A 54,880-nucleotide genomic window follows, 5' to 3' on the forward strand; every position below is an offset into this window, starting at 1 on the left:
GCGCGCCTTGCGGATGATCGATCACCGCCTCGGTGCTCCCTTCGGCCAGCAGCAGGCTGACGCGTTCGTGGTTGCGCAGCTCTTCCGGAGATTTGACCGCGGTGCCGTCCTGTTTTTGCACGATGGCGTAGCCGCGGGCCAGCACCGCTTCAGGGTTGAGCGCCAACAGAGTGGCGGCCAGGGTGTCCAGCTTCTGGGTTTGCCGGTTGAGCAGATCCCGGCGCGCGCGTTGCAGGCGGGTTTGCAGCCGGTCCAGCGTTTGCGCTGTTTGGGCCAAGTCCGGCCGACGGCGCTGCAGCTTGCTGTCCGCCAGTTGCAGCGCCCAACGCCGTTGTTCGAACAGGCTGCCCAGCCGGCGTTGCAGCCGCTCTTGCTGGCGCTGCAGCGCTTCGCGCTGGCGTTGCAGCTTTTCGCCGGGGTGGGCCAGCCTGCGCGCCAGATAGTCCAGCTGCTGGGATTTGTCGGTCAGCAGGCGGCCGAGCGCGCGCTCCAGGCCGCGCTTGGCGGTTTCGAGCTGAGCGTTCAGGTGCTCGCGGCTGGGGGACACCAATTCCGCGGCGGCGGTGGGCGTGGGCGCGCGTTTGTCGGCGACGAAGTCGCAGATGGTGAAGTCGGTTTCGTGGCCGACGCCGCTGACGGTGGGAATGGGGCTGGCGGCCACCGCGCGGGCGACGATTTCCTCGTTGAACGACCATAAGTCCTCGATGCTGCCGCCGCCGCGGCAGACGATGAGCACGTCCACCTCGCGGCGTTCGCCGGCGCGTCGGATGGCGTCGGCCACTTGTTGGGCCGAGCCTTCGCCCTGCACCTGAGCCGGGTAGAGAATGACTGGGATGGAGGGCATGCGGCGGCGCAGGGTGCTGACCACGTCGCGCAAGGCGGCGGCGGCGGGCGAGGTGACGATGCCGACGGCGGAGGGGTGCGGCGGCAGCGGGCGCTTGCTCGCGGGGTTGAACAAGCCCTCCGCCTGCAGCTTGGCTTTGAGCTTTTCAAAGGCTTCGTACAAACGGCCCAGGCCGGCGGAGCGCATCTGGTCGACGTTGATCTGGAAATCGCCGCGGGCCTCGTACAGGGTGACGGTGCCCTTGAGCTCCACCTGCATGCCTTCCGCAGGGCGGAAGGGCAGTTGCGACACTTTGCCGCGGAACATCACGCAGCGCACTTGGGCGCCGCCGTCTTTCAAGGAAAAATAAGCGTGTCCGGACGCGGCCAGGGTGAGGTTGGAAATCTCGCCGCCTATCCACATCGGCGGCAGTCCGCTTTCCAGCAGATCGCGCGCCATGCGGTTGAGGGAGGAGACGCTGATGACGTCGTTCTGGGGTGCGGTAAAAAACATGATTGTCAAGTGATCCACAGCGGTGGGTGGAAAATATTTTCAGCTAAAGCGAGTTGCAACTTGGCTTGCGTAGCGTTTGATATCTCTAAAAAAATCAATAAAATCAACAACTTGATTGTTTTCTTATCCAGGGTGGCCTTAGGCTCAAAACGGCTTGGCGCTTGGCTTGAGGGCATATTTGCACAGTTTTATCAACAAAGTTATCCACAGGGGTTTCGGTTTCAATCCTGTGACATTAATTTTTCCTGTAAAAACAAGGGGCAAGGCTTTTTGCCTCAGAGTCGCTGTCCTTGTTTGTCTTGATGTTGCTCAAGTAAGCGCTTTCTTCTTTCGTCCGCAGGCCATGCCGAAGGCTTGGCATTGTCGCTTCATTATGCCTTTGGATTGGCTGGCCGGCCGCCTGGCCGAGCCCGGCGTTTTCCATCCCAAGGCAGGTTTACGATCTTGCGAGCCTGAGCGATAAAAGCGCCGAGGCCGGGAAAGCGGCACGCGGTTTCCGGCCCTAGCCGCTGTGCGCGGCTGCGCCATCCGGGATAGACTCCGAACCGCTGTTTAGGAACTCAACTCCTTCAACAGTTCCTTGACCCTGACCACGCGCAGCGCCACGTCCTGAATGTCGGCCTCCACGCGCAGCTTGTCCTGCCCCGCCAGCCGGTAATTGCGCTTGGTTTGCAGCAGCTGGATGATTTTCATCGGGTCTATCGGCGGGTTCTTGGCGAAGTGGACCTGAATGGCCACCTCGCTGGCGTCCAGCTTTTGCACGCCCAAGGGCTTGGCCAGCAGGCGCAGGCGGTGGCTGTCTATCAGAGTCTTCACGGTTTGCGGCGGCAAGCCGAAGCGGTCGATCAGTTCTTCGTGGATGTCGTCGATTTCCTGCTCGCTTTCGCAGGTGGCCAGCCGCTTGTACAGCACCAGCCGCTCGTGCACGTCGGGGCAATAGCCGTCAGGCAGCAGCGCCGGGCTGTGCATATTGATTTCGGTGGTGACGCCCAGAGGCGCGTCCAGGTCGGGGGTGCGGCCTTTCTTGAGATCGCGCACCGCCTGCTTGAGCATTTCGGTGAACAGGGAGAAGCCCACTTCCTGCATCTCGCCGGACTGGCCTTCGCCCAGCACTTCGCCGGCGCCGCGGATTTCCAGATCGTGCATCGCCAAGTAGAAGCCTGCGCCCAGTTCCTCGGACATCTGGATGGCTTCCAACCGTTTCATCGCATCCTTGGTGATGCCCTCCGGGGTCAGCAGATAGGCGTAGGCCTGGTGGTGGCTGCGGCCGACGCGGCCGCGCAGCTGGTGCAACTGGGCCAGGCCGAACTTGTCGGAGCGGTTGATCAGAATGGTGTTGGCGTTGGGGATGTCGATGCCGGTTTCAATGATGGTGGAGCACAGCAGCACATTGAAGCGCTGTTGCAGGAAGTCGCGCATCACTTGTTCCAGCTCGCGTTCGCGCAATTGGCCGTGGGCCACGCCAATGCGGGCCTCCGGCACCAGTTCCGCCAGCTTTTCCCGCATGTTTTCTATGGTGTCCACCTCATTGTGCAGGAAGAACACCTGGCCGCCGCGCTTGAGTTCGCGCAGCACCGCTTCGCGTATCACGCCGTTGGCCATCGGGCTGACGAAGGTTTTCACCGCCAGCCGGCGGCTGGGAGCGGTGGCGATGACGGAGAAGTCGCGCAGCCCTTCCAGCGCCATCGACAGGGTGCGCGGAATCGGCGTCGCGGTCAGCGTCAGCACGTCGACGTTGGCGCGCAGCCGCTTGAGCTGTTCTTTCTGGCGCACGCCGAAACGGTGCTCCTCGTCGATGATGACCAGGCCCAGATTCTTGAACTGGATATCCGGCTGCACCAGCTTGTGGGTGCCGATGACGATGTCGACGCCGCCGTCGGCCAGGCCGGCCAGCGAGGCCTTGCTTTCCTTGGCGCTGCGGAAGCGGGATAGTTCGGCGATTTTCACCGGCCAGTCGGCAAAGCGGTCGGAGAAGTTCTGGAAATGCTGTTCCGCCAGCAGGGTGGTGGGCACCAGCACCGCCACCTGTTTGCCGCCGAGGACAGCGACGAAGGCGGCGCGCAGCGCGACTTCGGTCTTGCCGAAGCCGACGTCGCCGCAGACCAGCCGATCCATCGGCTTGCCGGAGCACATGTCTTGCACCACGGCTTCGATGGCGCTGGCCTGGTCCGGGGTTTCTTCGAAGCCGAAACCGGCGGAGAAGGCGTCGTAGTCTTGATGGGACAGGCTGAAGCTGTGCCCTTCCCGCGCGGCGCGTTGCGCGTAGAGGTTGAGTAGTTCGGCGGCGGTGTCGCGGGCTTTTTCCGCGGCGCGCTTCTTGGCTTTTTCCCAGGCCGGGTTGCCCAGCTTGTGCAGGTGGATCTGGTCCGCCGCGCCGCCGGCGTAGCGGGAGATCAGGTGCAGTTGGCTGACGGGCACATAGAGGGTGGCGCTGTCCGCGTACTCCAGTTGCATGAGTTCGGTTTCACCCTCGCCCAGGTCCATGGACACCAGGCCGACGTAGCGGCCGATGCCGTGCTGCTCATGCACCACCGGGTCGCCGGCCTTGACTTCGGCCAGGTCGCGCAGCATGGAGTCGGAGCCGACGCGCGTGCTTTTGCGGCGGGTGTGGCTGCGCGCCACATGCTGGTACAGCTCTGATTCGGTGACTACGGCGATGCCGGCGCCGGGCAGGGCGAAACCGGTGTAGAGCGGGGCCACGCTGAGCGCCAGCGGTATATCGCCGGCGATGAATTCGGCCCAGCCGTCCACCGGGCGCGGCTTGATGCCGTGCTCTTGCAAGAACTGGTGGACGGTTTCGCGGCGGCCCAGGCTTTCCACGGTGATCAGGGTGCGCTGACGGTCGCTGCGGATGAAGGCGTCCAACTTGTGCAGCGGCTGCTCGGCGCGGCGCTCCACCGCCAGCTCCGGCAGCGGGGCGCAGCCTTCCGCGAGTTCGCCGTCGCCGGCCAGTTCGATGCGGGCGTAGGGTTTGAGCCGCGCCATCAGTTCGTCCGGGCGAAGGAAGATGTCGGCCGGCGGCAGCACCGGGCGTTCCAGATCGCCGCGCGCCATGTCGTAGCGGCTTTCCACGTCTTGCCAGAAGACGTTGGCGGCGTGTTGTACATCGTGGTGCAACACAATCAGCGCGTCGTCGCCCAAGTAGTCGAACAGGGTGGCGGTGTCGTCGAAGAACAGCGGCAGGAAGTATTCGATGCCGGCCGGCCACAGGCCTTGGGAGACGTCTTTGTAGATGCGGCTCTTGCTGGGGTCGCCTTCGATGCGTTCGCGGTAGCGCTGGCGGAAGGCGGTGACGCCGCTTTCATCCGCCGGGTACTCCCGCGCCGGCAGCATGCGGATTTCAGGCACCGGGTACAGGGTGCGCTGGTTGTCCGGATCGAAGGTGCGCAGGCTGTCGATTTCGTCGTCGAACAGATCAATGCGGTAAGGCAGCGCCGAGCCCATTGGGAACAGATCGATCAGGCCGCCGCGGATGGAGAATTCTCCCGGGGCCATCACCTGAGTGACGTGGTGGTAGCCGGCGGTAACCATATTGGCGCGCAGCTGTTCCACGTCCAGCCGCTGCTTGGCCTGCAGGAAAAAGGTGCGTCCCAGCAAATAGCTTATCGGCGCCAGCCGCGTCATCGCGGTGCCGACCGGGGCGATGATCACATCGCATTCGCGCTGATGGATTTGCCACAAGGTGGCCAGCCGTTCGCTGACCAGTTCGCCGTGGGGGGAGAAGTGGTCGTAGGGCAGGGTTTCCCAGTCGGGCAGCAGCGCCACGCGCAGAGAGGGCGCGAAGAACGGGGCTTCGGCTTGCAGGCGCTGGGCGGATTGCGCGTCGGCGGCGAGGATGAGCAGCGGACGCCGCTGGGCTGCGAGGCGGGCGACGATGTTGGCGTCCAGCCCGGCGGGCAGGCGTCCGTGACGAGTTTTCTGACTGGCGGGAGGTATCCGCGGGAGATTATCCAACATGCAGCTTCACTAGTTTTGGCGGTTTCGGGCTTGGCGGTTTCGGGATTATAGCAGCCGTCCGGCACGCGCCGTTTGCTCTGCTTGCGCGGGGCGGGCGCGGCTTGTGTTCGACGGAGTGAATATTTTCATTGCCATTGTCTGGCTGCATTCGGCAATTGCATATATTGTATGTCAGCCGGGTGGTTTTGTTTTTCATTTGGCATGTATGCGCTTGATAAGTTAATGCAAAATTAATTGCGGCGCGCGGCAGGGCGCCGGCGCGAATGGGGGCGGGGTGGCGTGACAGTCGGATCGGCTTGCCGGGACGCGGCGGTGTTTCTGGGGTTTTTGGCGTGCACGGCATTCTGGCCGCGCGAGCCGGTATTGGGATTTTCGCTGGCGGCCTTTTTGGCTCACGGCGTATGGAGTTATCGTTTTTTGCGTCGCGGCTGGCGGCAGTCCTGGTGGTGGCCGCTGGCCGCCGCCGCGCTGGCCGCGCAATGGTCGTCGCCGCAATGGGCCGCGCTGCTGCTGATCAGTCTGTACGCGTTGGGGCCCGGCTTGTACGCGGCTGGTTTGCGCGGGGGGCTGGCGGTGCGCCAGCCGGCGGACTTGTTGCGGCTGCTGTTGCGTTTGGCCTGCTATCCCTCGGTGCTGCTGGCCGGCTTGGCCGCCGGCGCCGGATGGCGCTGGTTCGGCATGGAGGGCTTGTGGTCGTGGGCGGCGCAGGCTTGGGGCGTGTCCGGCCTGGCCCTGTCCTTGTGCGTGCCGCCGGCCTTGTATGCGTCCGGCGCGCCGCCGACGCGGCGTCAGGTGTTGGAAACCGGCCTGATCCTGGCTTTGGCCAGCGTGGTGTGGCTCAGCCTGCTGGGCAGTAGCCTCGCCTATTCGCTGCCCTGCCAACTGTTGTTCTTTCCTCTGATGTTGTGGGCGGCCTTCCGCGTGGGTTTCCGCGGCGCGGCGCTGGTCGGGGCCTGGGTGCTCGGCCTGTTGTCGCTGTACGTGCTGGCGCCGGAGTTGACCATGCACGCCAGCGTGCTCAACGGCGCCAGCGAGGTGGCGCTGACCTTGGCCTTGAGCTGCGCGACTTTGCTGGTATCGGTGTTGGCCGATGGCCATCGTCAGAACGAGAGCGCGCTGCGTGAGTTTCGCGCCAGGGTGGAATCCCTGGTCAACAACAGTCCCAATATGATGTCGCTGAAGGGCCTAGACGGCAGCTTTCTGCTGGCCAACGCCGCCTATGCGCGCCGGGTGGGCCGCTCGCCGCAGGGCATGCAGGGCTTGACGGTGGAAGAGCTGTTCGACGTGGTGGACGCCGCGCAGATCCGAGAGCAGGACGCCGTGGTGCTGTCCTGTCTGGAGCCGCGCCAGTTTGAAGAGAGCTTCCTGTTCAACGGCGTGCTCAGCCATTTGCTGGTTACCAAGTTTCCCCTGTTCGACGCTCATGGCCGCCCGGCCGGGGTGGGTAGCGTGGATACCGACATCACGCAGACCCGCCAGGAACAAAAAGCCAAGCGCGAGGCGGAGGAGCGTTACCGCGCGCTGGTGGAGCAATCGCTGGTGGGCATTTACATTCTGCAGGACGAGAAGCTGATCTACGCCAATCCCAAGCTGGCCGCCATCGTCGGCTATCAGCCCAAGGAGCTGGAAGGCATGGCGATGGACCTGTTGCTGGTGCCGGGCGAGGCGGTGCGCATCCGTCAGCAGATCGTCAAGCGCTACCGCGAGAACATCGCGGTGCTGCAGTACGGCACCCGCGCGGTGCGCAAGGACGGCGTGGTGGTGGACGTGGAGATCCACAGCCGCTTGTTCGACTACGAGGGCAAGAAGGCCATCATCGGCGTGGTGATGGATATTTCCGAACGATTGGCGGCGGACGCCAATCTGCGGCTGGCGGCCAAGGTGTTCGAAAACTCGGCGGAAGGCATTCTGTTGATGGACGCCGAGGCGCGCATCATCGCGGTCAACCACGCTTTCAGCCGGATCACCGGTTACGCAGAGGCCGAGGCGCTGGGGAAGATATCGCGCATCTTTGGAGATCAGAAGCAGCTGGGCCGGCAGGCGATGCTGGAAGCGCTGGCGGGCGGCGGCCATTGGCAGGGCGAGATGCAGGACCGCCGCAAGAGCGGCGAGTGGTATCCGGCCGAACTGGCGATTTCGGCGGTGCGCGACGCCGGCGGCGCGCTCAGCAATTACGTGGCGGTGTTTTCCGACATCACCTTGAGGAAGCAATCCGAGGAACGCTTGCAGTTCCTGGCCAATCACGATCCGCTGACGCAACTGCCCAACCGCAGCAGCCTGACCGCGCGGCTGGACGAAGCCATCATCAGCCTGGATTGCGTCAGCGGCTCGCTGGCGGTGATGTTCATCGATCTGGACCGCTTCAAGTTGATCAACGACTCCTTCGGTCATCAGGCCGGCGACGAATTGTTGCGCGAGACGGCGTTGCGTTTGCAGCGGGCGGTGGGCGCGCGCGGCCTGCTGGCGCGGCTGGGCGGCGACGAGTTTACTCTGGTGATGACAGGGTTCAAGGACGCCGCCGCCCTGGTGGCCGCCGCAGAGGACACGCTGGCGGCGCTGGGCCAGCCGCTGCGGCTGGAAAATCACGAAGTCTACGTTACCGGCAGCATAGGCATCAGCGTCTACCCCAACGACGGCACCGACGCCCAAACCCTGCTCAAGAACGCGGACGTGGCGATGTACCGCGCCAAGGAGGCGGGCAAGAACACCTATCAGTTCTTCGCCGCGGAAATGAACACCCAAACCTTCGAACGCCTGCTGTTGGAGAACGGCTTGCGCCTGGCTCTGGAGCGGGGCGAACTGGAGCTGCACTACCAGCCGCAGGTGGATGCTGTCAGCCGCCAGGTGCTGGGCGCGGAGGCGCTGATCCGCTGGCGCCATCCGCAACTGGGTTTGGTGTCGCCGTGCCGCTTCATTCCGTTGGCCGAGGAAACCGGCCTGATCAAGCCCATAGGCGACTGGGTGCTGCAAGAGGCCTGCCGCCAATTGGCGGCTTGGGACCGTCAGGGCTTGTCGGTGCCGCGGCTGGCGGTGAATCTGTCCGCGCGCCAGTTCGAACAGCAGATGCTGCCGTTCAAGGTGGCGGACGCGCTGAGGGCCGCGGGCCTGTCCGCCGCACGGCTGGAACTGGAAATCACCGAAAGCATGATCATGCTCAATCCGGTGGAGGCGGTGCGCCAACTAGGCGAATTGAAGGCCTTGGGCGTGGGCCTGTCCATTGACGATTTCGGCACCGGTTATTCCTCGTTGTCCAATCTGAAGCGTTTCCCGCTGGACACCTTGAAGATCGACCAATCCTTCGTCGAAGGCTTGCCGGACGACGACGACAACGCCGCCATCGCCGAGGCGATTCTGGCGATGGCGCGCAAGTTGCAATTCCAGGTGGTGGCGGAGGGCGTGGAGAGCGAGCGCCAGGCGCAATTCCTCACCAGCAAGGGTTGCGCCTTGCTGCAGGGCTATCACTTCGGCCGCCCGGTGCCGGCCGCGGAATTGCCGGCCTTGCTGGCCGGCATCGTCGCCGTGGGCGAGCAGCGGCAACTGGAACTGATGTCCGGGGTGGAGGTGTTGGGCAGCTGAAAGCAAGCCGGTTTTGCCCTGAACCGCCGCGCGCTCTAAAATGGCGGGATTGTCATTAGAGAATCGCCATGAGCAACAAACGCCTGATCCACGGCTTTCACGCCATCAATGCCCGTTTGTGGCAGAACCCCAAGAGCCTGCTGGAAATCTGGCTGGCCGGAGGCCGCCACGACGCCCGCGCCAAGGCGGTGCTGGACAAGGCCGCCGAGGAAGGCATCAAGCTGCACATCGTCGATAAGGAACGTTTGGACAGCATGACCGGCAACGCCCGCCACCAGGGCGTGGCGGCGATGATAGACGCCAGCCGCAACTTCGTGCACCTGGACGATGTGCTGGACAATCTGAGCGAACCGCCCTTGTTGCTGATCCTGGACGGCGTGACCGATCCGCACAATCTGGGCGCTTGCCTGCGGGTGGCGGATGCGATGGGCGCGCACGCGGTGATCGCGCCCAAGGACCGTTCCGCCGGCCTCAACGCCACCGTGTCCAAAGTAGCGTGCGGCGCGGCGGAGGTGATTCCCTATCTCACGGTCACCAATCTGGCGCGCACTTTGCGAGACCTGAAAGACGCCGGCATCTGGATCGCCGGCACCACCATGGAGGCGGATACCGACCTCTACCACTGCGACGCCGCCGGCCCGCTGGCCTGGGTGATGGGTTCGGAAGGCGAGGGCATGCGCCGGTTGACCCGCGAGCACTGCGACGTGCTGGTGTCCATTCCGATGTTCGGCACCGTGGAAAGCCTGAACGTGTCTGTATCCGCCGGCATGGTGCTGTCGGAAAGCCGCCGCCAGCGCACTCTGGCGCGGGTCAAGGCCGATTGAGCCCTGGCCGCCCGCACCGCCAAGCCCCCGTCCTCGGGGGCTTTTTCTTGGGCGCTCGGTTTGACTGTGATCAGATGCGAGCCTAAAAAAGTAGACAGAATACGGAACCGATCTGGCGCCGCCGCAGTCTTGTTGATACCTTACCTGGGTATCCTATTTGCGAGAGGGGAGTGCAGTGATGGATAGACGTGGATTCATCGGCGCCGGCGCGGCGTTGGCTCTGGTTCCGTTGTTGCGGCAGGCCTGGGCGGCGCAGCCGTCCGCCGTCGATCATGCGGCGATGGGGCATGGCGGCATGGGCGCGGCGGCGGAGACGATGCCGGCTGCGGCCGCTTTGGGCCTGCCGGCGGGCCTGGCTTTGCCGGCCCTGCCGCTGCTGCGCAATCAGAGCGCCTTGCCCGGCGTGTTTCAAGCTGGTTTGAGCGCCGGCGCGCAAGCGTTGCCGCTGCTGCCGGGCAAGCCCGCCACCGTGTTCTGGAGCTATAACGGTCAGGTGCCGGGGCCGACGATAGAAGTGTTTGAAGGCGACGAGGTGAGGCTGCATTTCGAAAACCGCCTTTCCCAGCCCACCACCATTCATTGGCACGGCCTGCCGATTCCGGCGGATCAGGATGGCAATCCGCAAGACCCGGTGCCGGCCGGGCAAAGCCGCGAATACCGTTTCACCTTGCCGCAAGGCTGCGCCGGCAGCTATTGGTATCACCCGCACCCGCACGGCCATACCGCCGAGCAGGTGTATATGGGGCTGGCCGGCGTGTTCGTGGTCAAGAGCCGCAGCGATCCGCTGGCGCATCTGCCGGAGCAAAGGCTGGTGTTGTCGGACTTGAAGCTGGACGCCGACGGCAAGATCGCGGCCAGCAGCGAAGCCGATCGCATGGACGGCCGCGAAGGCCAGTTCCTGCTGGTCAACGGCGCTTGGAGGCCGCATTTGACGCTGGGCGCGGGCGAGCGCCAACGTTGGCGGATTTGGAACGCCACCAGCGCGCGCGTGCTCAAGCTGGCCCTGCCCGGTCACGAACTGGAACTGGTCGGCAGCGACGGCGGTCTGCTGCAGCGGCCGCGCCGCATCGACAGCCTCTCGCTGCCGCCTGGCGCCCGCGCCGAATTGGTGGTGACCGGACGCTTCGCGCCGGGCCATGGCGCCGGCTTGTTGGCTCTGCCGTACCGGCGCGGCAAGATGATGTCGGCCGAGCAGGAAGACACCCTGACGCTGCTGGAGCTGCGTCGCGGGGCCGCGGCCAAAACCACTGCGCCGCTGCCGGCGAGGCTGCGCGAGATCGAGCTCTTGGGCGAGCCCGCGGTGCGGCGCAAAGTGGTGCTATCCGAGGACATGGCTAATCCCGCCGCGATGTTCCTAATCAACGGCAAGACCTTCGACATGGAACGAGCTGACTTCCTGGGCAAGGTGGGCACGGTGGAGGAGTGGGAGATCGTGAACGAAGCGGATATGGACCACCCCTTCCATATTCACGGCACCCAGTTCCAGGCGCTGGCGCGCCGCAAGGACGGCGTCTGGCGCGATGAGCCGTTCCTGGCTTGGCGCGACGTGGCCAATGTCTCCGCCGGCGAGACGCTGCGACTGCGTTTTCGTCAGGACATGCCGGGCCTGCGCATGTTCCACTGCCACATCCTCGAACACGAGGACGCCGGGATGATGGGCATGCTGAAAGTAGAGGCCTAGGCGACCGTGCGCAACTGCGTCACAATGACAGTTGCCCGGCCTGTCTTAAGCATGGCCGGGCTTGCTTTGAACTCGCTTGAATTGGGATGGACATGACGCAAGAAAAACCGCAGGACGGCTGTTGCGACGCAGCGGCCCCGCTTTCCGATAAAACCGTGGTGCAGCCGGGGAAGAGCGCGCTGATCAAGAGGCTGGCGCGCATTGAGGGCCAGGTGCGCGGCATCAGCGGCATGGTAGAGGCGGATCGCTACTGCGTGGATATCCTGACCCAAGTGGCGGCGGTGAAGTCGGCGTTGGACGCGGTGTCCATGCAACTGCTGGAAAATCACATGAAAGGCTGCGTGGCGCGCGCGCTGCATCAGGGCGACGCCACCGGCATGGTGACCGAACTGATAGACGTGGTCAAAAAAGTGCGCTGAACCGCGCCGTCGCAAAGGAGTGCGTATGAAAACCCCGCTCGTCGTTTTGCTGTCCCTCGTTTCCGCGCTGGCCGCGGCGGGGCCTATCCCGTTCGAGGTCTACATCAAGTTGCACAAGGGCATGTCCGAGGCCGAATTGATGTCTCAGGCCGGCGCGCCCGATTACAGCAGCAACGGCCCGACGGTCAAAACCAAGGACGCCAACGTGGTGGTGGAAACCAGCGCCCGCACGCTGTCCTGGCTGGCCAACGACGAGGTTCCCTACACCACCACCGTGACCTTGAGCAATGGGGTGGTGATGGACATCTCGCGTGACAAAAAGCTCTGATAAGCTGTTTACGATCTGCTGCGCGTCGTGGAGCGTTACACGGTGAGTACCCCTTCGAAATGCTCATGTACCACTTGACCATTCTGCTTTCTCAGCCGTTTTCGCCTTGTCTCGCCTCGTCTTGCGAGATCGTAAACACGTTCTGAGAACCTGTTTGCCCGCGTCCGCGAGACAGTTGCAGACCCCAGGCCGCCATCTTTGCCACAAGCGCATCCTCCCGCGGCGCGGAAGGCACTGATTTTATTTGCTTGTCACCGTCTAAGCGCGTAGAATGCTGCGGTTTCAACCCCTTGCCTTTTGCAACTGCATGGCAAAAGGCTTCAATAGCCACAAGGAGTTAACATGCGTCATTACGAAATCGTGTTCATCGTCCACCCGGACCAGAGCGAACAGGTTCCGGCCATGATCGAGCGCTACAAGGGCATGGTTCTGGCCGCTGAGGGCAAGATCCATCGTCTGGAAGACTGGGGCCGCCGTCAACTGGCTTACCCGATCCAGAAGCTGCACAAAGCTCACTACGTTCTGATGAACGTAGAGTGCCAGTCCGAAACCCTGGCCGAGATCGAACACGCCTTCAAGTTCAACGACGCTGTTCTGCGTCACCTGACCATCAAGCTGGATCGCGCGGTTACCGAAGCGTCCCCGATGATGAAGGACGAAAAGGCCAAGAACCTGCTGGACGCCCAGCAGCCGGCAGCCGAGGCTGAAGCTTCCGCCTAATCGGCGAGGAGCGAGGTCTTGCAGAACCGTCTGGCGCTGACCGCCACGGTCGACCGCGAGGATGCGCTGAGATACACCCCCGCCGGCTTGCCGGTGTTGGAAATGTGGCTCAAGCATCAGTCTAGACAGACAGCTTACGGTTTTGATCGGGATGTGGCCTGCGAAATACAGGCCGTGCTGATAGGCGAAGAAGCTCGGAAATTTTCCGGGAAACTGGCGGGAAACACGGTGAACCTCACCGGCTTTCTGTCCCAGCGCAGCCTCAGGAATCCGCGGTTAGTGCTCAATATCGAATATGTTGAATTTGTAAAAGGTTAGTCAAAATGGCTCGTCAACTCTTCAAGCGCAAGAAGTTCTGCCGCTTCACGGCAGAAGGCATCAAGGAAATCGACTACAAATCCGTTGATCTTCTGAAAGACTTCATCGCCGAAAACGGCAAAATCATCCCGGCTCGCATCACCGGCACCAAGGCCCGCTACCAGCGTCAGCTGACCACTGCTATCAAGCGTGCTCGCCTCCTGGCCTTCCTGCCGTACACCGACCAGCACTAAGCCGGGAAAGGAACTTAAAAGATGCAAATCATTCTGCTCGAAAAAGTTGCCAACCTGGGTCAACTGGGTGATGTGGTTAAAGTCAAGGATGGTTACGGTCGTAACTTCCTGATCCCGCAAGGCAAAGCCAAGCGCGCTACCGAAGCCAACCTGAAAGAGTTCGACGCTCGCCGCGCCGAACTGGAAGCTAAGCAAGCCGAGATCCTGGCCGATGCCAAGGTTCGCGCCGAGAAGCTGAACGAAGCGGTTGTCACCATCGCTCAGAAAGCCGGCGTTGACGGTCGTCTGTTCGGTTCCGTGACCAACGCCGACGTTGCTGAAGCCGTGACCGCCTTTGGCGTGCCGGTTAAGCGTTTCGAAGTTCGCCTGCCGAACGGCCCGTTCAAGGCCATCGGCGAGTACGACATCGAGATCGCTCTGCATCACGACGTTGTTACCCCGATCAAGATCGTGGTTGTCGCCGAAGCTTAATTTCCGTTTTCGGGAATCGCTTTACGAAAAAGCCCGCTCATTCGAGCGGGCTTTTTGTTTGGGCGCGCGCGGCGTTTCAGTCGTCCTGATTCAGCACCAGGCGCGCGCGCAGGCCGGGGGCATCGGCCTCGGCGATGGACAGCAGGCGGTCGATATTAGGATGCTTGCCCGGATTGGCGCGGGCGTCTGGCGTGTGTTCGGCGTAAAGCGCCAGCCCTTCGCGCGCGGCCTTGCGGTCAATGTGGCCGTGATTCTTGATCAGGGCGTGGTAAACGCGCACCGAACCGGCGGTGCCGGGCTGATTGTCCAGCCGGCCGACCGGCTCGCCGCTGGCGTCCAGCAGGACGATGGCGCGGATGTCGTCGACAGCGGGCAGGGTGTTGAGAATGTCCTTGAAAACGCTTGCTTGCATGATGTGGTTTCCTATTGTCGTTATCGTGGCGGGCTGCCGCGGCTGCCCGTTGAGTGGCGGGGTGTTGCGTATGGACCGTGGAGCAGATCAGAGCCGGATGCAAAACCGCTGAGTGTAGCCGGATGTTAGGCGTCGGGGAGACTGAGAAAGTTCAGGCGGTCGCCGTGCGCCGCACATTTTTGGTGCATCCTATTGGGCTGTCTGCCTTGATTTGGTGCAATTTATGCCGCCAGCTCTTCATTACACCATGCTTTGGATGATTTTGTGTTGCAAATTTGTTAATGAATCAAAGGCTTGGCCTATGATTGTTAACTTGGCACGGCAATTGCTAAATATAAAGCGATCTGGTGACGCCAGGGCATGGCCCGGCGTCTCGCGCCAGTCTCCAAAGGGGATAAGAGAGCGGCACAGCCGCCTTGGATCGGGGTCGATCGGCGAAGCCGACGGCCCCGTTTCATTTTTAGCGCGTCACGGCTGCTCGCCCACCAGGTAACGCTGGCTCATCCGCTTGAAGTGCTCTCCGCCGGCCTGGCGCAGGCATTCGAACAACACCATTTCCTTGCTGACGATAACGGCGCCGGCGTCGCGCATCCGCTGCAAACCCAACTCGATGTCGGACACCTTGCGGCTGGATACCGCGTCCGCCACCACGAAGACCTGTTTATCCCGTTCCAGCAGCTCCAACACGGTTTGCAGCACGCAAACATGAGCCTCCATGCCGCAGACGATGATTTGCGGCCGGGTCAGAACCGTCTCCGGCAGACAGCTCGCCGCAACGCAGGAGAAGTGGGTTTTCTCTACCACATGCGGGTCCGGCGCTTGGGCGAGCAGTTCCGGCAGAGTGTGCCCCAGGCCGCGGGGGTATTGCTCGGAAAACACTACCGGCAGGCCGTGATCGGCGGCCACGCCGATCAGCCAGCGACAGCGCGCCGCCATGCCGGCCGCGTCCACTACCGCCGGTGCCAGCTTTTCCTGGATGTCCACCACCAGCAGGCTGGCCTGTTCCTTGTGCATCAGCATCCTATGCTCCTTTTGTTTATTGGGCTTGGTCGCGGTGTTCAGGATACCGCTTTTGGCCCGGCCATGCGCCATCACGGAATCTGATTGTCATTGTTCTTGCTGTTGCGAGCTTCTCCCGGTCATGATGGTGATTTTTGAATTGCAATCTTCGGGGGAATGTTATGCACGATTTGCTGATCAGGAAGGTTGAGCCGGAGGATGCGCCGGCCTTGGCGGCGATGATGGTGTTGGAGGAGGTGGTGGCCAATACTTTGCAACTGCCTTACCAATCGGTTGACGACTGGCGACGGAAGCTGGCGCAAGCGCCAGCATACGTGCATTCCCTGGTGGCCTGTAACGCCGAAGGCCGGGTCGTCGGCAATGCAGGCCTGATCTGCGATGAGCGCCCGCGCATTCGGCACGCGGCCAGCCTGTTCATCGTGGTGCACCCGGAATGGCACGGTCGCGGCGTGGGATCGGCCTTGCTGCGGGCGGTGCTGGAGCTGGCCGACAACTGGCTGGGGCTGCTGCGGGTGGAACTGGCGGTAGTGCACGACAATGAGCCGGCTATCGCGCTGTACCGCAAGTTCGGCTTCGAGCTGGAGGGGCGCAGACGCAAGGAGCAACTGCGCGCAGGACGCTATGAGGACACGCTGATCATGGCGCGGCTGCGTCGGCTGGAATGACAAAGCGCCTGCGTAAGCAGGCGCTGGCCTAGTATTGCGAGGTCTACTTGCCGGAGGCGTCTTGCGCCTGCGGCGCTTGCTGCTGTTGTCCTTGCAATTGCGCGTCCATGCGCGCGCGCATTTCCCACATATTGGATAATCCTTCGCCCGCCATGGCGGCGCTGGACAGCAGGATCAGGGACAGGGTGGTCAGTACGGTTTTCTTCAGCATGATGTTTCCTTTCATGGCAAATCGACCGGTCGACCGGCTCGGCGCAGGGCGTCGACGGAGGTCGGCTGCGGGCCCGGCGAAGCCTGTCGCTGTTTTGGCGGCCTGCATCGCCATTGAATTCTAGTGAATGCCGGGACTTTGTTCGGCTATGGCGGCGATCAATTTGCAAACGAGTGTGAATCGTATTTCGCGGGTGTTTGGCCTCCCGCCGCGGAGCGCGGACGGGAGGGAGCGGCTTGCCATCTTAGCTGGCGGATTGCTTGGCTTGGGCGCCGGCCGTTGCGGTTTGTTGCGAGGCGGCTTGCTTGGCTGCGATCTGGGCATCCATGCGCTCGCGCATTTCGCGGGCGTTGTTGGCGCCTTCGCCGCCGGCCATGGCGGCGCCGGACAAGATGATCAGGGACAGCGCGGTGAGGATGGTCTTCTTCATGGTGGTTTCCTTTCATTGCGATCTTGCCGCGGCCGGGCGGTTTGCGTCCGGCGTACAGGGCTTGAGTCGACATTCTATGGCGGACTTTGCCGCAGTGCGGTAAACGATTGTTAGCGTGTGCTAATGAACTTTGATCGCGTTTACAAAGCCGGATTAGCGGCCTGCCTGGCTGGTTTGGGACGGCGCCGGCGCTTGCTTGGCGGCGATCTGGGCTTGCATGCGTTCGCGCATTTCGCGGGCGTTGCTGGCGCCTTCGCCGCCGGCCATGGCGGCGCCGGATAGAACGATCAGAGACAGGGCGGCGATAAGGCTGTGTTTCAACATGGGGAATTCCTTGTAAAGTGTGGGATGCGCGCTTATTTGGCTTGCTGAGCCTGGGCCGGGGTTTGCGCCTGCTTGGCGGCGATCTGGGTTTGCATGCGCTCGCGCATCTCACGGGCGTTGCTGGCGCCTTCGCCGCCGGCTGTGGCAGCGCCGGACAGAACGATCAGAGACAGGGCGGCGATAACGGTTTGCTTCAACATGGTCAAAATCCTTGTGCGATTAAGTGGCTTGGCGGTGGCCGGGATGTTCAAAATGCTAGAATCGATTCGGCGCTCCGCTAAGGAGTCGCTTAGCCTGCTCTGGCGGGCTGCGCGACTTAGTGACTGAATATTAAGGATGTTTTTTGGCCGCAGATAGCGGAATGATTTGCACTGAACCATCAGTAAATTTGAATATGAAACTATCACTCGACGCTTTGCTGGTGCTGGACGCCATCGACAACCACGGCAGTTTCGCCGCCGCCGCGGACGCTTTGTTCCGGGTGCCGTCCGCGGTGACTTACACCGTGCAGAAGCTGGAACAGAGCTTGGGCGTGCAGATATACGATCGCAGCGGCCACCGCGCCCGCTTGACGCCAGCCGGCGAGCGTCTGCTCAAGGACGGCAGGCATCTACTGGACGCGGCGCGTCAGCTGGAGCTGAGGGTCAGCAAGCAAGCCCAGGGCTGGGAGCATCAGTTGCGCATCGTAATCGGGGATTTGGTGGACTTTGGCCAGGTGATCCCTTTGATCGCGGAATTCGATCAACTGGCCTCGGCCACGCGACTGATTTTCCGCAGCGAGATTTTCGGCGGCACTTGGGACGCCTTGTACGACGACCGCGCCGATCTAGTGATAGGCGCGCCTAATATGCCGCCGCCCGGCGACTATTTCACCCGCACCATAGGCAGTTACGATTTTGTGCTGGTGGTGGCCGCGGGTCATCCGCTGGCGGCGGAAGACAAGCCGCTGCCGCCGCATGTGCTGCGCCAGCACCGCGCGGTGGCGATAGGCGACACTTCACGGCGTTTGCAGCCGCGCACCGGAGGTTTGCTGGACGGTCAGGACGTGTTGACCGTACACAGCAGCCTTGCCAAGCTGGACGTGATCCTGGCTGGCCTGGGCAGCGGCTATCTGCCGCGTTCCATGGTGGGGCCTTATCTGGCCAGCGGAGACCTGGTGGCCAAGGAGGTCGCCGAGGACAGCCCGGACCACCAGATGTGCTTTGCCTGGAAGCAGGCGCAGCCTGGCAAGGCTTTGCAGTGGTTCATTCAGCGTTTGGAACAGGCGGTGGAAGCGGGCGAGCTCCGGCCGTGAAAAAGCCGGCGTCCGCGAGGAGGCCGGCTGGTCATGGGAAGTCGTGAATAGGGCTTCAACGCCGCATCGCCGGCGCGCAGCAGACTATTAACAGGTTCTTACACGTCCTGACCTTCGACGATGCCGTCGTGGCTGGCGGCTTGTTTGGGCAATAACAGGTTCAGCACGATGGCCAGCAGCGAGCAAAGGCCAACGCCGGCCAGTTCGAAATCGCCCAGCTTCAGGCTGAGGCCGCCGATGCCGGAGGTGAGCACCACCGAGATGATTACCAGATTACGCGGCTCCATCAGGTCCACCTTGGCTTCGATCAGGGTTTTCAGGCCGATGGAGGCGATGGTGCCGAACAAGAGCACCATGATGCCGCCCATCACCGGCAGCGGGATGGACTGCAATAGCGCGTTGAACTTGCCGAAGAAGGCCATGGCGATGGCGAACAGCGCGGCCCAGGTCATGGTGACCGGGTTGAAGTTGCGGGTGATCATCACCGCGCCGGTGACTTCGGCGTAAGTGGTCACCGGCGGACCGCCGATCAGGCCGGCGACGCAGACGCCCAGGCCGTCGCCGGAAAGGGTGCGGTGCAGACCGGGCGATTTGGTGTAGTCCTTGCCGGTGACGCCGCCTATCGCCATCACGCCGCCGATATGTTCAATGGCCGGGGCGATGGCCACCGGCAGCATGAACAGCGCGGCCGCCCAATTGACTTCCGGGCTGTGGAAGGCCGGCATCGCGAACCAAGGCGCGGCGGCCAGCTTGGCGAAATCCACCACGCCGAACAGCGCGGCGGCGATATAGCCGACGATGACGCCAGCCAGAATGGGCACCAGTTTGAACAGGCCGCGCGCGAAGATGGACACGATGACGGTGGTGGCCAGGGAGATCGTCGCCAGCAGCATGGACACCGCGTAAGGCGTGACCTGCTTGCCGCCGGCGAGGCCCATCGCCATGCCGGAGGCCGCGGAGGCCACCGACAGGCCGATGATCATGATCACCGGGCCGATCACCACCGGCGGCAGCAGCCGGTTGACGAAGGCCATGCCGCGCCAGCGGACGACGGCGGAAAATAGAAAGTACATGAAGCCGGCGCAGAACAGGCCGAACTGCGTCGCGCCCTGGCCCCAGGTGTGCATCGAATAGATGATGGGGCCGATGAAGGCGAAGGAGGAGCCGAGGAAGATCGGCACCTGGCGCCCGGTGAAGAGCTGGAACAGCAGGGTGCCGATGCCGGCTCCCAGCAGCGCCATCGCCGGATTGAGGCCGGTCAGCAGCGGCACCAGCACCAGCGCGCCGAAGGCGACGAACAGGATCTGGGCGCCGGACACGGCCAGCTTGAGTTGTTGGAACATGGTTTTAACCTTTGTGCTCGTCTTGGTCTGAATGGGGGGCGGGGGCCAGATCCAGCCGCTTGCCCAGAATGCGCGACTGCGGCTCCAGGCCGCGACGCAGGTAGAAATTCAGCGCAGCCTGATTGAAGTCCTTCACCTCTAGCCGTATCTCGTCGGCCGAATGTCTCCGCGCCCAGTCTTCGGCCGCGTTCAGCAAGGCCGAGCCGTGGCCTTGCCCACGCCACTCCGCCGTGACCACTAGCGTGGCGACACGGCAAATGCGTCGAGGCAGCAGGAAGGGGAGGGTGAGGTCAAGCAGGGTCAAGGCGACGAAGGCGGTGACCTCGCCATCGGTCTCCGCCAGTAGCAGCGCGGCGTTGGGCGTGTTCAACTGACCGGCCCAGAAGGCGCTGTCGCGGTCTGCCGCGCCGTTGGCGGCGAAAGTGTGCGGCAGCGCGAGATGGTGCTGCAGATTGATTTCGTCGGCAAGACGGCAGATGGCGGGCAAGTCGCTGGCGGCTGCGGGGCGTATTTTCATGCTTGGGGCCGGTCTGGGCGCGCAAAAAAACGCCGCGTCCGAAACGGGAGCCGCGGCGCTGGAATGGCTCATGATCAGGCTTGCTTGGTGCCGAAGATCTTGTCGCCGGCGTCGCCCAGGCCGGGGATGATGTAGCCGTGCTCGTTCAAGTGGCTGTCGAGCGAGGCGGCGTAGATCTGCACGTCCGGGTGGGCGTCGTTGACGATCTTCACGCCTTCGGGAGCGGCCACCATCACCACCGCCTTGATTTGCTTGCAGCCGTTGCGCTTGAGCAGATCTATGGTGGCGACCAGCGAGCCGCCGGTGGCCAGCATCGGGTCGATGATGATGGCGATGCGTTCGTCCAGATTACCGACGAATTTCTCGAAATAAGACACCGGCTCCAGCGTTTCTTCGTTGCGGGCCAGGCCGACCACGCTGATCTTGGCGGAGGGCACCAGGTCGAGCACGCCGTCCAGCATGCCGATGCCGGCGCGCAGGATGGGCACCACGGTGACTTTCTTGCCCTTGATCTGCTGGACGTCGATCTTGCCGCACCAGCCGTCTATGGTGACGCTTTCCAATTCGAAGTCGCGGGTGGCTTCATAGGCGAGCAGGCGCGCCAGTTCTTGGGTCAACTGGCGGAATTTCATGGTGCTGGTGTCGGCTTCGCGCAGCAGGCCGAGTTTGTGTTGCACCAGCGGATGCTGGACGACGGTGATGTTCATGAGACGTTCCCATACCTTGGCAAAGAGCTGCTTTCGGCGCGGGCGCGCCAAAAGCAGCTCTTGGTATTAATTATGAAGCCGACAGCCTTGGAAGATCTCGGGCTGCCTGCGGGGCATTTGGTATGGGGCGATATTTTACCCCTTTTCCCATTCCGAAATCCACTGCAAGAATTCAGCGGCGGCCCGTGGCGGGCTGCAGATATAGCCTTGCACCGCGTCGCAGCCTAGTTCGGCCAGCGTGGCCAGGTCGGCGGTGTCCTCCACGCCGATGGCTACCGTGGTGAGCCCGGAGGCCTTGGCCAGGCCGATGTCTTCGCGCAGGATGGCTTGCAGATGCTGGTTGGAACTGACGCCCTGAACGAAGGCGCGGTCCACTTTCAACAGACTGAAATGGCTGATCAGCAGCTTATCGGTCAGGGTGACACCGATGCCGAATTCGTCGATGCCGATGCCGAAGCCGGCGGCGCGCAACTGGGACAGCTGCGCGTCGGCTTTCTGCCAGTGCTGGCGCAGCGTGGATTCGGAGAATTCCAAGGTCAGCTTGGCCGGCTCCAGGCCCAGGATGCGCACTTTCTGCAGCAGTTGCTCGCACAGGCTGTCGTCGTCCAGCGACATCGAGGTCAGGTTGATGGTGACCGGAATGTCGTGGCCGCGTTCCTGCCAATCGCTGCAGGCGTACAGCGATTTTTCCAGGATCAGCTCGGTGAGTTCGCGGATCATGCCGCGCTCTTCCATCGCCGGCACGAAGCTGACCGGCGACAACACGCCAAGCGCCGGATGTTGCCAGCGCGCCAGCGCCTCGGCGGCGATCACCTTCCGGCTGGAGATTTCGACTATCGGTTGGAACCAGGGGATGAGCTGATCGTTGACCAGCGCGCGCCAGATCTCTTCGATGGGCATGGCGCTGGCGGGGCTGAGGACGGCTTTGGTTTCCTGATGTGTCGGCATGGGGCGATTTGGGTTGGGCAAGCGGATGTCACCCTGATTGTATGACATGGTGGGTGTTTTCGAAACGGTAAATTCCGCTGCAAAAACAAAGGTCCCGGCCATGGCCGGGACCTGGGAGAGGTGCTTACAGGTCTTTCAGCAGCTCTTGCAATTCGCCGTTCTGGAACATTTCATACATGATGTCGGAGCCGCCGACGAACTCGCCTTTGACATACAGTTGCGGAATGGTGGGCCAGTTGGAGAAATCCTTGATGCCCTGACGGATGTCGGCATCCTGAAGCACGTCTACGGTCGCGAACTGTTCAAGGCCACAGGCTTTGAGAATTTGCACCGCGCGGGAGGAAAAGCCGCACTGCGGGAATTGGGCCGAGCCCTTCATGAACAGCACGACCGGGTTGTCGGTCACGGTTTGCTGGATGGTTTGTTGCGCGCTCATTCAGTGGTCCTTGCTTGGATCGTCAATGTGGCTGCGGGCGCCGCTTGCGCGGAGAAATACCCGAGCGTTTCAATAGGTTATTTTACTTTTCGGCCGCCCGCGGGTCAATTTGCTTCGCAGCGGACGCCGCCTGGCCCGCGTGCCATTGCCGCAGGAAGATGTGCACCTGGCCGTCGTACAGCGCGCGGCGGGTGATCAGCCGCGATACATTGGACGCCAGCAGCGCGGTGGCCATCAAGGGGATGATCATCGCCGAGGAGTCGGTCATTTCCATCACGATGATGAAGCCGGTCATCGGCGCGCGGGTCATGCCGGCGAAGAAGCCCACCATGCCCAAGAGCACGATCAAGGTTTGCGGCAGGAAGGGCAGCAGATTGGCCATGTTCAAGCCAAAGCCGGCGCCTACCGCCAGCGATGGAGCGAACATGCCGCCGGGCACCGCGCTGATAAAGCTGATGAACATGCTGAGCAGCTTGAGCAGGCCGTAGCCCTGCATGCCGGCGCCGCTGCCCTCGATGATTTCGCGGGCGCGGAAATAGCCGGTGCCGAAGGTGACGCCGTCGCTGGCGATGCCGATCACCGCCAAGGCCAGGCCGCAGCCGGCGGCGAACAGCACCGGTTTTTTCAGGCGCCAATCGTGCAGGGAGCCGGGCAAGCGCAAGGTCAGCGCCAGCATGATGCGACAGCAGACGCCGCCGAGCAGGCCGCCGATGATGCCGCAGACCGGGATGGCCAGCCAGGACTGCTCCAGCTCCATATTCACCGACACCATGCCGAAATAGCTGTAATTGCCGAGGATGGCGGTGGCGGTGAGGCCGGACACGATCACCGACAGCAAAATGGTGGAGCTGGCGCGCAAGTCGAAGGTGCGGCCCATTTCCTCGATGGCGAACACGATGCCGGCCAGCGGCGCGTTGAAGGCGGCGGCCACGCCGGCGGCGCCGCCGGCCAGGATGAAGCTGCGCGCCGCGCCTTCATGACGCAGCGCCGCGTGGCGGTTCAGCGAATATTTGATGGCCGCGCCCACCTGCACGATGGGGCCTTCGTAGCCGAAAGTGGCGCCGGAACTGATGCCGATCAGGGTCAGCAGCATTTTGCCTATGGCGGCGCGTATGGTCAGAATGCGTTCGCGCAGCGCGTGCATGCCGCCTTCCAGCGCGGCGATGGATTGCGGGATGCCGCCGCCGGCGGAGCCGGGAAAGTAATGTCGCATCAGCCAGATGGCCAGCGCCAGGCCGGCCGGGGTAATCAGCAGGCTCCAGTAAGGCGAGTTGTCGTAGATGCGGGTGAAGATGGCGTGCGACAGATGGCTGCCGTTGGCGAAAACGCTGGCCATCAGGCCAATCAGAATGGCGGCGGTCCAGATCGGGATGTGGCGGCGCCACAGGACTGCGGACAAGTAGAGGTAGCGCAGGCGGCGCTGGACGCGGCTGCGGACTTGTCTGGCAGTGGGGGAGTCTGGCATGGAGCCGGCCTTTGCGGATGAATATGTGAGGTTTTGCTAATATTCAATGGTAAGGCGTATTGCGTTGAAAGACAAACCCCGGGCGCATCAGCGGCCGGGGTTGGCGCATGCTCAGGCGTTTTTTTCCAGTACGGCGGCGAAGAAACCGTCGGTATTGTGCAACTGCGGTTTCAGCTCCAGGTAGTCGCCCATTTGCAGCGGGATCTTCTGTTCCGCCAACACCTCGTCCATTTTCACCAGTTTGAAATCGGGGTGGTCCGCCAGGAAGGCGGCGACGATGTCTTGGTTTTCTTGCGGTAGCAAGCTGCAGGTGGCGTAGACCAGGCGGCCGCCGGCGCGGACCAGGCGGGCGGCGGAAGCCAGGATGGAGGCCTGCTTGGCGTTCAGCTCGGCTACGCTGTCCGGGTTTTGGCGGAATTTCAGGTCCGGATTGCGGCGCAGCGTACCCAGGCCGGAGCAGGGCGCATCCACCAGCACGCGGTCGGCCTTGCCGGCCAGGCGCTTGACCTTGGTGTCGTTTTCCGAAGCCAGCAATTGCGGATGGACGTTGGACAGGCCGGAGCGCGCCTGGCGCGGCTTCAGCTTGGCCAGCCGTTTTTCCGAAACGTCGAAGGCGTACAAGCGGCCGCTGGAGGCCATCTGCGCGCCCAGCAGCAGGGTCTTGCCGCCGGCGCCGGCGCAGAAGTCGACGACCATTTCCCCGCGACGCGCGCCGGTGATCAGGCCCAGCAGCTGGCTGCCTTCATCCTGCACCTCGAACACGCCGGTTTTGAACAGCTCGTGTTTGGCCAGCGAAGGCTTGGTTTTCAGACGAATGCCCAAGGGCGAGTAGGGCGTGGCCTCGCATTCGAGGCCGTCCGCCTGCAAGCGGCCCAGCAATTCGTCGCGCTTCATCTTCATGGTGTTGACACGCAGGTCCAGCGGCGCGCCTTCCGCCAGGCCCTTGCCCAGCGCGATTACCTGTTCCGGCGTTTGTTCGCCCAGGCGCTCAATCACCCATTGCGGCAGCTCGGCGTCCACTTCCAGGCTGGCCGGCAGGACTTTGCCCTTGATCTGGCCCAGCCATTCCTTTTCGCCGGCGCTGGCGGCCTCGCCCAGCTCCTTGACGTTGAGCTTGTGGATTTTCAGCAGGGCCACCAGGGCCAGCCGGCGCGGGGTGGCCTTGTCCGGCGCGATCAGCGCGCGCAATTGCAGCAGGCGGCGCAGCGCGCCGAAAGAGGTTTCCGCGATGATGTGGCGGTCGTTGGCGCCCAGCTTGCTGTGCTCGCGGAAATAAGCCGACAGCACCGCGTCGGCCGGACGGTCGAAGCGGATCATCTGGCCGATGACGGTTTCGATATGTTTCAGTTGATGGTGATTAATAGTCATTCTTGTGTTTTCTCGTGGGTTGCGGCGGCAGCTTCCATTGCGGCGCGCCGTTCACGTCGATGCGGACGGCCCTGAGGTCGATCCGTTTATCCTTGTCGATGCGCTGGATGCGCACCGGCAGATTGGAGAATTCCGGCGCTAGCCAGAATTCGTTGATATCGCCGTCGCCCTGGGCGCGGAACACGATAACCCGGATCTTGCCGGCGCCGGTGTCGTAATCGGCCTCGCCGCTGGGGCGCATCGGGTATTCGTACACTTTCTTGCCGGTGGTGATCTGGATGGGCTCGGGTCCCAGTTCGCCGCCTTTCAGCCCCAGCTGGAAAGCCAGGCTGAACACATCTTGCGCGCCGGGCTTCAGATCCAGCAGTTTGTCGCCTTGATCGCCGTAGCGCAGCTGACCCGCATTGTAGTCGAAATGCGCGGACTCTTTGACTTGACCGCCGCGCCAGGCTTGCAAGCTGTCCGGCAGCAAGCCGGCCTTGCTCTTGAAACGGCCTTCGGAAAGATAGCGCAGCCTGGGTCCGATAAAGGGGCTGGCGTTGATGTCCAGCCGGTAGCCGCCGTCCCCGCGGCTCCAGTCCAGCGTGCCGGTGCCCAACATCGCCGAGCCGTAGAACACCTGATAGCCCAGCGTGGCTTGACGGGGGAAGCCGCGCAGCCTGCTCTTGGGGTGGAGGTAGCCATCGTCGGCGGCGGCTTCGGTCATCGGCGCGCTGGCCTCATCCTTGTCGTTCGCCGCGATATTATCGGCGACCGGCGCCGATGAGGCGATTTTGCTCTCCGCGCTGGGCATGGAGGCGTCGGGCTTGGCCTCCGCCGCCGGCGCGCTTGGCTGCGCCTGAGCGACGACCGGTTCCGACGCCGCCTGCGGCGCCGAGGCTTCCGCCTTCTTGGCGGCGGGTTTGGGCTTGGTCTGCGACGGCTTGGGCGCGGCTGGCCGCAATTGGGCCACGGCGCCTTGCCGCGCCGTTTTGGCCGCTGGTTCGTCGGCGTCCAGCGCCTGCATCTTGACGCTGATGTCGCGCAAATCCTGGTCCGGCGGCAGTTCCAAAGCCGCTTCCGGCAGCAGGCCGGAGCCCAGCACGCCAAGATGAATGGCGAGCGACAGGGCCAGGGCCAGCAGGATCAGGCGACGGCTTTTCATGGACTCAGGGCGCGGGCGCCATCAGGCTGCCGGCAACGGAGGCGCGGCTGGCGATCTTGCCGGAGACGATGTTCAGTTCGCCGGCGACAAAGCGGCGCACGGCGGCCGGGTAGAGCCGGTGTTCCAGTTGCAGCACGCGTTCGGCCAGCGTGTCGGCGTCGTCGCCGTCCAGCACTTCCACCACGCCCTGGGCGACGATGGGGCCGTGGTCCAGTTCGGCGGTGACGAAGTGCACGGTGCAGCCGGCTACCTTGCATCCCATTTCCAGCGCGCGCTGATGGGTGTTTAGGCCGGTGAAGGCCGGCAGCAAGGACGGGTGCACGTTCAGCATGCGGCCTTCGTAGCGGCGGGTGAAGCCGGCGCTGAGAATGCGCATGAAGCCGGCCAGCACCACGAGGTCCGGCTGGTGGCTGTCTATCAGCTGCGCCAGCGCGGCGTCGAAGTCTTCGCGGCTGGCGAAGGTTTTGTGGTCCAGCGCCGCGGTGGCGATGCCGCGCTCGGCCGCCCAGGCGAGGCCGGCGGCGTCCGGGCGATTGGAAATCACCGCGGCGATGCGCGCGCCGGCGATATTGGCGTCGACGATGGCCTGCATATTGGAGCCGCGGCCGGAAATCAGGATGACGATGTTCTTCATGTTGGAATCGACGGAGACGTCGCCAGATAGTGTTCCCAGTCGGCGGCATCGGTGATGCAGCGCAACTGCTGTTCGTGCCAGCTGCCGCCCTGGTCCAGGCAGCGGTCGAGATCGGCCAGGATGACGGCCTCGCGATAAATGACAAACGCCGCCAGCAGGGCCAGCGGCGCCAGTTGCATCCAACGCAGCGCTTTAGGCGATCTGGGTTTGATGCTCGTCACCATCGCGGGCGCGCACCGCGCCGATTCGGTACACGGTCTCGCCTTCGCCCTGCAGCAGCGCGGCGGCCTGGTCGGCGTGCTCCGCCGCCACAATCACCACCATGCCGATGCCGCAGTTGAAAGTGCGGTACATTTCCTGGCTATCGACCTTGCCTTCCTGCTGCAGCCACTGGAACAACTTGGGCTGCGGCCAGGCGGCGGCGTCGATCTGAGCGACGACATGCTCCGGCAGCACGCGCGGGGTGTTCTCCGTAATACCGCCGCCGGTGATGTGGGCCATGCCTTTGACCGGCAGCACCTGCATCAGCTTGAGCAAGGGCTTCACATAGATGCGGGTGGGGGCGATGATGGCGTCGCGCAGGCTGCGGCCGTCCTCGAACGGCGCGTCCAGATCGGGTTGAGCGCGTTCGATGATCTTGCGCACCAGCGAGTAGCCGTTGGAGTGCACACCGTTGGATTTCAGGCCCAGCACTACGTCGCCTGGGGCAATGTCGCGGCCGCTGATCACGGCGCTCTTCTCCACCACGCCGACGGCGAAGCCCGCCAGATCGTATTCGCCGGTCGGGTACATGCCGGGCATTTCCGCGGTCTCGCCGCCGATCAGCGCGCAGCCGGCCTGTTCGCAGCCGGCGGCGATGCCTTTGATCACGTCGGTGGCTTGGGGCACGTCCAATTTGCCGCAGGCGAAGTAGTCGAGGAAGAACAGCGGTTCCGCCCCTTGCACCAGGATATCGTTGACGCTCATTGCCACCAGGTCGATGCCCACGGTATCGTGACGATTCCAGTCAAAGGCCAGTTTCAGCTTGGTGCCGACGCCGTCGGTGCCGGAAACCAGCACCGGCTCCTTGTATTTCTTGGAAATCTCCACCAGTGCGCCGAAACCGCCGATGCCGCCGATGACCTCCGGGCGCATGGTGCGCTTGGCATATGGCTTAATGTTCTCGACCAGCGCGTCGCCGGCATCAATGTCGACGCCGGCATCACGGTAACTGAGGGAAGTGGTGTTCAAGGTAAACTCGCTTTCTGCAAACTTGAAGTATTTTTACATCAAGCTTTCGCCGACGCGAAAGCAGCACATTTTAACTGAAGTCGAGATGAAACGCTCCCAAAACCGTCTGATTCCCTGGGGCATCGGCGCAACAGCCTTGCTGTTCGCCGGCTGGCTGTTGCAGCAGTTGGCCGCCGCGCTGACGCCGTTCGCGGTGGCCGCAGTGCTGGCTTATGTGCTCAACCCGGCGATGCGCCGTCTGGCCGGAAAAGGCTTGCCGCGGCCATTGGCCGCCGGCCTGTTGACGCTGGCCGGCATGGCCGCCACCATTGCCCTGTTGCTGGTGGTGGCGCCCATGCTGTTCAAGCAGACTCAGGGCCTGATAGACCGCTTGCCTGTCTTGGCGGATTTCGCCCAGGGCCGGGTGCTGCCCTGGCTGCGCGCCGAGTTCGCCATCCATCTGGAGCTGGACGCCGCCGACTGGAAGCGAGTGCTGGCCGCCAACGCCGGCGCCTTGAAGGGCGCGCTGTCGGCGGTGGCGCTGCGGGCGACCCAGAGCGGCTTCATGCTGGCCGGCCTGCTGTTCAATCTGCTGTTGTTGCCGGTGCTGCTGTTTTATTTCCTGCAGGATGGGCCGCGGATGGCCGCGACGCTGGCCACGCTGGTGCCGCGGCGCTGGGCGGGCGAGGTGGAGTCCCTGGCGGGGGAGCTGGACCGGGTGTTGGGCGAATTCCTGCGCGGCCAACTGTCGGTGATGCTGATCATGGCTTTGATCTTCGCATCCAGCCTGGCCTTGCTGGGGCTGGAGTCCGGCATCGCCATCGGTGTGGTGGCCGGCTTGTTGGTGTTCATCCCCTACCTGGGCACTTTTCTAGGCTTCGCTCTGGCCGGGCTGGCCGCCGCGCTGCAGTTTGATTCCGCCGGCGAAGTGCTGCTGGTATTGGGCGTGTTCGGCGCGGGTCAGCTGCTGGAAAGCTTTTTGATCACCCCTTGGCTGGTGGGCGAGCGCATCGGTCTGTCGCCGGTGGCGGTGATCTTTTCCTTGCTCGCTTTCGGCCAGTTGTTGGGTTTCGCCGGGCTGTTGCTGGCCTTGCCGATGGCGGCCGCCACCTTGGTGATATGCCGCTTTCTGGCGCGCGCGTATTTCAACACACGCTTTTATCAGCGTAAAATCAGAAATAGACATCAAAACCCAGTTTGATCGCCTTCACTTGGACCAGTTAATACTTGATTTGACGCCCACCCCCTTGCCGGCCTTCGATAATTTCCTGGCCGAACGCAACCGCGAGGTGATAACCGCGCTGACGGCCGAGGCCGGCGAGCGCTTTATCTATCTGTGGGGCGAGCCCGGCTGCGGCAAGACGCATTTGCTGCAGGCCTGGATCGCCCACGCCGAGCGGCTGGGGCGCGCCTCCATCTATCTGGACGGCAAGACCGAGCATCTGCCGGACTTTGCGCGCGAGGCCAGCTTCATCGCCGTCGACCACGTCGACGACTTGGCGCCGGACGACCAGATTACCCTGTTTTCCTTCTACAACTCGCTGAAAGAAAGCGGCGAGTCGCGGCTGTTGATGGCGGGCCGCCAGCCGCCGATGGCCCTGGCGGTGCGCGACGATCTGCGCACCAGGCTGGGCTGGGGCCTGGTGTTCGAGGTCAAGGCGCTGTCGGACGAGGACAAGCTGGCCGCGCTGCGCAGCCACGCCGCAAGCCGCCAGTTGTCGATCCCGGACGATGTCTACCGCTACCTGCTGACGCATTGGCGGCGCGACCTGTCCAGCCTGATCGGCATGATTGACATATTGGACCGCTATTCTTTGGCCATGAGGCGGCCGATCACCGTGCCGCTGGTGAAAAACGTTTTGCAAACCGCAAGCCCGGAACCATGACCGACACCACCGCATTGCGCAACCTGGCGCTGTTCGACCTCGACCACACCCTGATCGCAGGCGACTCCGACTTCGAATGGCCGCGCTTCCTGATTCAGCGCGGCATTCTGGAGCAAGCGCATTACGACGAGCGCAACAATTATTTCTACCGGCAGTATCAGCAGGGCACGCTGGACATCCACGAGTATCTGGCGTTCGCGCTGGAACCCTTGAAGCGTTTCAGCCGCGCTGAGCTGGACGCCTTGCACGCCGACTATCTGGAGCGGCACATCAAGCCCATCATCACCCGCAAGGCGCGTGATTTGCTGGCCGCGCACGCGGCTCAGGGCGACGAGATCATCATCATCACCGCCACCAACCGCTTCATTACCGGGCCGATCGCCCGCGAGCTGGGCGTAGAGCATCTGATCGCCATCGAGCTGGAAGAGGAGGAGGATGGACGCTTTACCGGCCGCGTTAGCGGCGTGCCCAGTTTTCAGGAGGGCAAGATCACCCGTTTGCAGCAGTGGCTGGACGAGCGCGGCTTGAGCATGGACAGCTACGGCCAGAGCTTTTTCTATAGCGATTCGCACAACGATCTGCCCCTGCTGAAGCTGGTCGACCACCCGGTGGCGGTGGATCCAGACGATACCTTGCGTGCCCATGCGGAGCTGCAGGGCTGGCGTGTGATTTCGCTGCGCGATTGAGGCGCGGCAATTATCCACAGCGGCGGCTGAATAACCTTGTGGATAACAGTGTGGATTGCTTGCCGGGGCTTGGCTTTTGCTGGCGAAGGTTAAAAAAGCGGCAGTGCCCAATCACGGTCGCGAAATTGATAGATTTGCTTGAAAGCCTTGCCTGGCGGGGCTTTCGTCAAGTTGACTTTCGAGCGTCGCTGACGAATTAAGGCGAGTATTCGAAAGCCTTTATAAAAGATGGGTTTAGGCGGCTTTGTTGACAACTCTGCGCAGTTTTCGTCGCTAAGAACGTGTTTACGATCTCGCGAGCTAAGGCGAGACAAGGCGAAAACGGCTGAGAAAGCGGAATGTACGCGTGGTACATGAGCATTTCGAAGCGGGTTTCAACGCCGTATCGCCGACGCGCAGCAGATCGTAAACAGGTTCTAAGCGTCTGTTTGCGGTTGCGGCGACGGCCGCATGCGGCGGCGCCGGTTGCTGAATCTGCATGGATGCCGCTAAAGTTCAAGGTCTGTCGCGCCGGGTTTCGCTAGAACCGAACCGGCGCGGCGGACCCTAGTGTTTGCAATCGTTTTTCGGAGAACCCCCTCGTGTGGTCAATCATTGAAGCGGCCGGCTGGCCGATCTGGACCATCATCGCCGCCTCGGTCGTGTCGCTGGCGATTATCTTTGAACGGCTGTTCAGCTTGAGAAAGGGCAGCGTGGCGCCGGAGGGTCTGCTGGGGCAGGCCTTGCAGGAATACCGCCGCGCCGGCGCCAGCGAGGAGCTGCTGCGCAAGCTGCAGACGCATTCGCCGCTGGGTCGGCTGTTTTGCGCCGGTTTGCGCAACGTCGGCGGCAATCGCGAAGTGATGAAGGAAGCGATCGAGGACGAGGGCCGCGTGGTGGCGCATCAGTTGGAGCGCTTGCTGACCACCTTGGGCACCATCGCCGCGATGGCGCCCCTGCTGGGCCTGTTGGGCACGGTGATAGGCATGATTGAGATCTTCGGTTCGCAGTCGCCGGCCGGCAACAACCCGCAGGCGCTGGCGCATGGCATTTCCATCGCGCTGTACAACACAGCCTTCGGCCTGATCGTGGCCATTCCCAGCATGATGTTCTATCGTCATTTCCGTTCCAAGGTGGACGGCTTGTTGGTAGAGATGGAGTCGCAGGCGATCAAGCTGGTGGAAGTGTTGCACGGCGAGCGTAAAAACGGGGGTTGAGCATGAATTTCCGCCGAGGCCGCAGCCGCGAAGAGCCGGAGATCAACTTCATTCCGCTGATCGACGTGCTGCTGGTGATCCTGATCTTTCTGATGGTCACCACCACTTATTCCAAGTTCGCCGAACTCAAGATCAATCTGCCGGCCGCTCAGGGCGAGCAGGCCAAGACCAAGTCGTCGGAAATCACCGTGGCGGTAGCGGCCAACGGAGATATGGCGGTGGGCGAAGCTAAACTCGCAGCCGGCGACAAGGCGGCTTTGTTGAACAAATTGAAGGACGACGCGGCGGGCAAGAGCGACGTCATCGTCATCGTCAACGCCGACGCCAAGGCCACGCACCAATCCGTGGTGACGGTGATGGAGGCGGCACGCGAGGCCGGGCTCAATCAGTTGACCTTCGCCACCCGTTCGCAATAGCCGCATGCATTGGATAGAACGGCAATGGTATCGGCCGCGTTGGTGGCTGACAGCCCTTCTGGCTCCGCTGGAAGGGCTGTTTGCCCTGTTGTCGGCGGCCAGGCGGCTCGCTTACCGTCGCGGCTGGCTGCGCGCGGAGCGCTTGGACGCGCCGGTGGTGGTGGTGGGCAATATCAATGTCGGCGGCGTCGGCAAAACGCCGCTGACCCTGGCCTTGTTGCGCGATTTGCAACAAGGCGGCGTCAAGGCGGGGGTAATCAGCCGCGGCTACGGCGGCAGCCATCGCCAGCCCACGCTGGTGCTGCCGGACAGTTCGCCGGAGGAGGTGGGCGACGAGCCACTCCTGCTGGCCGCCGCCGGCGCGCCGGTGGTGGTGGGCCGCGACCGCGTCGCCGCCGGCCGCCACCTGCTGGCGCTGAATCCTGATGTGCAACTGATATTGACCGATGACGGCTTGCAGCATTATCGGCTAAGCCGCGATCTGGAGATCGTGGTGCTGGACGGCGCGCGCGGAGGCGGCAACGGGCGCTTGTTGCCGGCCGGGCCCTTGCGCGAACCGTGGTCGCGGCTGGGTTCGGTGGGCGCGGTGGTGGTCAATGGCGGCGATGCCGCCGGCCTGGTTTTGCCGGCCGGGCCGCGGCGTTTTGCCATGCGTCTGCGCCCGGCTCCCCTGCAGCGCTTGGACGCGCCCGAGGAGACGCGGGCGGCGGCGGATTTCGCCGGCTTGCGCTTGGCGGCGATGGCCGGCATCGGTCACCCGCAGCGCTTTTTCGACACGCTGGCCGGCTTGGGGCTGCGGCCGGAGCTCTGCTTGGCCTGGCCCGATCATCATCAATTCGATGCCGTGGACCTGCCGGTCGGCATGGACGCGGTGATCGTCACCAGCAAGGACGCGGTCAAGCTGCGGCGGGTGATTCATGATGCAGCGCAGCGTGCTAGACTATGGGTTTTGCCGGTTCAGGCGGAGTTGGAGCCTGATCTGAGCGCTTGGATTCTGGATCGACTGAAGATAAAACATGGACGCTAAATTCCTGGATATTCTGGTGTGCCCGCTGTGCAAGGGTCCGCTGGTTTTCGACAAGGCCAAGCAGGAGCTGATCTGCAAGGGCGACCGGCTGGCTTACCCGATCAAGGACGGCATCCCGATGATGCTGGAAGCCGAGGCCCGCGAGCTGGCGCCGGAAGAAGAGATAAAATGAGCCGCGGCTTTTGCGTGGTGATTCCCGCGCGTCTGGCGTCCAGCCGCTTGCCGGGCAAGCCGCTGGCCGACATCGCCGGCAAACCCATGGTGGCGCGGGTCGCCGAGCAGGCGGCCAAGAGCGGCGCAAGCCGGGTGATCGTGGCCACCGACCACGACGATGTGCTGTCCGCTTGCCGCGCGCACGGCGTTGAAGCGCTGATGACGCGCGCCGACCACGCCAGCGGCACCGACCGGCTGGCCGAAGTGGCGCAGGCGCTGAAGCTGGCCGACGATGAGATCGTGGTCAATGTCCAGGGCGACGAGCCGCTGATCGATCCGGCCCTGATCGATCAGCTGGCGGCGCTCTTGGCCGCCGGCGACGCGCCGGTGGCGACCTTGGCGCATCCGTTCCGCGACGCCGCCGACATGTTCAATCCCAATGTGGTCAAGACGGTGCTGGACCACGCCGGCCGCGCGCTGTATTTCAGCCGCGCGCCGATTCCCTATGCCCGCGACGCCTTCGCACAGGATGCGAGCGCGCTGCCCGCGGACCTACCGGTGCTGCGGCATATCGGCATGTACGCCTATCAGGCGGGTTTTCTGAAGACCTATAACCGTTTGGAACCGGCGCCGCTGGAGCGTTTCGAAGCGCTGGAGCAGTTGCGGGTGTTGTGGCACGGCTTCGCCATCAAGGTGGCGGTGGTAGAGTCCGCGCCGCCGGCCGGCGTGGATACGCCGGAGGACCTGGAGCGCGTGCGCCATTTGCTGGGCGACGGACGGAACCCATAAGCCGGGCCGCGTCGGCGCGGCCCGGATTTCGATATCAAATCATCTTATTCAAATTGACGGAGCGATCTTCATGCGACTGATCCTGTTGGGGGCGCCTGGCGCCGGCAAAGGCACCCAGGCCAATTTCATCAAGGAAAAATTCGGCATCCCGCAAATCTCCACCGGAGACATGCTGCGCGCCGCGGTCAAGGCCGGCACGCCGCTGGGGCTGGAAGCCAAGGCGATCATGGACGCCGGCGGCCTGGTGCGCGACGACATCATCATCGGCCTGGTCAAGGAGCGCATCACCGACGCGGATTGCGCAAATGGCTTCCTGTTCGATGGTTTCCCGCGCACTATCCCTCAAGCGGAAGCGATGATCGCCGCCGGCGTGGACATCGATTACGTCGTGGAGATCGACGTGCCGGACGCGGCCATCGTTGAGCGCATGGCCGGCCGTCGCGTGCACCTGGCCTCCGGCCGCACCTATCACATCAGCTTCAACCCGCCGAAAGTGGCCGGCAAGGACGATGTGACCGGCGAAGAGCTGGTCCAGCGCGACGACGACCGCGAAGACACCGTGAAAAAGCGTCTGGCGGTCTACCACGAACAGACCGCGGTGCTGGTGGGTTTCTACGGCGAGCGTGCCGCCAGCGGCGACGCCAAGGCGCCGAAATACGTCAAAATCGACGGCACCCGCGCGGTGGAAGTGGTGCGTGACGAGGTGCTGAAGGCGCTGGGCGCCTGAGAGTCTGTTTACGATCTGCTGCGCGTCGTGGAGCTTTACACGGTGAGTACACCTTTGTACCACGCGTACACTCCGCTTTCTCAGCCGTTTTCGCCTTGTCTCGCCTTAGCTCGCGAGATCGTAAACACGTTCTAAGAACCTGTTCCGGGTTCTCCAAGAAGACCAGCGGGCCTTATGGCCCGCTTTTCTTTTGGCGCGTCGAGAAAGGGCTGGCGCGTCGACGGCAACAGGCGGAGAATTGAACCTGGAGCCTGCGAGCGGCTCCAAAAGTTTTTGTACGACAAGCCGGAGCGATGCCGGCGCAAGGATAATACCTATGTATCACGGGGAACGTTTCAACGGGATTTCCCATTTGATCGGCACCTTGCTGGCCATTGCCGGGCTGGTGGTGCTGGTGACCATGGCCGCGCGCGAGGGCGACCCCTGGAAAGTGGTCAGCTTCAGCCTGTACGGCGCTACTTTGGTGGCTTTGTATCTGATTTCCACGCTGTATCACAGCTTTCGCGGACGCGCCAAGGCGGTGTTGCAGAAGTGCGACCATTCGGCGATCTATCTACTGATAGCGGGCAGCTACACGCCGTTCGCGCTGGTGACCCTGCGCGGCGCCTGGGGCTGGAGCCTTTTCGGCGTCAGTTGGGGCCTGGCCGTGTTCGGCATCATTCAGGAGCTGACATTGGGGCGGCGCACCCGTTTTCTGTCGATGATTCTCTACGTGGTGATGGGCTGGCTGGTATTGGTGGCGTTGCCGCCGCTGATTGAATCGCTGCCCAGCGGGGGGCTGTTTTGGCTGGCCTTGGGCGGGATTCTGTACAGCGTGGGCATCTACTGGTTTCTCAACGACGAGAAAATACGCCATGGTCACGGCATCTGGCATTTGTTTGTGCTGGGCGGCAGCGTCTGCCAGTTTGTCAGCGTGTTGTTCTACGTGGCCTGAGCCACGGCTTGAAGTCCTCCCGCAGCGGCGGGCCGGAAGAAGAAGGGCGAAGCCAGCGCTTGCGCTGTTTTCGCCCTGTTTTATTCCGGCCTTGCTTAGCGTCCGGGCGCGCTTACTCGTCCGGCAAATCCTGCAACCGGCGTTCTTTGACCAGGGTTTCCAGCGCGCGCACCACTTCCGGATCAAACTGACTGCCGGCGCGGCCGGAGATGTAGTCCATGGTGTCGCGCAGCGTCCACGGTTCCTTGTAGGGCCGCTTGTTGAGCAGGGCGTCAAACACGTCGACCACCGCGACGATACGCGCCGACAGGGGGATTTCGTGCGCTTTCTGCTTTCTGGGGTAGCCGTTGCCGTCGAAGTGCTCGTGGTGGCCGCCGGCGATTTCCGAGCCCAGCGACAGATAGCTCATGCCTTCCACCATGCTGGCTGATCTGGCCAGTATCTGCGCGCCTATGGTGGCGTGTTGTTCCATGATCACCCGTTCGTCCGGATCCAGCTTGCCCGGTTTGAACAGGATGTGGTCCGGGGTACCCACCTTGCCCACGTCGTGCAAGATGCTGGCCATGCCCACCATGTCCATGAATTCCTTGCCCATCAGTTCCGGATAGGCGCCGTTGTCCCGCATCTGCCCGGCGATGGCGTCGGTCAGCCGCTGCACGCGCAGCACGTGATTGCCGGTGTCGGTGTCGCGGAATTCCGCCAGATCCGCCAGCGCCACCACCGTGGCCTCCTGCGCGCTGCGCAGCTGGCTATAGAGGTAGAGATTGTCGTAGGCGGCGGAGATGCGCTGGCAGAACACGTCGAGCAGGTCGCGCTCCACTTCTTCAAGCGGCCATTGCGGGGTGAAGTGGATGATGAATTCGCGGCCGTTGCGCGAGGTGATGTAGAGCACGTCGTAAGGGTGCTGGTAGATGCTGCGTTTTTCGGCGAAGGAGCGCAGGATCACCTGCTCCAGCTCGGGGAAGGGGCTTAGGTCGCCGCTTTGCCCCAGCGGTTCGTAATTGCCGGAGGCGGCCAGGATTTCCAGTTCCGGCCGGCCGTTGCTGTTGTCGTTGCGCACGCACAGGATGCCGTCGCTGCCGATGTCCAGCAACGCGCTGATCTGGCGCAGCACGCCGGAGGCGAACTCGCGCAGCGAATACAGTTGGTATAGGTCGGACGCGCTTTCCAGGATCTTGGACAGGCCTTGGCGGTTTTTCTCCAGCGACAGCAGGTTTTCGTAGGCGCGCAGCGAGGAGATGATGGTGGTGAACAGCTTTTGCACCGTCAGTTCGGTCTTGGTCTTGTAGTCGTTGATGTCGTAGTTGAGGATGACTTCCTGTTCTGGTGCCTGTCCGGGCTGGCCGGTGCGCAGCACGATGCGCACCAGGCCGTTTTTCAGGTCTTGGCGGATCTGGTGCACCAGCTTCAGCCCGGCGTCCTCGCTTTCCATCACCACGTCCAGCATGATCAGCGCGATGTCCGGATGCTGGCGCACCACTTCGTAGGCTTCCTTGCCGGAATGGGCGCTCAGCAGTTCCAGCGGTCGTTCTTTGTAGCGGATATTGCGCAGCGCGATGCGGGTGGCGGTGTGCACGTCCTTTTCGTCGTCGACGATCAGGATTTTCCACGGATGACGGCCATCGTTCACGGCGGACGCGGCTTCGGCTGGAGCGTCATCGTCCAGCAGCCAGTCGTCTTCCTGGTTGGTGATGTCGCTCATGCTATGTTCTCCTTGCTCTGATTGACCGGGGCGGAACAGGGCATGGTGATGGTGAAAGTGGTGCCTTTGTTCACTTCGCTGTGCACCTCGATCGACCCGCCCAAGCGTTGCCGTACGATGTTGTAGACGATGTTGAGCCCGAGGCCGCTGCCGCCGCTGCCGCGGCGGGTGGTGAAGAAGGGATCAAACACCCGGCTGAGGTTTTCTGGCGGGATGCCTTTGCCGTCGTCGCTGAGCGTCAGCGTGATGTAATGCGGGTTGTTGCGCCGGGCCTCGATCAGGATTTTGCCGCTGCTGCGGTTTTCGAAGCCGTGCACCAGGGAGTTGACCATCAAATTGGTGACCACCTGGGCGAAGGAGCCGGGATAGCTGTCCAGCAGGATGTCTTCCTCGCATTGCACGTTGATGGTGGTGTTGGCGTGCTTGAAGCGCGGCTTCAGGCTGGTGATCACTTCATTCAGATAATCTTGCAATTGGAAGCTGCGCCGCGCTTCGCTGGTCTGATCCACCGCCACCTGTTTGAAGCTGTGTATCAGGTTGGCCGCGCGTTCGGCATTGGACAGAATCAGGTCGCTGCATTCCTTGGCAGTGTCCAGATAGGCTTGGAAGTCGCTTTTCTTGACAGTGCCGCCGTCCACTTTTTCTATGATGTGGCTGGTGGCGGTGCCCAGGTGAGAGGCGGTGGTGAGGGTGATGCCCACCGGGGTGTTGATCTCGTGGGCGACGCCGGCCACCAGGCTGCCCAGCGAGGCCATCTTCTCGGTTTCCACCAGGGTCTGCTGCGCTTCCATCAATTGGCGATAAGCCTCTTCGGCGCGGTCGCGTTCGGCGCGGGCCACGGCTTCGGCCTCGGTGCGTTTGGCCAGGTCGCCGGCGGTGCGCGCCACGATGCGGTTGAAGCCGTTGACGATGCCGCCGATCTCGTCGTCGGCGACGTGGGTGACCTGGGCGCCGCTGGCGTCCGGTGCTCGAATGGCGGTGTTCAGAGCCTGCTGCAGCCGCGCCAGCGGCTGGAACAGGAAGCGTTGCAGATTGAAGGACATGATCATGAAGATCATCACATCCAGCAGCAGGATCTGGGCGGACAGTTCAATCAACTGGTCTCGCTGATGCTTGGCCAGAGCCTGGCGCGACAGGTAGACGGTGGCGTTGCCCAAGTGCTCCTTGCCCTGATAGATGATGGGGATGTTCAGCATGTCGTCCGAACGCGGCTCCTCCGACGGAGGCATGTCGCGGATGCTGCCGTCGGTATCGTGGCTGCGGCCCAGACTGAGCCCGGATTCCCCCTTGACGCTGATGGCGATGATGGACGGCCAGCTCAGCTCGCTGTCCAGCGTCAGCCTGACGTTCTCGTCGTCCAGCTGCCAGACGCTGTGCGGCAGCGACATCGCCAAGCGGGCTTTGACCGCGGCGCGTTGGGATTGGTAATCGGCCTCATTGCGTTCTTGGTTGTGCAAATAGGAAAACAGGCCCGTCGTCCCCAGAATGGCGGTGATCCAGGCCATCAACCAGAACATCAATTTGGTTTTTATGCTTTTCATTATGTTCACAGTTCCAAGTGCCCACACTGAATCCTAGGCAGTTCTGGCGCGAATACCAAATCCGGATGAGCGCGGTTAGCCGCCGCCGTCGGCGCTCAGCGCCGCGGCGGGCTTGGCGCGCGGGGCCAGCTTTTGCAGCGCCAGTCCGCTCAGAATCAGGCCCAGCCCAACCAGCGTGGAGGGCAGGATGGCTTCGCCGATCAGGAAATGGATCAGCGCCAGCGACAGCAGCGGCGATAGGAAAATCAGGTTGGCGATGCGGGCGGTGCTCGGCGTCAGCTTCATCGCCGTCAGCCACAGGACGAAGGTGAAGCCCATTTCAAAGGCGCCGACATAGGCGGCGCCGGCCAGGCCCTGCCAGGCCACCGTGCCCAACTGCCCGGTATAGGCGCACCAGGCCAGGCTCAGCGGCAGCGAAAAGGCGAAATTGAGCGTCAAGCCGATGACCGGTTCGCGCGCGTCGCGGGCGTTGAAAATCCAGTAGCCGGCCCACAGCAGGGTGGAGGCCAGCGCCAGCGCCACGCCCAGCGAATCGGAAAAATGCAGTTCGAGCACCTGGCCGCGGGTGCCTATCACCAACACACCCAAGTAGCAGACCAAGGCGGCGGCGATATCGCGGCGCTGCAGTTTCTGCTTGAGCAGCGGCACCGCCAGCAGGCTCATGGTCAAGGCCCAAGTGTAGTTGATCGCCTGGGCCTCCTGTGCCGGCAACAGCGCGTAGGCCTGGAACAGGATCAGATAGTACAGCGCCGGGTTGACCGCGCCGAAGATAAGAGAGGCGCGCCAGTGGCGGCGCAAGGCCGGCGCAAGCTCCGGCAGCCGGCCTTGGACGGCGAGCAGTCCCAGCAGGCAGAAGAGAGAGGCGGCGCTGGCGTAGAGCACCAGTTGAGCCGGGCTGAGATGGTCAAGGCTGATCTTGAAGGCGCTGGCCACCGTGGACCAGGCCAGGACGGCGGCGAGTCCGTAGGCGTAAGCTTTAGATTGTGACTGCAAGGTAATCCCCGGGGTGACGGATGAGGGGCCGCGGGACGGCCATGCCGCCGGCCCGCGCGCCGATGCCCCATTCTAATGCAAATGGATTTTCACCGGGGAGCTCGCCTGGGGTTTCAGCTTGCCTGTTCCTGCGCCCGTTCCTGAATCAGCCGGTTCAGCATCAGGCTGGCGCGCCAGGCGGTGTCGGAAGCGGACAGGCCGATGGGGCCGCCGGTTTCCATTTCGAAATCATCGCCGGCCAAGCCGTGGATGTGCACCGCCAGGCTGGCGGCTTCGAAAGGCTCCATGCGCTGGGCCAGCAGCGCGGCGATGATGCCGGTCAGGACGTCGCCCTGGCCGGCCACCGCCAGCGCCGGGCCGCCGCTGGTGTTCAAGTGGTAGAAGCCGTCCGGGCCGACGATCAGGCTGCCGGCGCCTTTGAGCACGACGACGCAGTTGAAGTGATTGGCCAACCGGCGGGCCGCCAGCAGCCTGTCCTTCTGCACTGTCTCGGTGCTTTGTCCCAGCAGGCGGGCGGCCTCCGCCGGGTGCGGGGTCAGCACAGTGCCGGCCTGGCGTTTGGCGATCAGCGCGGCGGCGGCGTGGTCGTTGGCCAGCAGGTTGAGCGCGTCGGCGTCCAGCACCAGCGCCTGCGGCTGCTGGATGACTTGGTCCAGCAGGCGGCCGGCCAGCTCTTGCAGGCCGAGACCGGGGCCGACGGCGAGCACGTCGGCATCGGGCAGGTCGGCGACTTCATCCAGCGCGGAGATCATCAGCTCCGGCACCACCGGATCCACCGGCAAACGGTCGTCCAGCGGGCAGACATGAACCTTGCCGGCGCCGCAAGCCAAGGCGCTGCGTCCGGCCAGCAGCGCCGCGCCCAACATGCCCGGCGCGCCGCCTATCACGCAGACGGTGCCGAACAGGCCCTTGTGGCTGTTGCGCGGGCGCAGCAGCGCGCGGACGTCCGGCTGGTTGATGCTGCCCTCCGCCGCCGGAATCAGCCTGGGCGGGCAATCCAGCAGCTCCAGCTCCACGTTGCCGGCCAGATCGGCGCCTGAGGCGCTGAACAGGCCGGGCTTCTGGCATAGAAAGGTCAGGGTGTGGCTGGCCTGGATCGCAGTGTTGGCCGGCACGCCGGTATAGGCGTCCAGGCCGCTGGGGCAGTCCAGCGCCAGGATGGGGCTGCCCAGTTGGTTGATGCGGTCGATCAGGGTGGTCCATTCCAGGTCGAAGTCCCGACTCAGGCCCACGCCGAACAGTCCGTCGATGACCAGCTGCGGCGCGCGGTAGTCGCGCGGCAGGTCGAACATCACATGGCCCTGCGCTTGTTCCAGCTCATGCAGCGCTTCCGAGGTGGCCGGGCTGGTGGGCTGGGTGGGCACCAGCACATCGACCCGGAAGCGGCGGCGCATCAGTTCCAGCGCCGCGTACAAGGCGTCGCCGCCGTTATTGCCGGGACCGGCGCAGATCAGTAGTCGGGACGCGCTGGGCAGATGGTGGCTGATCCAGTCGGCGGTAGCCATCGCCGCGCGCTGCATCAGGTTGTAGCCGGCGTCGGTGGCTTGGCGCTCTAATTGGCGCAAGGCGTCCAGGCTGAGAATGCTTTGGTCTTGTGTCGGCATCCGGATGCTCCTCGTTGGCCGGGCCGCGAGCGGCGCGGCGGCGGGCTAGGGCGCTGCGGGACTGTCCGGGGCGGGCTCGCCCCAACGCGGCGTTAATTGATTGTCGATGCGGAGCTGATCCAGAATTCGCGCCACCACGAAGTCGATCATGTCGTCCACGGTCTTGGGATGAGTATAGAACCCCGGAGACGGCGGCAGGATGACAACGCCGAGACGGGCCAGCTTGAGCATGTTTTCCAGGTGGATGGCGGAGAACGGCGCTTCGCGCGGAACCAGCACCAGTTTGCGTTGTTCCTTGATGCTGACGTCGGCGGCGCGCTCAATCAGGTTGTCGCTGCTGCCCTGGGCGATGGCGGCCAGCGTGCCCATCGAGCACGGGCAGACCACCATGGCGTCGGCCGGGTTGGAGCCGGACGCCACCGGCGCGAACCATTCTTCGCGGCCGAATACCGCCAGCTGACCGTCGCGCGCGCCGCTGCGTTGCATCAGCCACTGTTGGGCCTCGGCTGGGCGCGACGGCAGGGTCAGGTCCATTTCCTGTTTGGCCACCACTTGGGCGGCTTGCGAATACAGCACCCAGACGCGGACGCCGGCGGCGATCAGGCAATCGATCAGCCGCAAGCCGTAAGGCAGGCCGGAGGCGCCGGTCAGGGCGACGGTGACGGTTTTGATCGGGCGCATGAATGTCTCCTGTAGGCGGGCGGCCCGAACGCGTTCAGTTCTGGCGGTAGAGCTGGCGATGGCGCACCAGCACCTGTTCGGGGGCGAACAGGCGGGCAAGTTGCTCCGTGATGTAGACCGAGCGGTGCTGGCCGCCGGTACAGCCGACGGCGACGGTCAAATAGCTGCGGTTTTCCATGCTGAAACAGGGCAGCCATTTGCTGACCAGCTGCTGGATATCGTCCACCATCTGTTGCACTTCCGGCGTTTGCTGGAAAAAGTCGATGATGGCTTGATCGCGGCCGGTGAAGGGGCGCAGCTGCGGGTCGTAATAGGGGTTGGGCAGGCAGCGGACGTCGAAAACGAAGTCGGCATCCCGCGGCAGGCCGTGCTTGAAGCCGAAGGATTCGAAGATCAGCGTCAGCCGGCTGCTGTCGGCGTCCACCAGTTCGCGCACCCAACTGCGCAGCGCGTTGGCGGACAGCTCGCTGGTGTCGATGCGGGTGCCCAACTCCATGATCTCGGCCAGCATGTCCTGTTCCAGCAGAATGCTTTCCTCCACCGTGACGTCGGCGCCGGACAGCGGATGGCGGCGACGAGTTTCGGAGAAGCGCTTGACCAAGGTGGCGGGCGTGGCTTCCAGGAACAGCAGGCGCACGTCCACCTGCTGGGCCCGCAATTTTTCCATTTCCGCCGGCAAGGCGCCCAGCGACGGGCCGGAGCGGGTATCCACGCTGATGGCGATCTGCTCGTAGCCGTAGTCGGCGTACAGCGACATCGCCTCGTGCAGCATGGTGGCGGGCAGATTGTCCACGCAGTAGAAGCCGGCGTCTTCCAGGGCGCGCAGCGCCACCGACTTGCCGGAGCCGGACAGGCCGCTAATCAATATCAGGCGCATTTTCCTGGTCTCTGAGGAAGTTGGTGTGGCGTTCGATGAACTCGCGCGTGCTGTCGATACCGCGCAGTTGCAGAATGTAGTTACGCACCGCGGCCTCCACCAGCACCGCCAAGTTGCGGCCGGCGGCCACCGGCAGCACCACTTTGCGGATGGTGACGCCGATGATGTCCTGGGTTTCCGACTGGATGTTGAGGCGGTCCAGCGCCTGCATCGCCTGGTCGTTGGCCTTGACCAGGTGAATGATCAGCCGCAGCACCTTCTTGGGCCGCACCGCGGTTTCGCCGAAGATGGTGCGGATGTTGAGGATGCCCAGGCCGCGCACTTCCAGGAAGTCGCGCAGCAGGGGCGGACATCGGCCTTCCAGCGTGTCCGGGCCGATGCGGTACAGCTCCACCGCGTCGTCGGCCACCATGCCGTGGCCGCGGGAAATCAGTTCCAGCGCCAGCTCGCTCTTGCCCATCGCCGAATCGCCCATGATCAGCACGCCGATCTCGAACACGTCGAGGAAGACGCCGTGCAGCACGGTGGACACCGCCAGCGCCCGCGCCAGATAGATGCGCAACACATCCATCAGGTAGGGGCTTTCCAGCTTGGTGGTCATCAAGGGGACGTTGTGGGTGTGGCAGTAGTCGCGCAGCAGCTTGGGCACGGGCTGGTCGTTGGCCACCATCACCACCGACATGCTCTTGTGGAACAACTGATCGAGCGCGGTCTTGGCGGCGGATTGCTCCAGCCTGTTCAGATAGTCCACCTCGGCGAGGCCCAGCACCTGGACCCGGTTGGGGTGGATGAAGTTGAGGTGGCCGACCAGCGCCTGAGTCGGGCGCTGTTCGTCGTTGCCTATCATATTGTCGGCGCCGCCGGTGCCCGCAACCCATGTGAGGTTGAGCTTCTGCTGGTTTTCCTGGTACAGACGGCGGACGCTGATGCTAGGCATTGGGCACCCAATTATTGAGCAGCTGGTAGAGCTCGTCGCGGATGGAGATGCCCAGCATCTGTTCGCGCATCTGGCGGCTGGAGAACAATTGGGCCAGCTCGGACAGCACTTGCAAGTGCAGGTCCGTGGCCTGTTCCGGCACCAAGAGCACGAACAGGCACTGTACCGGCTTGCCGTCGGGGGCATCGAAGGGAATAGGCGTTTTCAGGCGGATGAACACGCCCATAGCTTCCTTCAGGCCGCGCGCGCGGCCGTGAGGAATCGCCACTCCCTGGCCAAGGCCGGTGGAGCCAAGCTTTTCGCGGGCAAACAGGCAATCGAAGATTTCGCTGCGCGCGATGCCCCGGGTATTTTCAACCAAGAGGCCGACCTGCTCGAACACGCGCTTCTTGCTGGCGACGTCAAGATCCAGCAACACGTGTTCGGGGGTCAGGATTTTGCCGATGAGGTTCATATTGGATTATGCATGCGGCTGAGAAAAACCCGGCAATTCTACGTTGCCTTGATAGTACTGAAAACGGGCAAGTGCAAAGAAAAGCGGGAACCCGCAGGCTCCCGCCTTCCAATTCAAGGGATTACAGGCTGGCTTCAGGCGCCGGAGCACGGTGTTCAGACTGTTTTTCCTTGTGTTTCAGCACTTGGCGGTCCAGCTTGTCGATCAACAGATCGATGGCGGCGTACATATCGGATTCGGTGGCTTCCACGTGAATGTCCTTGCCGGACAGATGCACGTTGACTTCAGCCTTTTGCACCAGTTTATCAACAGACAGAGTAACGGAAATGTCGATCACATGGTCGACATGTCGAGTAACGCGCTCCATTTTGGTTTCAACGTATTCGCGCAGGGCGGGAGTTACTTCCAGATGCAGTCCAGTTACTTTGAGGTTCATACCCTAGCTCCTTCTGGTGTTGACAGTCCGGTCGGGTCGGCCGGATCGCTGTATTCCGCCGCCTGGCTCACAGCGTCTTGCGCTGGTTAACCGGCGGTATCTGCATGGCTTCACGATACTTGGCTATCGTGCGTCTGGCAACTTGTATTCCCTGTTTGGACAGCGCTTCGACCAGGGCGCTGTCGGACAGCGGTTTGCTCGGCGATTCGGCGTCTATCAGGCTGCGGATATGCGCCTTGATCGCGGTGGCGGAGCACTCGCCGCCGCTGTCGGTTTCCAGCGCGCTGCCGAAGAAATACTTGAGCTCGAACAGACCGCGCGGGCAGAGCAGGTATTTCTGGGTGGTCACCCTGGACACCGTGGACTCATGCAGGCCCAGCTCGTCCGCGATGTCGCGCAGAATCAGCGGGCGCATGGCCACTTCGCCGTGCTCAAAGAACGATTGCTGTCGTTCAACGATAGCTTCCGCCACTTTCAGGATAGTGTCAAATCGCTGCTGGATGTTCTTCACCAGCCATTTCGCCTCTTGCAGCCGCGAGGACATTTCGCCGTTGCCGCCGCGGTTTTCCGCCAGCAGCCGCGCGTACATCTGGTTGACGCGCAGCCTGGGCACGGCGCCGCCGTTCAGGGTTGCCACCCAGCGGCCCTTGCGTTTTCTGACCGAGACGTCGGGGATTACGTATTGGGTGTCGCTGGCGCCGAAACCGGCGGTGGGGCGGGGGTTGAGGCGGGCGATCAGCGCCTGGGCGGCGCGCAGCGCGGCGTCGTCCACGCTCAGTTGCTTTTTCAGCCGAGTGTAGTCGCGATTGCCCAGCAAGGTCAGATGATCGCGGACGATGGCCAGAGCCAGTTCGCGCTGAGGCTCGTCCGGATCCAGCCGCTGCAATTGCAGCGCCAGCGCCTCCGGCAAGGAGCGCGCGCCGACGCCGGGCGGATCGAACTGCTGCAGCAGGCGCAGGCCTATCATCAGCTCGTCGGTCTCGATTTCCAGTTCCAGCGGCAGGTGGCTGGCGATGTCGTCCAGCGTCTGGCTCAGATAGCCGTCGTCGTCCAGTTCTTCGATCAGCAACTGAACGATGGCCTGGTCGCGCGTGGGCAGCGCCACTTCGCCCAGTTGCGCCAGCAGGTGCTCGCGCAGGCTGATTGGACAGGGCACGTTCAGCATCGGGTCCAGCTCGTCGTCGCCGTCGCCGCGGCGTCCGCCGCTGCCCCAGTCGCTCAGTTCGCCGGCCTCGGCGCCGCGGTCGCCGTCATCGCCGGAGGATTCGTCGCGACTGTCCGCCGGGGCTTCCGGCTCCTGGGCGGCGGCGTCCGGCGCCTCGCCTTGCGGCGCTTCGTCGCCGCGTTCCAGCAAGGGATTGTCCAGCAAGAAGCGCTCGACTTCAGTCTGCAGGTCGAGGGTGGACATCTGCAGCAGCTTGATCGATTGCTGCAGCTGCGGCGTCAGGGTCAGCTGCTGCGATACCTTGAGCTGAAGGGTCTGTTTCATCGCTTATAGGTGGAAGTGTTCGCCAAGGTAAACTTCGCGCACCTTCTCGTTGTTGACCAGTTCTTCCGGCTCGCCGGAGGCGAGCACCGAGCCTTCGCTGATGATGTAGGCGCGGTCGCAGATGCGCAAGGTTTCGCGGACATTGTGGTCGGTGATCAGCACGCCGATGCCGCGCTCCTTCAGGAAGGAGATGATTTTCTGGATGTCGATCACCGCGATCGGATCGACGCCGGCGAAGGGTTCGTCCAGCAGGATGAAGCGCGGCCGGGTGGCCAGCACGCGGGCGATCTCGACGCGGCGGCGTTCGCCGCCGGACAGCGAGAGCGCGCTGCTGTCGCGCAGATGGCCGATGTTGAGGTCGTCCAGCAGCAGGTCCAGCTCTTTTTCCAGCTCCTTGCCCTTGAGGCCGGACACTTCCAGGATGGCGCTAATGTTCTCTTCCACCGTCATGCGGCGGAAGATGGAGGCTTCCTGCGGCAGATAGCCAAGGCCCAGGCGCGCGCGCTGGTGGATGGGGTAGTGGGTGATCACCTGATCGTCCAGGCGGATTTCGCCGTCGTCGGCGCCGATCAGGCCGACGATCATGTAGAAGCTGGTGGTCTTGCCGGCGCCGTTGGGGCCGAGCAGGCCCACCACTTCGCCGCTGGCGATTTCCAGCGCCACGTCCTTGACCACGGTGCGTTTTTTGAAGCGCTTGCGCAGGCGCTCTACCTTGAGCACGCTTTGCGTCATTTGGCGGCTCCGCTGGCGGGCTTGGCCGCCGCCGGCTGGGAGGCGGCGTTTTTGGGTTGCAGGATCACGGTGACGCGGCCCTTATTGGGGCCGGTGGCGGTGCCGCCGGTCACTTGGTAGGTTTCGTTCTGGGTGTTGTAGGTGATCACATTGCCCACCACCAGGTCGCCTTCGCGCTTGACCCGGGCGTTGCCGGTCAGCACGGCGAGATTGGCCGCGCTGCTGTAGTCGAGGCGGCTGGACTGGCCTTCCACCCATTCGTTCTTGCCGTCCATTTTTTGGCGGAAGGTGACGATGCGGCCGGTGGCCACCAGGGTCTGTTGGCCTTGCTTGTCCTGAGTGGCGACAACTTTGTCGGCGTTCAGGCGCAAGGTGCCCTGGATGATGACCACATTGCCTTCGCAGGTGGACACGCCCTTGATCTGGTCCATGGTGCAACCGTTGTCGCTGGTGATTTCCATCGGTTTGGTGCGGTCGGCCTGTTCGGCGTGGGCGACGGAGGCGGCGGCCAGCGCCAGGCCGGCCAGCAGGAGACGGAGCTTATTTTTCATAAATGATCTTGGTGTGAGACAGCAGGTTCAACAAACCTGTCTGTTGCTGATAGACGAAGCCCACGGAGTTGCCGTGCGATTTTCCGTGATAGAACACGGTGGGCGCGGCGGAGCGGGCGATTTTCTTGGCGGTGTCGACGTGCATGGCGCTGGTGACGACCTTGGTCTCCGGCTTGTCCGCGGCTGCGGGCTGGATCATGGTCGCCTTCTTGTCGAAGTAGGCCTGTTGAGTTTTGTTGTTGTAACGGCCGACGTCGCCGATCAACTGGTATTGCAGTGCGCCTTGCTGGTACTGGTAGAGCTCGGGGTTTTCGAAGAAGGCGTCGTCCTTGCCCGGGTACTGCCACATGCGGGTGGCGATCAGCCGTTCATTGAGCTTGCCTTGCGCGTCGAAGCGGGTGGCGATCAGGTGTTCGGCCACGTATTCGGGCTTGTCCGGGTCCAGTTCGCGTCGGTTGCTGTCCCAGCGAGAGACTTGGTCCAGCCAAACGGTCAAGAGGCCGGTCAGGCCCACCAGCAGCAGCGGGAACAGGCGGTGGGAGCGCAGCAGGCGGATCATGCCAGATACCTTGCCAGGATCTGATCGAAGGAGCCCTGGGCCTGCATGATCAGTTCCGCCAGTTCGCGCACCGCGCCTTTGCCGCCGGAGCAGCCGGTGACGTAGTGCGCGCGCTGACGCACCAGGGCCGGCGCTTCCGGCACCGCTACGGCCAGGCCGACGCGGGTGATGATGGGCAGGTCGATCAGATCGTCGCCGATGAAGGCGCATTCCTCGGCGCTCAGGCCGGTGCACGTCAGCAACTCGGCCAAGGCCAGCTTCTTATCGTGCACGCCGCCGTAGTAGTGGTCGATCTGCAGCGCCTGGGCGCGATGTTCGACGCAGCGGTCGGCGCGGCCGGAGATGATGGCCAGCTTGACGCCGGTGGATTGCAGCAGGCGCAGGCCCAGACCGTCTTGCACGTTGAAGGATTTGCTTTCTTCGCCGTGGGCGTTGTAGTAGATGCGGCCGTCGGTCATCACGCCGTCCACATCCATGATCAGCAGCTTGACCTTGCGGGCTTGCTCGAAAATGCTTTGCATGCTTGTCCTTGCTAATGCCGACGTTCAGATCACGCCGGCTTTGAATAGGTCGTGCAGATGCAGCGCGCCTATCAGCTTGTTGTCTTCGTCTACGACCAGCAGGCTGGTGATCTTGTTCTGTTCCATCAGGAACACCGCCTCGGTGGCCAGTTTTTTCGGGCCTATGGTGCGCGGCGAGGGGCTCATCACCTGATCTATGGTCAGGTCGTAGAGATTGGCGGAGCGTTCCAGCGTGCGGCGCAGGTCGCCGTCGGTGTAGACGCCCAGCAGGGCGTTGTCGGGGGAGCAGACGGCCAGCATGCCCAGCCGCTTGCGCGACAATTCCAGCAAGGCGTCTTTCAGCGAGGTGCCCGGCGCCACCCGCGGCAATTCATCGCCGCTGTGCATGATGTCGGAAACGTGAACCAGCAGCTTGCGGCCCAGGCTGCCGCCCGGATGCGACAGCGCGAAATCGCCTTGACCAAAGCCGCGCGCGTCCATCAGCGTCACCGCCAGCGCGTCGCCCAGCGCCATCTGCACCGTGGTGCTGGTGGTGGGCGCCAGGCCCAGCGGGCAGGCTTCCTTTTCCACGCGGGCGTCCAGATGGATGTCGGCCTCCTGCGCCATGGTGGAGTTTTCGCGTCCGGTCATGCAGATCAAGCGCACACCCTTGCGCTTCAAGGCCGGCAGCAGGGCGATGACCTCGTCGCTTTCGCCTGAGTTGGAAAGGGCCAGCACGATGTCCTGGGCGGTGATCATGCCCAGGTCGCCGTGGGCGGCCTCGCCCGGATGGACGAAAAAGGCCGGCGTGCCGGTGCTGGCCAGGGTGGCGGCGATCTTGCGCGCCACGTGGCCGGACTTGCCCATGCCGGTAACCGCCAGACGGCCGGGGCTGGACAGAATCAGGTCCACGGCGGCGAGAAAGTCGCCGTTCAGGCTGCGCGACAACGCGGTAATGGCTTCGGACTCTATCTGCAGGACTTCCCGGGCCAACTGGAGCCGGGACGGAGCTTGTACTTTTTCCATAATTCGAAAGTATATCAAAGGTTATAATCGCTGAACGCAGGCTGGTGCATCTTTTGCTTGGCATGTGTTAAAAATTGCAGCCTTCCATCCCATCAGCCTCAGGAGTTCCGCCGCGCGATGCATTCGTCTCTTGCCCCTATCGTCTTGGTTTTGCTGGCTGCGGTGCTGTCGGTGACCTTGTGCCGCAGCCTGAAAGTGCCGGCCATGCTCGGCTATCTGGTGGTGGGCTTCCTGGCTGGCCCCGGCGTGATGAATTTGATTCCGCAAGGCGAGGAAACCGCCTTTCTCGGCGAGATCGGCATTGTCTTCATGATGTTTTCCATCGGCCTGGAGTTTTCCCTGCCCAAGCTGCGCGCGATGCGGCAGCTGGTGTTCGGCGTCGGTTTCGGCCAGGTGGCGGCCACTATGCTGTTGGTGGGCCTGGCGGTGGGCTGGATCAGCGGCAGCCCGCTAACTGGCTTCGCCGTCGGCGGCGCGCTGGCGATGTCTTCCACCGCCATCGTCAGCAAGCTGCTCAACGAGCGGCTGGAGTTGAACCAGGCTCACGGCCAGTTGGCCATCGGCGTGTTGCTGTTCCAGGATATCGCGGTGGTGCCCTTGCTGATCCTGTTCCCGGCCTTCGCCGGCGGCAGCGACACCTTGTGGATGGATCTGGGCCTGGCGGCGTTGAAGGTGGTGGTGGTGCTGGCTCTGTTGTTGTTCTTCGGCCAGCGCCTGCTGCGGCCGTGGTTCCACCTAGTGGCGCGACAGCGCTCGGGCGAGCTGTTCATGATCAATGTGCTGCTGGTGACCTTGGGAGTGGCCTGGCTGACCGAGCTGTCCGGCCTGTCGCTGGCCTTGGGCGCTTTTGTCGCTGGCATGTTGATTTCGGAAACCGAATACCGCTATCAGGTGGAGGAGGACATTCGGCCGTTCCGCGACATCCTCTTGGGTTTCTTCTTCGTCACCGTCGGCATGAAGCTGGAGCTGACGGTGTTGTTCGAGCGTTTCGGCGAAGTGCTGCTGATGTTGGCCCTGCTGCTGCCGATCAAGGTGGCTGTGGTGTACGGCGTGGCGCGCGGTTTCCGCCACAAGTCCAATGAGTCCATGCGCGCCGCGCTGGCCCTGGCGCAGGGCGGCGAATTCGGCTTTGTGCTGCTGGCGCTGGCTTTGAACCTGCATCTGGTGCCGGCCGGCACCGCTCAGGCGGCGATCGCCGCGATTCTGATCTCGATGCTGATCGCGCCCTTCCTGATTCTGTACGGGGACAAGATCACCCGCCGCCTGATCAAGCAGGACTGGATGTTCCAGGCGCTGGACCTGCACCATATGCTGGTGGAGAGCATGTCCAAGAACGACCATGTGGTGATCTGCGGCTACGGCCGCAGCGGCCAGGCGCTGGCGCGGCTGTTGGAAGCGGAGGAGATTCCGTTCTTCGCGCTGGACATGGATCCGGAGCGGGTACGCGAGGCTGGGGAGGCTGGCGATCCGGTGGTGTTCGGCGACGCCGGCAAGCACGAGGTGTTGGTGGCGGCTGGCTTGATGCGCGCCAAGGCGGTGGTGGTGACTTTTGCAGACACACACGCGGCCTTGCGTATTCTGAGTTCGGTTGAACATGCGCGGCCGGGGCTGCCGGTGATCGTGCGTACCGTGGACGACAGCGATATGGATCAACTACGCCACGCCGGCGCCGACGAGGTGGTGGCCGAGGTGATGGAGGGCAGCCTGATGTTGGCCTCGCAGGCCTTGCTGGTGGTCGGCGTGCCGCCGAGCCGGGTGGTGCGTCGCATCCGCGCGGTGCGCGAGGAGCGCTACGGCCTGTTCCGCGGCTTCTTCCGCGGCGTCAGCGACGAGGGCGAGGGCATGGACGAGGCCTTGGTGCCTCGCTTGCAGAGCGTTCAGGTCTGCACCGGGGCGGCAGCGGTGGGACAGCCTCTGGCCAATTTGCATTTACAGGATTTAGGCGTGGAATTGAAGGCGATCCGCCGCCAGCGAGTGCGGCGAACCGATTTCGACGACAGCTTCGAGGTGGAGCAGGGCGACACACTGGTGTTGTTGGGTACGCCTGAACAGCTGGCGCTGGCGGAATACCGGATTCTGCAGGGAGAGTAAGGTCCTACGAGATAAAGCCGAAACGGCCCCCGCGGCGTGAGTCGCGGGGGCCGTTTGTCTTAATGCGGGGTCTCAGAGCCTGTTCAAAGTCTCGCGAGCTAGAGCGAGACTGAGATGAAAACGGCTGAGAAAGCGGAATGGTCAAGTGGTAGATGCGCATTTCGAAGCGGTGTTCACCATGTCGGGCTTCACCGCAGCGCAGCTGGTCGTAAACAGGTTCTAAGGCAGGATGGTGGTGATCTGTTTCTGCAACTGCTGCTTCAGCGCCTGCTGCTTTTCCACCTCGGTCTTCTTGCCCTTGACCATGGCGTTGAAGTCCAGCGCGTACACCGGCGCGTTCAGCGGGCCGGTGATTTTCAGCGGCACGTTGACGCCCTTGAGGCGGGCGAAGGCCAGCGGGTTGGCCTGCACGTCCATGGTGTAGTCGACGATGCTCTGCTTCAGGTCTATCTTGCCGCCGCCGCCTACATTCATCAGTTGAGACGCCAGTTTCAGGTCCTGGCTGCGCGCCACGCCCTTGTCCAGGCGGAAGCTGCTGGACAGCGTGGAGAAGGTGGTTTTCTGGTCGTTCTGCGCGGCGCTGTTCCATTCCTTCAGTTCGGCCGGCAGGTTTTTCAGCGCCGCCACTAGGTCGATGCCCGTCAACGCGCCGTTGTTCAGGCTCATCTGCACATTGCCGCTGAGGGTGTCGCGCAGCTGGGCGAAGGATTTGCCGTCCGCGTTGATGTCGATTTTGCCGTTGCCCTTGCCGTCCAGGCGGCTGAAGTTGAACAAGTCCACCAGCAGCGGGCGGATCTTCATGCCTTGCAGCGTCTGGTTCACTTTCAACTGAGGCACGTCGCGGCGGCTGAGGCTGGCGTCGCCCTGCAAGCGGCCTTCGTAAATGTCTGCCGACATCTGGCCCAGCTCCAGTTCGCGCGGGTTGACGCGCACATTGCTGCTGATTTGCTTGATGCGGAAGCGGCCTACCGCCAGTTCGCCTATCGCCACTTTTCCTGTGAGGTCGAACAGGTCCAGCCAGTCCAGCGGGATATCGCCGGTATTTTGGAAGATGGCCACCGGATCGCCCTTGCTTTCCGGCAGGTAGCGGTTGAGGTCCAGCCGGCCCACGGACACGGTGGCCTCGTGGCGCGGTTTGATCAGGCCGTACTGGCTGACGGTGACCGCCAGGTCGGAGCCGTCCATTTTTCCGGCGACCCGCAGATTGAAGCGCGGCTCGTCCAGGTCGCCGTCCAGCGAGCCGTCCATGGTGGACACCAGCTTGCCGCGCGGCAGCAGCGGGGTGGTGATGGTGGAAGTCAGCGCCAGCGGCTGCATTCGCAACTGGCTCATGCCGGCCAGCGACAGCGGCGCGTTGAGCTTGACGTTGACCTTGGTGGAGCCGGCCAGCCAGTTGAAGTCGCCGTGCAGCTTGTCGGCGTACAGGCCGGCTTCGTTGAGCTTGAGGTTTTCCAGCGCGGCTTCCAGCTGGTACTGGCTGCGCGCGTAGCTGAGCTTGGCGCTCAGTTGGCCGGAAGGCATGGTTAGTTCGTCGAAACTGGCGTTGATCTGCGGCAGCGCCAGGTGGACTTCGCTGCTGGGCCGCTCGCTGCTGAAGGCGAGCGCCACATTGCTGCCGGTGGCCTGCAAGGTGGCGAAATTGAGTTTGTACTGGCCGCTGACGGTGAGTTTGCTTTCGCCCAGGCCGGGAACCTGGGTCATCGCCACCGCGTCCAGCGCTTCCAGGCTGACCTGGTCGTCCTGAATGGACAGCGGGGTGTTGACCGCCAGGCGCACCGGGCGCGAGCCCTGTTCCAGGATGGCGCCGGCGCTGAGGCTGGCGCCGCCGCGCAGATCGTCCGCGTCCAGGCTGATGCTGGCGACGCGGCTGTCGGTATGGGTCATCTGGTCCGACAGCACCAGAGTGCCCTCGCGTATCTTCAGCGTATCCAGCTTGATGGAGAAGCTGCTCTGGCTATGGCGCTGAAATAGATCGGCGATGGACAGGCGGCCGTCTTCGCCGCGGCTGATGTTGGCGCTGGGGCCGTACAGCGCCACCGAGCTCACTTCGCGGTTGCCGAACAGCAGCGGCCACCAGGCCAGGCCGACGCGCATTTCTTCCACGCGGGCGAAGGGCGTTTGCTGGCCAGGTTCGGAGACGGAGAGCTTTTCGATCTGGATGCCGGGAGAGGGGAACAATACGGGCGCGACGCGGCCTTCGATGCTGATGACGCGGCCGGTGTCCTGCAAGGCGTGCGACAGGGTGCCGCGCACCTGAGCTTCATTAAATTGCCAATAGATCAGCGATTGCACCAGCACGACGGCCGCCACTAGCGCGGTGAGGCTGTAAACAGCGATGCGAAGCCACAGCCGGCCGGAGTTCAATTTCATTGGTGGATGCTCGGATGGGCCATGCCAGCGGTTTGATCTAGGTTACGGGTTGGGAAATCGGACTGGAGCGGGTGAAGGGAATCGAACCCTCGTCGTAAGCTTGGGAAGCTTCTGCTCTACCATTGAGCTACACCCGCGCGTTTTTCGGCTAGAGCGCCCGAATGTAGCGTTTTTTGCCTGTTTTGGCAAGGCGCGCCGCCGCTGTGGACGGTTTCGGCGATGGCGCGCGCGCTAAGCGATTGATAAAAAAGCACACGCTCAAGCGCCTCCGCCCAGCCCGGCCAGCAGGTCTTCCAGTTGATCGGTGGCCTGGCCCCAGCCGCTGGCGAAGCCCATCGCCTCGTGTTCGCGCAGGTCGGCCTCGGTCCAGTGCAAGACGTCGGCGCGGTAATGCGTCTTGCCGTCGCGGGGCTGGAATTCCAGCGTCACGGTCATAAAGGGCTTGGCCGAAGGCAGCCAGGCTTCAGTGTAAGCGTCGGTGAACACCAGGCGGCGTCCAGGCCGCACTTCCAGATAGACGCCGCGATTGGGGA

At 63.2% G+C, this 54,880-nt stretch carries 58 protein-coding genes and 1 tRNA gene (2 of these 59 only partly in view); 22 read left to right on the top strand and 37 right to left on the bottom strand.

Annotation, left to right across the window (positions count from 1 at the left end; genetic code table 11):
- Together xseA and mfd are read right to left on the bottom strand one after the other, a co-directional pair.
- Positions 1–1,336, bottom strand: the 5' portion of a protein-coding gene (xseA, locus tag HA052_RS02485) for an exodeoxyribonuclease VII large subunit (RefSeq protein ID WP_166450632.1). 17 nt of this gene lie to the left of the window's left edge; the window shows 1,336 of its 1,353 coding nt (coding positions 1–1,336); its start codon is at positions 1,334–1,336; its stop codon lies beyond the left edge, outside the window.
- A 552-nt stretch (positions 1,337–1,888) separates the two neighbouring features.
- Positions 1,889–5,293 (bottom strand): transcription-repair coupling factor, encoded by a 3,405-nt coding sequence (mfd, locus tag HA052_RS02490; RefSeq protein ID WP_166450633.1) that lies wholly within the window; start codon positions 5,291–5,293, stop codon positions 1,889–1,891.
- 279 nt (positions 5,294–5,572) lie between these two features.
- Here mfd and HA052_RS02495 point away from each other — a divergent pair, with 279 nt between their 5' ends.
- The 9 genes from HA052_RS02495 (at position 5,573) to rplI (ending at position 13,863) form a co-directional block, all read left to right on the top strand.
- Positions 5,573–8,869 carry a sensor domain-containing protein gene (locus tag HA052_RS02495; protein ID WP_346774534.1) on the top strand — a complete coding sequence of 1,099 codons (3,297 nt, stop codon included), beginning with the start codon at positions 5,573–5,575 and terminating at the stop codon, positions 8,867–8,869.
- A gap of 68 nt (positions 8,870–8,937) precedes the next feature.
- The gene (gene rlmB, locus HA052_RS02500; RefSeq protein WP_166450634.1) at positions 8,938–9,693 is read left to right on the top strand and encodes a 23S rRNA (guanosine(2251)-2'-O)-methyltransferase RlmB; all 756 of its coding nucleotides are present in this window, start codon (positions 8,938–8,940) and stop codon (positions 9,691–9,693) included.
- Positions 9,694–9,871: 178 nt separating this feature from the next.
- Entirely contained in the window at positions 9,872–11,374 is a 1,503-nt protein-coding gene (locus HA052_RS02505; protein ID WP_166450635.1) for a multicopper oxidase family protein, read from the top strand.
- 92 nt (positions 11,375–11,466) lie between these two features.
- Positions 11,467–11,793, top strand: coding sequence for a metal-sensitive transcriptional regulator (locus tag HA052_RS02510; protein ID WP_043632821.1), 327 nt, complete (start codon positions 11,467–11,469; stop codon positions 11,791–11,793).
- Between the two features lie 25 nt (positions 11,794–11,818).
- Positions 11,819–12,121, top strand: coding sequence for a hypothetical protein (locus HA052_RS02515; RefSeq protein ID WP_081544358.1), 303 nt, complete (start codon positions 11,819–11,821; stop codon positions 12,119–12,121).
- A 342-nt stretch (positions 12,122–12,463) separates the two neighbouring features.
- On the top strand, positions 12,464–12,841 hold the full coding sequence (rpsF, locus tag HA052_RS02520) for a 30S ribosomal protein S6 (protein ID WP_043592023.1): 378 nt from the start codon (positions 12,464–12,466) through the stop codon (positions 12,839–12,841).
- A gap of 18 nt (positions 12,842–12,859) precedes the next feature.
- The gene (gene priB, locus HA052_RS02525) at positions 12,860–13,159 is read left to right on the top strand and encodes a primosomal replication protein N (RefSeq protein ID WP_081544359.1); all 300 of its coding nucleotides are present in this window, start codon (positions 12,860–12,862) and stop codon (positions 13,157–13,159) included.
- Between the two features lie 5 nt (positions 13,160–13,164).
- Positions 13,165–13,392 carry a 30S ribosomal protein S18 gene (gene rpsR, locus HA052_RS02530; RefSeq protein ID WP_043592020.1) on the top strand — a complete coding sequence of 76 codons (228 nt, stop codon included), beginning with the start codon at positions 13,165–13,167 and terminating at the stop codon, positions 13,390–13,392.
- 21 nt (positions 13,393–13,413) lie between these two features.
- A complete protein-coding gene (gene rplI / locus HA052_RS02535; RefSeq protein ID WP_081544360.1) occupies positions 13,414–13,863 on the top strand; it encodes a 50S ribosomal protein L9 in 450 nt (149 codons plus the stop codon).
- Positions 13,864–13,939: 76 nt separating this feature from the next.
- Here rplI and HA052_RS02540 read toward each other — a convergent pair whose 3' ends face one another.
- Both HA052_RS02540 and HA052_RS02545 read right to left on the bottom strand, forming a co-directional pair.
- Complete coding sequence (locus HA052_RS02540; protein WP_206118749.1) at positions 13,940–14,275, bottom strand: DUF2322 family protein; 336 nt, start codon at positions 14,273–14,275, stop codon at positions 13,940–13,942.
- Between the two features lie 468 nt (positions 14,276–14,743).
- Positions 14,744–15,295: a hydrolase gene (locus tag HA052_RS02545; RefSeq protein WP_166450636.1), complete on the bottom strand. Its 552-nt coding sequence runs from the start codon at positions 15,293–15,295 to the stop codon at positions 14,744–14,746.
- Positions 15,296–15,456: 161 nt separating this feature from the next.
- Between HA052_RS02545 and HA052_RS02550 the strand changes: the two genes are divergently transcribed.
- Positions 15,457–15,960 carry a GNAT family N-acetyltransferase gene (locus tag HA052_RS02550; RefSeq protein WP_166450637.1) on the top strand — a complete coding sequence of 168 codons (504 nt, stop codon included), beginning with the start codon at positions 15,457–15,459 and terminating at the stop codon, positions 15,958–15,960.
- Positions 15,961–16,003: 43 nt separating this feature from the next.
- Here HA052_RS02550 and HA052_RS02555 read toward each other — a convergent pair whose 3' ends face one another.
- The 4 genes from HA052_RS02555 to HA052_RS02570 form a co-directional block, all read right to left on the bottom strand.
- Positions 16,004–16,171 carry a hypothetical protein gene (locus HA052_RS02555; protein ID WP_166450638.1) on the bottom strand — a complete coding sequence of 56 codons (168 nt, stop codon included), beginning with the start codon at positions 16,169–16,171 and terminating at the stop codon, positions 16,004–16,006.
- A 244-nt stretch (positions 16,172–16,415) separates the two neighbouring features.
- On the bottom strand, positions 16,416–16,601 hold the full coding sequence (locus tag HA052_RS02560) for a hypothetical protein (protein ID WP_081544363.1): 186 nt from the start codon (positions 16,599–16,601) through the stop codon (positions 16,416–16,418).
- Between the two features lie 153 nt (positions 16,602–16,754).
- Positions 16,755–16,925: a hypothetical protein gene (locus tag HA052_RS02565; protein ID WP_166450639.1), complete on the bottom strand. Its 171-nt coding sequence runs from the start codon at positions 16,923–16,925 to the stop codon at positions 16,755–16,757.
- 32 nt (positions 16,926–16,957) lie between these two features.
- Positions 16,958–17,125 (bottom strand): hypothetical protein, encoded by a 168-nt coding sequence (locus HA052_RS02570; RefSeq protein WP_166450640.1) that lies wholly within the window; start codon positions 17,123–17,125, stop codon positions 16,958–16,960.
- 194 nt (positions 17,126–17,319) lie between these two features.
- On the opposite strand from HA052_RS02570, the gene HA052_RS02575 reads away from it, so the two are divergent.
- Complete coding sequence (locus HA052_RS02575; RefSeq protein WP_039754100.1) at positions 17,320–18,219, top strand: LysR family transcriptional regulator; 900 nt, start codon at positions 17,320–17,322, stop codon at positions 18,217–18,219.
- Between the two features lie 98 nt (positions 18,220–18,317).
- Here the strand turns inward: HA052_RS02575 and HA052_RS02580 are convergent, their stop codons facing one another.
- The 11 genes from HA052_RS02580 to purM all read right to left on the bottom strand — a co-directional run bounded on the left by HA052_RS02580 (position 18,318) and on the right by purM (position 28,011).
- Positions 18,318–19,562 carry a uracil-xanthine permease family protein gene (locus HA052_RS02580; protein ID WP_166450641.1) on the bottom strand — a complete coding sequence of 415 codons (1,245 nt, stop codon included), beginning with the start codon at positions 19,560–19,562 and terminating at the stop codon, positions 18,318–18,320.
- Positions 19,563–19,566: 4 nt separating this feature from the next.
- Positions 19,567–20,079 carry a GNAT family N-acetyltransferase gene (locus HA052_RS02585; protein ID WP_166450642.1) on the bottom strand — a complete coding sequence of 171 codons (513 nt, stop codon included), beginning with the start codon at positions 20,077–20,079 and terminating at the stop codon, positions 19,567–19,569.
- A gap of 74 nt (positions 20,080–20,153) precedes the next feature.
- Positions 20,154–20,786 carry a uracil phosphoribosyltransferase gene (gene upp / locus HA052_RS02590; protein ID WP_019100726.1) on the bottom strand — a complete coding sequence of 211 codons (633 nt, stop codon included), beginning with the start codon at positions 20,784–20,786 and terminating at the stop codon, positions 20,154–20,156.
- A 135-nt stretch (positions 20,787–20,921) separates the two neighbouring features.
- Positions 20,922–21,734: an EAL domain-containing protein gene (locus HA052_RS02595; RefSeq protein WP_166450643.1), complete on the bottom strand. Its 813-nt coding sequence runs from the start codon at positions 21,732–21,734 to the stop codon at positions 20,922–20,924.
- A gap of 124 nt (positions 21,735–21,858) precedes the next feature.
- A complete protein-coding gene (gene grxD, locus HA052_RS02600; RefSeq protein WP_107798222.1) occupies positions 21,859–22,170 on the bottom strand; it encodes a Grx4 family monothiol glutaredoxin in 312 nt (103 codons plus the stop codon).
- Between the two features lie 82 nt (positions 22,171–22,252).
- Positions 22,253–23,635 carry a chloride channel protein gene (locus HA052_RS02605; protein ID WP_166450644.1) on the bottom strand — a complete coding sequence of 461 codons (1,383 nt, stop codon included), beginning with the start codon at positions 23,633–23,635 and terminating at the stop codon, positions 22,253–22,255.
- Positions 23,636–23,746: 111 nt separating this feature from the next.
- Positions 23,747–24,997 carry an RsmB/NOP family class I SAM-dependent RNA methyltransferase gene (locus HA052_RS02610; RefSeq protein WP_439823232.1) on the bottom strand — a complete coding sequence of 417 codons (1,251 nt, stop codon included), beginning with the start codon at positions 24,995–24,997 and terminating at the stop codon, positions 23,747–23,749.
- Positions 24,993–26,147 carry a DUF3108 domain-containing protein gene (locus HA052_RS02615; protein ID WP_166450646.1) on the bottom strand — a complete coding sequence of 385 codons (1,155 nt, stop codon included), beginning with the start codon at positions 26,145–26,147 and terminating at the stop codon, positions 24,993–24,995. Before HA052_RS02615 ends, HA052_RS02610 begins: the two co-directional genes overlap by 5 nt.
- Before the next feature lie 4 nt (positions 26,148–26,151).
- On the bottom strand, positions 26,152–26,781 hold the full coding sequence (purN, locus tag HA052_RS02620; protein ID WP_081544370.1) for a phosphoribosylglycinamide formyltransferase: 630 nt from the start codon (positions 26,779–26,781) through the stop codon (positions 26,152–26,154).
- Positions 26,778–27,005, bottom strand: a complete 228-nt coding sequence (locus HA052_RS02625) for a hypothetical protein (protein ID WP_141111022.1) — start codon at positions 27,003–27,005, stop codon at positions 26,778–26,780. Before HA052_RS02625 ends, purN begins: the two co-directional genes overlap by 4 nt.
- Entirely contained in the window at positions 26,974–28,011 is a 1,038-nt protein-coding gene (purM, locus tag HA052_RS02630) for a phosphoribosylformylglycinamidine cyclo-ligase (RefSeq protein ID WP_166450647.1), read from the bottom strand. The genes HA052_RS02625 and purM overlap by 32 nt, the downstream gene beginning before the upstream one ends.
- Before the next feature lie 85 nt (positions 28,012–28,096).
- On the opposite strand from purM, the gene HA052_RS02635 reads away from it, so the two are divergent.
- The 10 genes from HA052_RS02635 to trhA all read left to right on the top strand — a co-directional run bounded on the left by HA052_RS02635 (position 28,097) and on the right by trhA (position 35,804).
- Positions 28,097–29,191: an AI-2E family transporter gene (locus tag HA052_RS02635; RefSeq protein WP_166450648.1), complete on the top strand. Its 1,095-nt coding sequence runs from the start codon at positions 28,097–28,099 to the stop codon at positions 29,189–29,191.
- Positions 29,192–29,201: 10 nt separating this feature from the next.
- Positions 29,202–29,876: a DnaA regulatory inactivator Hda gene (gene hda / locus HA052_RS02640; RefSeq protein ID WP_043591991.1), complete on the top strand. Its 675-nt coding sequence runs from the start codon at positions 29,202–29,204 to the stop codon at positions 29,874–29,876.
- Entirely contained in the window at positions 29,873–30,562 is a 690-nt protein-coding gene (locus tag HA052_RS02645) for a histidinol-phosphatase (protein ID WP_166450649.1), read from the top strand. The genes hda and HA052_RS02645 overlap by 4 nt, the downstream gene beginning before the upstream one ends.
- Before the next feature lie 581 nt (positions 30,563–31,143).
- Entirely contained in the window at positions 31,144–31,758 is a 615-nt protein-coding gene (locus HA052_RS02650; RefSeq protein ID WP_081544375.1) for a MotA/TolQ/ExbB proton channel family protein, read from the top strand.
- Positions 31,759–31,760: 2 nt separating this feature from the next.
- Positions 31,761–32,174 carry an ExbD/TolR family protein gene (locus HA052_RS02655; RefSeq protein WP_166450650.1) on the top strand — a complete coding sequence of 138 codons (414 nt, stop codon included), beginning with the start codon at positions 31,761–31,763 and terminating at the stop codon, positions 32,172–32,174.
- Positions 32,175–32,178: 4 nt separating this feature from the next.
- A complete protein-coding gene (gene lpxK / locus HA052_RS02660; protein WP_166450651.1) occupies positions 32,179–33,201 on the top strand; it encodes a tetraacyldisaccharide 4'-kinase in 1,023 nt (340 codons plus the stop codon).
- Positions 33,191–33,373 (top strand): Trm112 family protein, encoded by a 183-nt coding sequence (locus tag HA052_RS02665; protein WP_043591984.1) that lies wholly within the window; start codon positions 33,191–33,193, stop codon positions 33,371–33,373. The genes lpxK and HA052_RS02665 overlap by 11 nt, the downstream gene beginning before the upstream one ends.
- Positions 33,370–34,143, top strand: a complete 774-nt coding sequence (kdsB, locus tag HA052_RS02670) for a 3-deoxy-manno-octulosonate cytidylyltransferase (RefSeq protein ID WP_081544413.1) — start codon at positions 33,370–33,372, stop codon at positions 34,141–34,143. The genes HA052_RS02665 and kdsB overlap by 4 nt, the downstream gene beginning before the upstream one ends.
- Positions 34,144–34,213: 70 nt before the next feature.
- Positions 34,214–34,870 (top strand): adenylate kinase, encoded by a 657-nt coding sequence (adk, locus tag HA052_RS02675; protein WP_081544414.1) that lies wholly within the window; start codon positions 34,214–34,216, stop codon positions 34,868–34,870.
- 316 nt (positions 34,871–35,186) lie between these two features.
- Positions 35,187–35,804, top strand: coding sequence for a PAQR family membrane homeostasis protein TrhA (gene trhA / locus HA052_RS02680; RefSeq protein ID WP_166450652.1), 618 nt, complete (start codon positions 35,187–35,189; stop codon positions 35,802–35,804).
- A 112-nt stretch (positions 35,805–35,916) separates the two neighbouring features.
- Here the strand turns inward: trhA and HA052_RS02685 are convergent, their stop codons facing one another.
- The 15 genes from HA052_RS02685 to HA052_RS02755 all read right to left on the bottom strand — a co-directional run bounded on the left by HA052_RS02685 (position 35,917) and on the right by HA052_RS02755 (position 49,886).
- Positions 35,917–37,506 (bottom strand): DUF3369 domain-containing protein, encoded by a 1,590-nt coding sequence (locus HA052_RS02685; RefSeq protein ID WP_081544416.1) that lies wholly within the window; start codon positions 37,504–37,506, stop codon positions 35,917–35,919.
- Positions 37,503–39,047, bottom strand: coding sequence for a sensor histidine kinase (locus HA052_RS02690; protein ID WP_081544417.1), 1,545 nt, complete (start codon positions 39,045–39,047; stop codon positions 37,503–37,505). Before HA052_RS02690 ends, HA052_RS02685 begins: the two co-directional genes overlap by 4 nt.
- A 75-nt stretch (positions 39,048–39,122) precedes the next feature.
- A complete protein-coding gene (locus tag HA052_RS02695; protein ID WP_166450653.1) occupies positions 39,123–40,040 on the bottom strand; it encodes a DMT family transporter in 918 nt (305 codons plus the stop codon).
- A 113-nt stretch (positions 40,041–40,153) separates the two neighbouring features.
- Positions 40,154–41,644: an NAD(P)H-hydrate dehydratase gene (locus HA052_RS02700; RefSeq protein WP_081544419.1), complete on the bottom strand. Its 1,491-nt coding sequence runs from the start codon at positions 41,642–41,644 to the stop codon at positions 40,154–40,156.
- 45 nt (positions 41,645–41,689) lie between these two features.
- The gene (locus tag HA052_RS02705; protein WP_166450654.1) at positions 41,690–42,325 is read right to left on the bottom strand and encodes a flavin prenyltransferase UbiX; all 636 of its coding nucleotides are present in this window, start codon (positions 42,323–42,325) and stop codon (positions 41,690–41,692) included.
- Positions 42,326–42,359: 34 nt separating this feature from the next.
- Positions 42,360–43,202 carry an RNase adapter RapZ gene (gene rapZ / locus HA052_RS02710; RefSeq protein ID WP_081544421.1) on the bottom strand — a complete coding sequence of 281 codons (843 nt, stop codon included), beginning with the start codon at positions 43,200–43,202 and terminating at the stop codon, positions 42,360–42,362.
- On the bottom strand, positions 43,183–44,139 hold the full coding sequence (gene hprK, locus HA052_RS02715; RefSeq protein ID WP_019104261.1) for an HPr(Ser) kinase/phosphatase: 957 nt from the start codon (positions 44,137–44,139) through the stop codon (positions 43,183–43,185). The genes rapZ and hprK overlap by 20 nt, the downstream gene beginning before the upstream one ends.
- Positions 44,132–44,593 carry a PTS IIA-like nitrogen regulatory protein PtsN gene (ptsN, locus tag HA052_RS02720; RefSeq protein ID WP_043632481.1) on the bottom strand — a complete coding sequence of 154 codons (462 nt, stop codon included), beginning with the start codon at positions 44,591–44,593 and terminating at the stop codon, positions 44,132–44,134. Before ptsN ends, hprK begins: the two co-directional genes overlap by 8 nt.
- A gap of 121 nt (positions 44,594–44,714) precedes the next feature.
- On the bottom strand, positions 44,715–45,029 hold the full coding sequence (gene hpf / locus HA052_RS02725; protein WP_019104259.1) for a ribosome hibernation-promoting factor, HPF/YfiA family: 315 nt from the start codon (positions 45,027–45,029) through the stop codon (positions 44,715–44,717).
- A gap of 67 nt (positions 45,030–45,096) precedes the next feature.
- The gene (locus tag HA052_RS02730) at positions 45,097–46,518 is read right to left on the bottom strand and encodes an RNA polymerase factor sigma-54 (protein WP_166450655.1); all 1,422 of its coding nucleotides are present in this window, start codon (positions 46,516–46,518) and stop codon (positions 45,097–45,099) included.
- A 3-nt stretch (positions 46,519–46,521) separates the two neighbouring features.
- Positions 46,522–47,250, bottom strand: a complete 729-nt coding sequence (gene lptB, locus HA052_RS02735; protein WP_019104257.1) for an LPS export ABC transporter ATP-binding protein — start codon at positions 47,248–47,250, stop codon at positions 46,522–46,524.
- Positions 47,247–47,801, bottom strand: a complete 555-nt coding sequence (lptA, locus tag HA052_RS02740) for a lipopolysaccharide transport periplasmic protein LptA (protein WP_081544423.1) — start codon at positions 47,799–47,801, stop codon at positions 47,247–47,249. Before lptA ends, lptB begins: the two co-directional genes overlap by 4 nt.
- Entirely contained in the window at positions 47,791–48,360 is a 570-nt protein-coding gene (gene lptC, locus HA052_RS02745; RefSeq protein ID WP_081544424.1) for an LPS export ABC transporter periplasmic protein LptC, read from the bottom strand. The genes lptA and lptC overlap by 11 nt, the downstream gene beginning before the upstream one ends.
- Entirely contained in the window at positions 48,357–48,881 is a 525-nt protein-coding gene (locus tag HA052_RS02750) for a KdsC family phosphatase (RefSeq protein ID WP_166450656.1), read from the bottom strand. The genes lptC and HA052_RS02750 overlap by 4 nt, the downstream gene beginning before the upstream one ends.
- Positions 48,882–48,905: 24 nt before the next feature.
- On the bottom strand, positions 48,906–49,886 hold the full coding sequence (locus tag HA052_RS02755; protein WP_166450657.1) for a KpsF/GutQ family sugar-phosphate isomerase: 981 nt from the start codon (positions 49,884–49,886) through the stop codon (positions 48,906–48,908).
- Between the two features lie 117 nt (positions 49,887–50,003).
- Between HA052_RS02755 and HA052_RS02760 the strand changes: the two genes are divergently transcribed.
- Positions 50,004–51,977, top strand: coding sequence for a monovalent cation:proton antiporter family protein (locus HA052_RS02760; RefSeq protein ID WP_166450658.1), 1,974 nt, complete (start codon positions 50,004–50,006; stop codon positions 51,975–51,977).
- Between the two features lie 219 nt (positions 51,978–52,196).
- On the opposite strand, the gene HA052_RS02765 is transcribed toward HA052_RS02760, so the two are convergent.
- The 3 genes from HA052_RS02765 to HA052_RS02775 all read right to left on the bottom strand — a co-directional run.
- Positions 52,197–54,347 (bottom strand): AsmA family protein, encoded by a 2,151-nt coding sequence (locus HA052_RS02765; RefSeq protein WP_166450659.1) that lies wholly within the window; start codon positions 54,345–54,347, stop codon positions 52,197–52,199.
- A 63-nt stretch (positions 54,348–54,410) separates the two neighbouring features.
- Positions 54,411–54,484 (bottom strand) — tRNA-Gly (locus HA052_RS02770).
- Positions 54,485–54,605: 121 nt separating this feature from the next.
- Positions 54,606–54,880, bottom strand: partial view of an SRPBCC family protein gene (locus HA052_RS02775; RefSeq protein WP_166450660.1) — the 3' portion only. The gene runs 205 nt beyond the window's last position; only the last 275 of its 480 coding nucleotides appear in the window; the start codon falls outside the window, past its right edge — the gene reads right to left on this strand; the stop codon is at positions 54,606–54,608.

It is taken from the genome of Chromobacterium fluminis, assembly GCF_011602385.1.
Lineage (GTDB): Bacteria > Pseudomonadota > Gammaproteobacteria > Burkholderiales > Chromobacteriaceae > Chromobacterium > Chromobacterium fluminis.

Bases quoted from the DNA above. Each gene is read 5' to 3' on its own strand.
- HA052_RS02545 (WP_166450636.1), bottom strand. From the start codon at position 15,295: ATGCTGATGCACAAGGAACAGGCCAGCCTGCTGGTGGTGGACATCCAG.
- HA052_RS02615 (WP_166450646.1), bottom strand. From the start codon at position 26,147: ATGAAAAGCCGTCGCCTGATCCTGCTGGCCCTGGCCCTGTCGCTCGCC.
- HA052_RS02685 (WP_081544416.1), bottom strand. From the start codon at position 37,506: ATGAGCGACATCACCAACCAGGAAGACGACTGGCTGCTGGACGATGAC.
- HA052_RS02575 (WP_039754100.1), top strand. From the start codon at position 17,320: ATGAAACTATCACTCGACGCTTTGCTGGTGCTGGACGCCATCGACAAC.
- grxD (WP_107798222.1), bottom strand. From the start codon at position 22,170: ATGAGCGCGCAACAAACCATCCAGCAAACCGTGACCGACAACCCGGTC.
- rpsR (WP_043592020.1), top strand. From the start codon at position 13,165: ATGGCTCGTCAACTCTTCAAGCGCAAGAAGTTCTGCCGCTTCACGGCA.
- HA052_RS02555 (WP_166450638.1), bottom strand. From the start codon at position 16,171: ATGCTGAAGAAAACCGTACTGACCACCCTGTCCCTGATCCTGCTGTCC.
- HA052_RS02510 (WP_043632821.1), top strand. From the start codon at position 11,467: ATGACGCAAGAAAAACCGCAGGACGGCTGTTGCGACGCAGCGGCCCCG.
- rpsF (WP_043592023.1), top strand. From the start codon at position 12,464: ATGCGTCATTACGAAATCGTGTTCATCGTCCACCCGGACCAGAGCGAA.
- HA052_RS02700 (WP_081544419.1), bottom strand. From the start codon at position 41,644: ATGCCGACACAAGACCAAAGCATTCTCAGCCTGGACGCCTTGCGCCAA.
- HA052_RS02705 (WP_166450654.1), bottom strand. From the start codon at position 42,325: ATGCGCCCGATCAAAACCGTCACCGTCGCCCTGACCGGCGCCTCCGGC.
- HA052_RS02765 (WP_166450659.1), bottom strand. From the start codon at position 54,347: ATGAAATTGAACTCCGGCCGGCTGTGGCTTCGCATCGCTGTTTACAGC.
- HA052_RS02550 (WP_166450637.1), top strand. From the start codon at position 15,457: ATGCACGATTTGCTGATCAGGAAGGTTGAGCCGGAGGATGCGCCGGCC.
- HA052_RS02665 (WP_043591984.1), top strand. From the start codon at position 33,191: ATGGACGCTAAATTCCTGGATATTCTGGTGTGCCCGCTGTGCAAGGGT.
- HA052_RS02560 (WP_081544363.1), bottom strand. From the start codon at position 16,601: ATGAAGAAGACCATCCTCACCGCGCTGTCCCTGATCATCTTGTCCGGC.
- hpf (WP_019104259.1), bottom strand. From the start codon at position 45,029: ATGAACCTCAAAGTAACTGGACTGCATCTGGAAGTAACTCCCGCCCTG.
- HA052_RS02605 (WP_166450644.1), bottom strand. From the start codon at position 23,635: ATGCCAGACTCCCCCACTGCCAGACAAGTCCGCAGCCGCGTCCAGCGC.
- upp (WP_019100726.1), bottom strand. From the start codon at position 20,786: ATGAACATCACCGTCGTCCAGCATCCGCTGGTGCAACACAAACTCGGC.
- rplI (WP_081544360.1), top strand. From the start codon at position 13,414: ATGCAAATCATTCTGCTCGAAAAAGTTGCCAACCTGGGTCAACTGGGT.
- mfd (WP_166450633.1), bottom strand. From the start codon at position 5,293: ATGTTGGATAATCTCCCGCGGATACCTCCCGCCAGTCAGAAAACTCGT.
- rapZ (WP_081544421.1), bottom strand. From the start codon at position 43,202: ATGCGCCTGATATTGATTAGCGGCCTGTCCGGCTCCGGCAAGTCGGTG.
- HA052_RS02730 (WP_166450655.1), bottom strand. From the start codon at position 46,518: ATGAAACAGACCCTTCAGCTCAAGGTATCGCAGCAGCTGACCCTGACG.
- hprK (WP_019104261.1), bottom strand. From the start codon at position 44,139: ATGCCTAGCATCAGCGTCCGCCGTCTGTACCAGGAAAACCAGCAGAAG.
- HA052_RS02760 (WP_166450658.1), top strand. From the start codon at position 50,004: ATGCATTCGTCTCTTGCCCCTATCGTCTTGGTTTTGCTGGCTGCGGTG.
- HA052_RS02515 (WP_081544358.1), top strand. From the start codon at position 11,819: ATGAAAACCCCGCTCGTCGTTTTGCTGTCCCTCGTTTCCGCGCTGGCC.
- HA052_RS02635 (WP_166450648.1), top strand. From the start codon at position 28,097: ATGAAACGCTCCCAAAACCGTCTGATTCCCTGGGGCATCGGCGCAACA.
- HA052_RS02755 (WP_166450657.1), bottom strand. From the start codon at position 49,886: ATGGAAAAAGTACAAGCTCCGTCCCGGCTCCAGTTGGCCCGGGAAGTC.
- HA052_RS02595 (WP_166450643.1), bottom strand. From the start codon at position 21,734: ATGCCGACACATCAGGAAACCAAAGCCGTCCTCAGCCCCGCCAGCGCC.
- adk (WP_081544414.1), top strand. From the start codon at position 34,214: ATGCGACTGATCCTGTTGGGGGCGCCTGGCGCCGGCAAAGGCACCCAG.
- trhA (WP_166450652.1), top strand. From the start codon at position 35,187: ATGTATCACGGGGAACGTTTCAACGGGATTTCCCATTTGATCGGCACC.
- HA052_RS02585 (WP_166450642.1), bottom strand. From the start codon at position 20,079: ATGAAAATACGCCCCGCAGCCGCCAGCGACTTGCCCGCCATCTGCCGT.
- purN (WP_081544370.1), bottom strand. From the start codon at position 26,781: ATGAAGAACATCGTCATCCTGATTTCCGGCCGCGGCTCCAATATGCAG.
- HA052_RS02645 (WP_166450649.1), top strand. From the start codon at position 29,873: ATGACCGACACCACCGCATTGCGCAACCTGGCGCTGTTCGACCTCGAC.
- rlmB (WP_166450634.1), top strand. From the start codon at position 8,938: ATGAGCAACAAACGCCTGATCCACGGCTTTCACGCCATCAATGCCCGT.
- HA052_RS02505 (WP_166450635.1), top strand. From the start codon at position 9,872: ATGGATAGACGTGGATTCATCGGCGCCGGCGCGGCGTTGGCTCTGGTT.
- HA052_RS02690 (WP_081544417.1), bottom strand. From the start codon at position 39,047: ATGAAAAGCATAAAAACCAAATTGATGTTCTGGTTGATGGCCTGGATC.
- HA052_RS02655 (WP_166450650.1), top strand. From the start codon at position 31,761: ATGAATTTCCGCCGAGGCCGCAGCCGCGAAGAGCCGGAGATCAACTTC.
- HA052_RS02580 (WP_166450641.1), bottom strand. From the start codon at position 19,562: ATGTTCCAACAACTCAAGCTGGCCGTGTCCGGCGCCCAGATCCTGTTC.
- HA052_RS02540 (WP_206118749.1), bottom strand. From the start codon at position 14,275: ATGCAAGCAAGCGTTTTCAAGGACATTCTCAACACCCTGCCCGCTGTC.
- ptsN (WP_043632481.1), bottom strand. From the start codon at position 44,593: ATGAACCTCATCGGCAAAATCCTGACCCCCGAACACGTGTTGCTGGAT.
- lptC (WP_081544424.1), bottom strand. From the start codon at position 48,360: ATGATCCGCCTGCTGCGCTCCCACCGCCTGTTCCCGCTGCTGCTGGTG.
- kdsB (WP_081544413.1), top strand. From the start codon at position 33,370: ATGAGCCGCGGCTTTTGCGTGGTGATTCCCGCGCGTCTGGCGTCCAGC.
- HA052_RS02565 (WP_166450639.1), bottom strand. From the start codon at position 16,925: ATGTTGAAACACAGCCTTATCGCCGCCCTGTCTCTGATCGTTCTATCC.
- lpxK (WP_166450651.1), top strand. From the start codon at position 32,179: ATGCATTGGATAGAACGGCAATGGTATCGGCCGCGTTGGTGGCTGACA.
- HA052_RS02625 (WP_141111022.1), bottom strand. From the start codon at position 27,005: ATGGTGACGAGCATCAAACCCAGATCGCCTAAAGCGCTGCGTTGGATG.
- lptB (WP_019104257.1), bottom strand. From the start codon at position 47,250: ATGACGCAAAGCGTGCTCAAGGTAGAGCGCCTGCGCAAGCGCTTCAAA.
- lptA (WP_081544423.1), bottom strand. From the start codon at position 47,801: ATGAAAAATAAGCTCCGTCTCCTGCTGGCCGGCCTGGCGCTGGCCGCC.
- HA052_RS02750 (WP_166450656.1), bottom strand. From the start codon at position 48,881: ATGCAAAGCATTTTCGAGCAAGCCCGCAAGGTCAAGCTGCTGATCATG.
- HA052_RS02570 (WP_166450640.1), bottom strand. From the start codon at position 17,125: ATGTTGAAGCAAACCGTTATCGCCGCCCTGTCTCTGATCGTTCTGTCC.